The 56,522-nt window shown below is 71.3% G+C and carries 53 protein-coding genes and 5 pseudogenes; 35 read left to right on the top strand and 23 right to left on the bottom strand.

Annotated elements, in window-relative coordinates:
* The first annotated feature begins 70 nt into the window (after positions 1-70).
* Entirely contained in the window at positions 71-877 is an 807-nt protein-coding gene (locus ACWPQI_RS01025) for a DUF2470 domain-containing protein (RefSeq protein ID WP_140188172.1), read from the top strand.
* Positions 878-942: 65 nt separating this feature from the next.
* On the top strand, positions 943-3,978 hold the full coding sequence (locus tag ACWPQI_RS01020; RefSeq protein WP_191902659.1) for a Kelch repeat-containing protein: 3,036 nt from the start codon (positions 943-945) through the stop codon (positions 3,976-3,978).
* A 91-nt stretch (positions 3,979-4,069) separates the two neighbouring features.
* On the opposite strand, the gene ACWPQI_RS01015 is transcribed toward ACWPQI_RS01020, so the two are convergent.
* The gene (locus ACWPQI_RS01015) at positions 4,070-4,339 is read right to left on the bottom strand and encodes a hypothetical protein (protein WP_006944638.1); all 270 of its coding nucleotides are present in this window, start codon (positions 4,337-4,339) and stop codon (positions 4,070-4,072) included.
* A gap of 269 nt (positions 4,340-4,608) precedes the next feature.
* Here ACWPQI_RS01015 and ACWPQI_RS01010 point away from each other — a divergent pair, with 269 nt between their 5' ends.
* Positions 4,609-5,412 (top strand): CPBP family intramembrane glutamic endopeptidase, encoded by an 804-nt coding sequence (locus ACWPQI_RS01010; RefSeq protein WP_040271487.1) that lies wholly within the window; start codon positions 4,609-4,611, stop codon positions 5,410-5,412.
* Between the two features lie 148 nt (positions 5,413-5,560).
* The gene (locus ACWPQI_RS01005) at positions 5,561-6,793 is read left to right on the top strand and encodes an LCP family protein (protein ID WP_230831761.1); all 1,233 of its coding nucleotides are present in this window, start codon (positions 5,561-5,563) and stop codon (positions 6,791-6,793) included.
* A gap of 39 nt (positions 6,794-6,832) precedes the next feature.
* Here the strand turns inward: ACWPQI_RS01005 and ACWPQI_RS01000 are convergent, their stop codons facing one another.
* The 4 genes from ACWPQI_RS01000 to ACWPQI_RS00985 are packed head-to-tail and all read right to left on the bottom strand — an operon-like array spanning position 6,833 to position 9,848.
* Complete coding sequence (locus ACWPQI_RS01000; protein ID WP_010595975.1) at positions 6,833-7,747, bottom strand: DUF5926 family protein; 915 nt, start codon at positions 7,745-7,747, stop codon at positions 6,833-6,835.
* Positions 7,748-7,756: 9 nt separating this feature from the next.
* Positions 7,757-8,530 (bottom strand): glycerophosphodiester phosphodiesterase, encoded by a 774-nt coding sequence (locus ACWPQI_RS00995; RefSeq protein WP_040271399.1) that lies wholly within the window; start codon positions 8,528-8,530, stop codon positions 7,757-7,759.
* Positions 8,527-9,507 carry a DUF4328 domain-containing protein gene (locus ACWPQI_RS00990; protein ID WP_474738603.1) on the bottom strand — a complete coding sequence of 327 codons (981 nt, stop codon included), beginning with the start codon at positions 9,505-9,507 and terminating at the stop codon, positions 8,527-8,529. Before ACWPQI_RS00990 ends, ACWPQI_RS00995 begins: the two co-directional genes overlap by 4 nt.
* Positions 9,507-9,848 (bottom strand): rhodanese-like domain-containing protein, encoded by a 342-nt coding sequence (locus ACWPQI_RS00985; RefSeq protein ID WP_017682051.1) that lies wholly within the window; start codon positions 9,846-9,848, stop codon positions 9,507-9,509. Before ACWPQI_RS00985 ends, ACWPQI_RS00990 begins: the two co-directional genes overlap by 1 nt.
* Positions 9,849-10,358: 510 nt before the next feature.
* On the opposite strand from ACWPQI_RS00985, the gene ACWPQI_RS00980 reads away from it, so the two are divergent.
* Positions 10,359-11,285 (top strand): LLM class F420-dependent oxidoreductase, encoded by a 927-nt coding sequence (locus ACWPQI_RS00980; protein ID WP_040271482.1) that lies wholly within the window; start codon positions 10,359-10,361, stop codon positions 11,283-11,285.
* 13 nt (positions 11,286-11,298) lie between these two features.
* Here the strand turns inward: ACWPQI_RS00980 and ACWPQI_RS00975 are convergent, their stop codons facing one another.
* The 3 genes from ACWPQI_RS00975 to ACWPQI_RS00965 form a co-directional block, all read right to left on the bottom strand.
* Complete coding sequence (locus tag ACWPQI_RS00975) at positions 11,299-11,895, bottom strand: Rv1733c family protein (RefSeq protein ID WP_017682048.1); 597 nt, start codon at positions 11,893-11,895, stop codon at positions 11,299-11,301.
* Between the two features lie 139 nt (positions 11,896-12,034).
* Positions 12,035-12,703, bottom strand: coding sequence for a peptide-methionine (S)-S-oxide reductase MsrA (gene msrA / locus ACWPQI_RS00970; RefSeq protein ID WP_010595968.1), 669 nt, complete (start codon positions 12,701-12,703; stop codon positions 12,035-12,037).
* Positions 12,704-12,712: 9 nt separating this feature from the next.
* Complete coding sequence (locus ACWPQI_RS00965) at positions 12,713-13,816, bottom strand: acyltransferase family protein (RefSeq protein WP_026138067.1); 1,104 nt, start codon at positions 13,814-13,816, stop codon at positions 12,713-12,715.
* A gap of 275 nt (positions 13,817-14,091) precedes the next feature.
* Here ACWPQI_RS00965 and ACWPQI_RS00960 point away from each other — a divergent pair, with 275 nt between their 5' ends.
* The 5 genes from ACWPQI_RS00960 (at position 14,092) to ACWPQI_RS00940 (ending at position 18,144) form a co-directional block, all read left to right on the top strand.
* On the top strand, positions 14,092-14,715 hold the full coding sequence (locus ACWPQI_RS00960) for a superoxide dismutase (protein WP_003939397.1): 624 nt from the start codon (positions 14,092-14,094) through the stop codon (positions 14,713-14,715).
* 179 nt (positions 14,716-14,894) lie between these two features.
* Positions 14,895-15,422, top strand: a complete 528-nt coding sequence (locus ACWPQI_RS00955) for a hypothetical protein (RefSeq protein WP_010595966.1) — start codon at positions 14,895-14,897, stop codon at positions 15,420-15,422.
* A gap of 254 nt (positions 15,423-15,676) precedes the next feature.
* On the top strand, positions 15,677-16,381 hold the full coding sequence (locus tag ACWPQI_RS00950; RefSeq protein ID WP_010595965.1) for a TMEM165/GDT1 family protein: 705 nt from the start codon (positions 15,677-15,679) through the stop codon (positions 16,379-16,381).
* Between the two features lie 126 nt (positions 16,382-16,507).
* Positions 16,508-16,927, top strand: a complete 420-nt coding sequence (locus ACWPQI_RS00945) for a MarR family winged helix-turn-helix transcriptional regulator (protein WP_010595964.1) — start codon at positions 16,508-16,510, stop codon at positions 16,925-16,927.
* Positions 16,924-18,144, top strand: coding sequence for an MFS transporter (locus tag ACWPQI_RS00940; protein WP_040271390.1), 1,221 nt, complete (start codon positions 16,924-16,926; stop codon positions 18,142-18,144). Before ACWPQI_RS00945 ends, ACWPQI_RS00940 begins: the two co-directional genes overlap by 4 nt.
* A gap of 206 nt (positions 18,145-18,350) precedes the next feature.
* On the opposite strand, the gene ACWPQI_RS00935 is transcribed toward ACWPQI_RS00940, so the two are convergent.
* Positions 18,351-19,586, bottom strand: coding sequence for a UPF0158 family protein (locus ACWPQI_RS00935; protein WP_017682043.1), 1,236 nt, complete (start codon positions 19,584-19,586; stop codon positions 18,351-18,353).
* A 113-nt stretch (positions 19,587-19,699) separates the two neighbouring features.
* Here ACWPQI_RS00935 and ACWPQI_RS00930 point away from each other — a divergent pair, with 113 nt between their 5' ends.
* Positions 19,700-20,467 carry an SDR family NAD(P)-dependent oxidoreductase gene (locus tag ACWPQI_RS00930; RefSeq protein ID WP_040271387.1) on the top strand — a complete coding sequence of 256 codons (768 nt, stop codon included), beginning with the start codon at positions 19,700-19,702 and terminating at the stop codon, positions 20,465-20,467.
* 65 nt (positions 20,468-20,532) lie between these two features.
* Positions 20,533-21,348, top strand: a complete 816-nt coding sequence (locus tag ACWPQI_RS00925) for an alpha/beta hydrolase (protein WP_010595960.1) — start codon at positions 20,533-20,535, stop codon at positions 21,346-21,348.
* A 97-nt stretch (positions 21,349-21,445) separates the two neighbouring features.
* Here the strand turns inward: ACWPQI_RS00925 and ACWPQI_RS00920 are convergent, their stop codons facing one another.
* Entirely contained in the window at positions 21,446-23,038 is a 1,593-nt protein-coding gene (locus ACWPQI_RS00920; protein WP_017682041.1) for a TM0106 family RecB-like putative nuclease, read from the bottom strand.
* Between the two features lie 106 nt (positions 23,039-23,144).
* On the opposite strand from ACWPQI_RS00920, the gene ACWPQI_RS00915 reads away from it, so the two are divergent.
* From ACWPQI_RS00915 to ACWPQI_RS00895, 5 genes and pseudogenes are all read left to right on the top strand, one after another.
* Positions 23,145-23,819, top strand: a complete 675-nt coding sequence (locus ACWPQI_RS00915) for a DUF6474 family protein (protein WP_017682040.1) — start codon at positions 23,145-23,147, stop codon at positions 23,817-23,819.
* Positions 23,820-23,830: 11 nt separating this feature from the next.
* Positions 23,831-24,316, top strand: a complete 486-nt coding sequence (locus ACWPQI_RS00910) for a hypothetical protein (RefSeq protein ID WP_040272830.1) — start codon at positions 23,831-23,833, stop codon at positions 24,314-24,316.
* 31 nt (positions 24,317-24,347) lie between these two features.
* A complete protein-coding gene (locus tag ACWPQI_RS00905; protein ID WP_048773848.1) occupies positions 24,348-24,923 on the top strand; it encodes a copper resistance CopC family protein in 576 nt (191 codons plus the stop codon).
* A 16-nt stretch (positions 24,924-24,939) separates the two neighbouring features.
* Positions 24,940-25,887: a CopD family protein gene (locus ACWPQI_RS00900; RefSeq protein WP_040272827.1), complete on the top strand. Its 948-nt coding sequence runs from the start codon at positions 24,940-24,942 to the stop codon at positions 25,885-25,887.
* Between the two features lie 11 nt (positions 25,888-25,898).
* A pseudogene (locus tag ACWPQI_RS00895) lies at positions 25,899-26,453 on the top strand (amino acid ABC transporter substrate-binding protein); the annotation flags it as partial.
* On the opposite strand, the gene ACWPQI_RS00890 reads toward ACWPQI_RS00895, so the two are convergent.
* The gene (locus ACWPQI_RS00890) at positions 26,406-27,143 is read right to left on the bottom strand and encodes a DUF998 domain-containing protein (RefSeq protein WP_474738602.1); all 738 of its coding nucleotides are present in this window, start codon (positions 27,141-27,143) and stop codon (positions 26,406-26,408) included. The pseudogene ACWPQI_RS00895 and the gene ACWPQI_RS00890 overlap by 48 nt on opposite strands.
* Positions 27,144-27,349: 206 nt before the next feature.
* Between ACWPQI_RS00890 and ACWPQI_RS00885 the strand changes: the two genes are divergently transcribed.
* The 3 genes from ACWPQI_RS00885 (at position 27,350) to ACWPQI_RS00875 (ending at position 30,572) form a co-directional block, all read left to right on the top strand.
* On the top strand, positions 27,350-28,267 hold the full coding sequence (locus ACWPQI_RS00885; protein ID WP_010595951.1) for a helix-turn-helix domain-containing protein: 918 nt from the start codon (positions 27,350-27,352) through the stop codon (positions 28,265-28,267).
* Positions 28,268-28,500: 233 nt separating this feature from the next.
* On the top strand, positions 28,501-28,881 hold the full coding sequence (locus tag ACWPQI_RS00880) for a PLDc N-terminal domain-containing protein (protein ID WP_017682033.1): 381 nt from the start codon (positions 28,501-28,503) through the stop codon (positions 28,879-28,881).
* A 119-nt stretch (positions 28,882-29,000) separates the two neighbouring features.
* Positions 29,001-30,572, top strand: a complete 1,572-nt coding sequence (locus ACWPQI_RS00875; RefSeq protein WP_040272825.1) for an alpha/beta hydrolase — start codon at positions 29,001-29,003, stop codon at positions 30,570-30,572.
* 58 nt (positions 30,573-30,630) lie between these two features.
* On the opposite strand, the gene ACWPQI_RS00870 is transcribed toward ACWPQI_RS00875, so the two are convergent.
* Genes ACWPQI_RS00870 through ACWPQI_RS00860 form a run of 3 tightly spaced genes read right to left on the bottom strand, consistent with a single transcriptional unit; the run spans position 30,631 to position 35,160 of the window.
* Positions 30,631-31,269 carry a UdgX family uracil-DNA binding protein gene (locus tag ACWPQI_RS00870; protein ID WP_096824247.1) on the bottom strand — a complete coding sequence of 213 codons (639 nt, stop codon included), beginning with the start codon at positions 31,267-31,269 and terminating at the stop codon, positions 30,631-30,633.
* A 44-nt stretch (positions 31,270-31,313) separates the two neighbouring features.
* Positions 31,314-34,502 (bottom strand): acetyl-CoA carboxylase family protein, encoded by a 3,189-nt coding sequence (locus tag ACWPQI_RS00865; protein WP_474738601.1) that lies wholly within the window; start codon positions 34,500-34,502, stop codon positions 31,314-31,316.
* 31 nt (positions 34,503-34,533) lie between these two features.
* Positions 34,534-35,160 (bottom strand): TetR/AcrR family transcriptional regulator, encoded by a 627-nt coding sequence (locus ACWPQI_RS00860; RefSeq protein WP_119699284.1) that lies wholly within the window; start codon positions 35,158-35,160, stop codon positions 34,534-34,536.
* A 228-nt stretch (positions 35,161-35,388) separates the two neighbouring features.
* Here ACWPQI_RS00860 and ACWPQI_RS00855 point away from each other — a divergent pair, with 228 nt between their 5' ends.
* Positions 35,389-35,691, top strand: a complete 303-nt coding sequence (locus tag ACWPQI_RS00855; protein WP_010595945.1) for a DUF1540 domain-containing protein — start codon at positions 35,389-35,391, stop codon at positions 35,689-35,691.
* A 13-nt stretch (positions 35,692-35,704) separates the two neighbouring features.
* Here the strand turns inward: ACWPQI_RS00855 and ACWPQI_RS00850 are convergent, their stop codons facing one another.
* Entirely contained in the window at positions 35,705-36,298 is a 594-nt protein-coding gene (locus ACWPQI_RS00850) for a TetR/AcrR family transcriptional regulator (RefSeq protein ID WP_010595944.1), read from the bottom strand.
* A 92-nt stretch (positions 36,299-36,390) separates the two neighbouring features.
* On the opposite strand from ACWPQI_RS00850, the gene ACWPQI_RS00845 reads away from it, so the two are divergent.
* The gene (locus tag ACWPQI_RS00845; RefSeq protein ID WP_124259084.1) at positions 36,391-37,866 is read left to right on the top strand and encodes a flavin-containing monooxygenase; all 1,476 of its coding nucleotides are present in this window, start codon (positions 36,391-36,393) and stop codon (positions 37,864-37,866) included.
* A gap of 130 nt (positions 37,867-37,996) precedes the next feature.
* Positions 37,997-38,323, top strand: a complete 327-nt coding sequence (locus ACWPQI_RS00840; protein ID WP_010595942.1) for a DUF427 domain-containing protein — start codon at positions 37,997-37,999, stop codon at positions 38,321-38,323.
* Between the two features lie 10 nt (positions 38,324-38,333).
* Here the strand turns inward: ACWPQI_RS00840 and ACWPQI_RS00835 are convergent, their stop codons facing one another.
* The 4 genes from ACWPQI_RS00835 to ACWPQI_RS00820 form a co-directional block, all read right to left on the bottom strand.
* Positions 38,334-39,437, bottom strand: coding sequence for a CapA family protein (locus ACWPQI_RS00835; protein WP_017682118.1), 1,104 nt, complete (start codon positions 39,435-39,437; stop codon positions 38,334-38,336).
* Positions 39,438-39,487: 50 nt separating this feature from the next.
* Complete coding sequence (locus ACWPQI_RS00830; RefSeq protein ID WP_342660281.1) at positions 39,488-40,819, bottom strand: diguanylate cyclase domain-containing protein; 1,332 nt, start codon at positions 40,817-40,819, stop codon at positions 39,488-39,490.
* 57 nt (positions 40,820-40,876) lie between these two features.
* Positions 40,877-42,430: a succinic semialdehyde dehydrogenase gene (locus tag ACWPQI_RS00825; RefSeq protein ID WP_407040516.1), complete on the bottom strand. Its 1,554-nt coding sequence runs from the start codon at positions 42,428-42,430 to the stop codon at positions 40,877-40,879.
* Between the two features lie 739 nt (positions 42,431-43,169).
* Positions 43,170-43,619: an ATP-binding protein gene (locus ACWPQI_RS00820; RefSeq protein WP_474738600.1), complete on the bottom strand. Its 450-nt coding sequence runs from the start codon at positions 43,617-43,619 to the stop codon at positions 43,170-43,172.
* 283 nt (positions 43,620-43,902) lie between these two features.
* On the opposite strand from ACWPQI_RS00820, the gene ACWPQI_RS00815 reads away from it, so the two are divergent.
* Positions 43,903-44,625, top strand: coding sequence for a GAF and ANTAR domain-containing protein (locus tag ACWPQI_RS00815; RefSeq protein WP_010595937.1), 723 nt, complete (start codon positions 43,903-43,905; stop codon positions 44,623-44,625).
* 50 nt (positions 44,626-44,675) lie between these two features.
* The gene (locus tag ACWPQI_RS00810) at positions 44,676-45,086 is read left to right on the top strand and encodes a hypothetical protein (protein ID WP_234420151.1); all 411 of its coding nucleotides are present in this window, start codon (positions 44,676-44,678) and stop codon (positions 45,084-45,086) included.
* Positions 45,087-45,466: 380 nt separating this feature from the next.
* On the opposite strand, the gene ACWPQI_RS00805 is transcribed toward ACWPQI_RS00810, so the two are convergent.
* Entirely contained in the window at positions 45,467-46,111 is a 645-nt protein-coding gene (locus ACWPQI_RS00805; RefSeq protein ID WP_228287143.1) for a helix-turn-helix domain-containing protein, read from the bottom strand.
* A 175-nt stretch (positions 46,112-46,286) separates the two neighbouring features.
* Here ACWPQI_RS00805 and ACWPQI_RS00800 point away from each other — a divergent pair, with 175 nt between their 5' ends.
* Entirely contained in the window at positions 46,287-47,051 is a 765-nt protein-coding gene (locus ACWPQI_RS00800; protein WP_228287142.1) for an endonuclease/exonuclease/phosphatase family protein, read from the top strand.
* A 197-nt stretch (positions 47,052-47,248) separates the two neighbouring features.
* Here ACWPQI_RS00800 and ACWPQI_RS00795 read toward each other — a convergent pair.
* Positions 47,249-47,529 (bottom strand): annotated as a pseudogene (locus ACWPQI_RS00795) (type II toxin-antitoxin system RelE family toxin).
* On the opposite strand from ACWPQI_RS00795, the gene ACWPQI_RS00790 reads away from it, so the two are divergent.
* From ACWPQI_RS00790 to ACWPQI_RS00775, 4 genes and pseudogenes are all read left to right on the top strand, one after another.
* Positions 47,522-48,043 carry a hypothetical protein gene (locus ACWPQI_RS00790; RefSeq protein ID WP_059174689.1) on the top strand — a complete coding sequence of 174 codons (522 nt, stop codon included), beginning with the start codon at positions 47,522-47,524 and terminating at the stop codon, positions 48,041-48,043. The pseudogene ACWPQI_RS00795 and the gene ACWPQI_RS00790 overlap by 8 nt on opposite strands.
* 515 nt (positions 48,044-48,558) lie before the next feature.
* Positions 48,559-49,935: a DUF7159 family protein gene (locus ACWPQI_RS00785; protein WP_474738599.1), complete on the top strand. Its 1,377-nt coding sequence runs from the start codon at positions 48,559-48,561 to the stop codon at positions 49,933-49,935.
* A gap of 260 nt (positions 49,936-50,195) precedes the next feature.
* A pseudogene (locus ACWPQI_RS00780) lies at positions 50,196-50,443 on the top strand (ISL3 family transposase); the annotation flags it as partial.
* A 69-nt stretch (positions 50,444-50,512) separates the two neighbouring features.
* Positions 50,513-50,691 (top strand): annotated as a pseudogene (locus ACWPQI_RS00775) (transposase); the annotation flags it as partial.
* 112 nt (positions 50,692-50,803) lie between these two features.
* Here ACWPQI_RS00775 and ACWPQI_RS00770 read toward each other — a convergent pair.
* Positions 50,804-51,268: a transposase gene (locus ACWPQI_RS00770; protein WP_225222975.1), complete on the bottom strand. Its 465-nt coding sequence runs from the start codon at positions 51,266-51,268 to the stop codon at positions 50,804-50,806.
* 7 nt (positions 51,269-51,275) lie between these two features.
* Here ACWPQI_RS00770 and ACWPQI_RS00765 point away from each other — a divergent pair, with 7 nt between their 5' ends.
* Positions 51,276-51,566 carry a transposase gene (locus ACWPQI_RS00765; protein WP_119699277.1) on the top strand — a complete coding sequence of 97 codons (291 nt, stop codon included), beginning with the start codon at positions 51,276-51,278 and terminating at the stop codon, positions 51,564-51,566.
* On the opposite strand, the gene ACWPQI_RS00760 is transcribed toward ACWPQI_RS00765, so the two are convergent.
* Positions 51,520-51,903 (bottom strand): hypothetical protein, encoded by a 384-nt coding sequence (locus ACWPQI_RS00760; RefSeq protein WP_474738598.1) that lies wholly within the window; start codon positions 51,901-51,903, stop codon positions 51,520-51,522. The genes ACWPQI_RS00765 and ACWPQI_RS00760 overlap by 47 nt on opposite strands.
* Positions 51,904-52,700: 797 nt before the next feature.
* Here ACWPQI_RS00760 and ACWPQI_RS00755 point away from each other — a divergent pair.
* The 4 genes and pseudogenes from ACWPQI_RS00755 to ACWPQI_RS00740 all read left to right on the top strand — a co-directional run bounded on the left by ACWPQI_RS00755 (position 52,701) and on the right by ACWPQI_RS00740 (position 56,237).
* Positions 52,701-54,182 carry an LEM-3-like GIY-YIG domain-containing protein gene (locus ACWPQI_RS00755; protein WP_474738597.1) on the top strand — a complete coding sequence of 494 codons (1,482 nt, stop codon included), beginning with the start codon at positions 52,701-52,703 and terminating at the stop codon, positions 54,180-54,182.
* A gap of 170 nt (positions 54,183-54,352) precedes the next feature.
* Positions 54,353-54,808: a hypothetical protein gene (locus ACWPQI_RS00750; protein ID WP_474738596.1), complete on the top strand. Its 456-nt coding sequence runs from the start codon at positions 54,353-54,355 to the stop codon at positions 54,806-54,808.
* A 76-nt stretch (positions 54,809-54,884) separates the two neighbouring features.
* Positions 54,885-55,110: pseudogene (locus ACWPQI_RS00745) on the top strand (transposase); the annotation flags it as partial.
* 233 nt (positions 55,111-55,343) lie between these two features.
* Positions 55,344-56,237, top strand: a complete 894-nt coding sequence (locus tag ACWPQI_RS00740) for an Abi family protein (protein ID WP_304434069.1) — start codon at positions 55,344-55,346, stop codon at positions 56,235-56,237.
* Positions 56,238-56,522 lie beyond the last annotated feature (285 nt).

Here is a 56,522-nt window from a genome sequence, read left to right as displayed (position 1 = left end):
GTCGCCGGGAGGTTGCGACCCCGGTCACCATGACTTAGGTTTGCCTCACCTACTAATCGAGGAGGATCCGATGCCGGCCACCACCGCCCTTCCCGCACCCTCGACCGCCGAGACCGTCCGCACCGCCATCGTCCGTGCCGGCTCCGCCGTGCTCGCCACCGGCTCTGCCGTACTCGCCACCGGCTCCGCCGTACTCGCTACCGACGGAGCCGCGCCCGTGACCACGGTGCTGCACCACCTGCACAGCGACGGCGACCTGCTCGTCGTCGTCCCCGACGACTGTGCCGCCGTCGCGCTGACCTGGCAACGGGGCGCCGCGGGTCTGCACGCCGTGCTCGAGCTGACCGACCATTCGCCGCTGCGCCTGCGCAACCCCGTCCGCTCGCTCATCTGGCTCCGCGGCACCGCACACACCGTCGCCGAGCCCCGGCGGCTCGCCGCCGACATCGCCGCGACCCTCCCGCACCCCGCGCTGCTCGACGTCGGGCACCGCGCCGAACTGCTGCGTCTGCGGCTCACATCCGTCGTCGCCGCCGACACCACCGGCGCCGAGGCCGTCGAGGTCGCCGACGTCCTCGCCGCCGCCCCGGACCCGTTCGCCGCCGTCGAGTCCGCCTGGCTCGAGCACCTCGAGCAGGACCACGGCGACCTCGTCCACCGCATCGCCCGGCACATTCCCGCCGCCGAGCGGCGTGGCCGCATCCGGCCCCTCGGCCTGGACCGCTACGGCCTGCGCCTGCGGCTCGAGTCCGGCCGCGGCGACCACGACGTGCGGATTCCGTTCCCCGAACCCGCCGACGACGCCGAGTCCCTCGGCCGCGCCCTGCGCCGCCTCGTCGGCTGCCCCTTCGCCAACGGGCTGCGCGCCAGGCACTGATCTTCCCGCCCGCTTCGGCGGTATCCTCGAGTCAGCAGTGCGTCGCATGTCGAAAGCCGCGAATCATGGCCGATTTCGATCCGGAAGCCACCCGTCCCGCCGGGCAGGGGATCGCGGCCGAACTCGCCGCGGCGGGATTCGACGATGCCCTCGTCGTCGGCCGAGGCGGCTTCGGTGTGGTCTATCGGTGCCGGCAACGCTCCCTCGGACGCACCGTCGCGATCAAGGTGCTCTCCTCCGACCTCGACGCCGAGAACCGCGAACGGTTCCTGCGCGAGGGCTTCGCGATGGGCGGACTGTCCGGCCACCCGAACATCGTCAACATCCTCCAGGTGGGCGTCACCTCCACCGGCAGGCCCTACATCGTGATGCCGTACCACCCCAACGACTCGCTCGCGGTGCGGGTCCGCCGCGACGGTCCGATGCCGTGGTGGGACGTCGTGCGCGTCGGGGTCAAGCTCGCCGGCGCCCTCGAGACCGCCCACCGCGCCGGCACCCTGCACCGCGACGTCAAGCCCGCCAACATCCTCGTCACCGAGTACGGCGAGCCACAGCTCACCGACTTCGGTATCGCCCGCATCGCCGGCGGTTTCGAAACCGCCACCGGCGCCTTCACCGGATCGCTCGCGTTCACCGCCCCCGAGGTGCTCGAGGGCAAACCCCCCACCCCCGCCTCGGACATCTACGGCCTCGGCGCCGCCATGTTCGCCCTCATCACCGGCCGCGCCGCGTTCGAGCGACGCACGGGCGAGGAGATCATCGCCCAGTTCCTGCGCATCACCAGCCAGCCCATCCCGGATCTGCGCCCCCACGGCATCCCCGACGACGTGTGCACCGCCATCGAGCACGCCATGTCGGTGGATCCGGCCCGCCGGCCCGCCACGGCCGCCGACTTCGGCCGCGAGTTGCAGCAGGTCCAGGCCCGGCACGGCCGTCACGTCGACGACATGGCCCTGCCGGGCGAGTCGCGGTTCCACGACCAGCCGACGGGCCGGCACCCTCTCGTCGGACCTGTCACAGCCGGGCCCGGCAGCACCGGCCCCGGCGGTACCGGGCCCGGCACAGCCGCGCCTGCCACGGTCACCGCGGTCTCCCCGGGGTCCGCCCCACCCCGACCGAACGGCCCACCACCGTCGTCCGGCCCCCCACCGCGGTCCGGGCCCCCGTCGTCCGGTCCGCCGCGTCCGGGCGAGTCACCCGCGCGACGAACCGCGCGGCTGCCGGTGCTGCTCGCCGTGCTCGCCGTCGCGCTGCTCGCCGTCGCGGCCACGGCCGTCTTCGTGGCGACCCGGCAGGCCGGCGACGCCGGGACCGCCGCGGCAGGCGAGACCACCGAGGTCGCCCCGACCGCCGGGTGGCGACCGCTGCGGGACGCGCCCACCGCCCGCCAGCAGACCGCCGCCACCGTCGCCGACGGCACCGTGTGGGTGTTCGGCGGCCTGGACGACTCCGGCTCCTCCCCTGCCCACGAGGGCTACGACCCGGCCATCGACACCTGGAAGTCCGGACCGGACCTGCCGATCCCGCTCAACCACGCGATGGCCGTCACGTGGGACGGCGTGCCCGTCGTCCTCGGCGGCTGGATCCCGGACGGACCCGACCTCACCGCCACCGCGTCGAACCGGGTCTTCGCCGTCCGCAACGGCGAATGGGTGGAGATGCCGCCGATGCCCCGCGCCCGTGCCGCCGGGGCCGCCGTCACCATCGGGGACCGGATCTACGTGTTCGGCGGCCAGGCCGACGACACCCTGATCCGTCCCACCGACGTGTTCGACGGCACCGCCTGGAGCACGGTCGCCGACCTGCCCACCCCACGCGAGCACCTCGCGGCCGCGACCGACGGCACCTACGCCTACGCGCTCGGCGGCCGGGACCTGGCCGCCGACAAGAACGTCGCCACCGTCGAACGCTTCGACCCCACCACCGGATCGTGGACCGCCCTGCCCGACATGCCCACCCCGCGCGGCGGGCTCGGTGCCACCTACATCGACGGCCGCATCGTCGCCGCCGGCGGCGAGGAACCCACCCGCGTCCTCGCCGACGTCGAAGCGTTCGACCTGACCACCGGCACCTGGTCCGAGCTACCGGACCTGCGGACGCCGCGGCACGGGCTGGCCCTCGGCGCGGTCGGCGACACCGTCTACGCCATCGACGGCGCCACCGAACCCACCCACGCCGAGTCGACCTCCGTCACCGAGGCGCTGCAGATCCCGCCGCGCCGCGTCCAGCCCGGCCCGGCGTGGCGGCAGCTGCGTGACGCCCCGACCGCCCGCCAGCAGACCGCGGCCGCCGTCGCCGACGGCACCGTGTGGGTTCTCGGCGGTCTCGACAACAACGGGTCCACGGCCCGGGTCGAGGGCTACGACCCGGCGATCGACACGTGGAAGGTGGGACCCGATCTCCCTCTTCCGCTCAACCACGCGATGGCCGTCGAGTATGCGGACGAACTGGTGGTGCTCGGTGGATGGGTGCCGGAGGGCGCCGATCTCACCGCGCGGCCGTCCGATCGGGTGTTCGCGCTGCGCGGCGGCGAGTGGGCCGAACTGCCCGCCATGCCGCAGGCCCGTGCCGCCGGGGCCGCCGTCACCATCGGGGACCGGATCTACGTGTTCGGCGGCCAGGCCGACGACACCCTCCTCACCACCACCGACGTGTACGACGGCAGCAGCTGGAGCACCGTCGCCGACCTGCCCACCCCACGCGAGCACCTCGCGGCCACCACCGACGGCACCTACGCCTACGCGGTGGGCGGCCGGGACCTGGCCGCCGACAAGAACGTCGCCACCGTCGAACGGTACGACCCCGGCACCGACACCTGGACCGCGCTACCCGACATGCCCACCCCGCGCGGCGGGCTCGGCGTCACCCATCTCGACGGCCGCATCGTCGCCGCCGGGGGCGAGGAACCCACCCGCGTCCTCGCCGACGTCGAAGCGTTCGACCTGATCACCGGCACCTGGTCCGAGCTGCCACCGTTGGGCGTCGCCCGGCACGGTCTCGTCGTCGCGACCGTCGGCACCACCGTCTACGCCGTCGACGGTGCGCAGCGGCCCACCCACGCCCAGTCCACCGCGCTCGCGGAGGCACTCGACTTCTGGTGACAGGCCGCTCCGCGGCCCGTGTGCCCTTTGGGCTGCCCCAGCCGCCCGAAAGACACACCGCCTCTACCGCTCCGTGCCCGCATTCCGCGGGTCACGGCTTCGGCGTGGCGGAACGCGCCCGCCACCAGCCCACCGCCCCGGTGACGAGCAACGCCCCCACGAGCGAGCCGATGATCCCGCTCGGTCGTAGCGACAATCCGTCGCCGGCCAGGAGACTGACGAGCAGCCCGCCTACGAACGACCCGGCGAGCCCGGCAGCGAAGGCGAGGGTCCAATCGATCCGTCCCGCCGACCTGCCCAGCAGCAACTGGGCCGCGGCGCCGACGACCATCCCGAACACAAGGATTCCGATGAGCAGCATGGCGACAGCATAGACTCCGAGTTCGCCAGCGAATGATTATCGGGGCGAACGTTTTTCGACACTTCTGCTGCTATGGGTGCCCACCGTGGCCGACCGGAGGGACCCCGCACAGCGCACGTCGGGCCGCGCGGCCCGTCGGGTGCGCTCCTCGAGAGCCGCGAACCCGGTCTCGGAAATGGTGCCTGTGCCGAGCAGTTCCTTCGCACGCCCGATCACGCGATCAGGATCAGGATGTGAGCGGTCTGCGGCGACGCGGCACAATCGCGACCGTGACGATCCGCACCTGGCTGACCCCGCCCCCGCGCCGCCCGGCCGCACCGCTCGATCCGTCGGACCGGCGCGCGCTGTGGATCGAGATCACCATCGTCCTGCTCGTCACCTTCGGTCTGAGCGGGCTGTCGTCGATGCTGTCGCTGCTCGAGTCCGCGCTGGCGCCGGCGCCGCTGTCCGACCAGACCGTCGCGCTGAACGTTCCCCGCTCGTCGCAGCAGCTCATCGACCTGGCCCGGCAGCTGCTCGGCATCGTGCGGCTGCTGGCGTGGGCGGCGCTCGGGGTGTACCTGCTGTGGCGCAGCGGCATCGGCCCGAGGGCGATCGGTTTCGCCCGGGACCAGGTGCGGCGCGGCCTGCTGCCCGGTGTGGGGCTGGCGGCCCTCATCGGGATCCCAGGTCTCGGCCTGTACCTGGTGGCACGCGCGGCGGGCCTCAACCTCACCGTCGCCCCGAGCACCCTCGAGGACTACTGGTGGCGGCTGCCGGCGCTGGTGCTGTGGGCGATCGCCAACTCCGCCGCCGAGGAGGTCCTCGTCGTCGCGTATCTGATCACCCGGCTGCGGCAGCTCGGCTGGTCGGAGAACTCGTCGCTGCTCGCGTCGGCGCTGCTGCGCGGCAGCTACCACCTGTACCAGGGGGTCGGAGGCGGGATCGGCAACGTCGTGATGGGCCTGGTGTTCGGCCGGTACTGGCAGCGCACGTCGCAGCTGTGGCCGCTGGTGGTGGCGCACGCGTTGATCGACAGCGTCGCATTTGTCGGTTACCAGGCACTTCGCGGGCAAGTGTCCTGGCTGCCCTGACCCGGCCTGCGTACATTGGGAGGTCGTGAACGGCGACCATCCCGACCCTCGACCCCGGCCGCCGCGGCAGCCTCCGCAGATGCCGCCGCCGCGCCGACCGGCGCCGATGGGCCGGCCGGCACCGCCGCCGTCGCCGGAGGGACCGCAGATCATCCGCCGCGACGGACGTCCCCCCGCCCCGCAGCAGGCCTGGTCGCAGGCGCCCACCCCGCAGTACCGGCCGCCGGCGCCCCCGCCGCGGCAGCAGCCGCCGAGGCAGCCCCCGAGGCAGCCGCGCGACTGGGCGCCCACCCAGACTCCCGAGCGGTACGACGAGCCGCGCCGCGCGGCCTCTCCCCCGCCGTCACCGCCCCCACCGTCGCCGCCCCCGCCGCGGCGCCGGCCCGCTCCGCCCGCGCCCGAACCGGCCCCCCGCCGCCGGCCCGGCGTCGCCCGTCGCGTCGTGCGCCGCGCCGCGATCGTCGTGCTCGTGCTGATCGCCCTCGTCGGTGCGGGTGCCGTCTACCTCGACGGGAAGCTCACCCGCGTCGACGCGCTCGCCGACTATCCCGACCGCATCGGCGACACCACGGGGACCAACTGGCTGCTGGTGGGCTCCGACAGTCGCACGGGCCTCAGCGCGGAGCAGGAGCAGGAGCTCGCGACGGGCGGGGAGACCGGTCCGGACCGCACCGACACCGTCATCCTGATCCACGTGCCCAGCGGTGGCGGGCCCACCACGATGGTGTCCCTCCCCCGCGATTCGTACGTCCCGGTCCCCGGTCACGGCCAGGACAAGCTGAACGCGTCGTTCGCGCTGGGTGGCCCGTCGCTGCTGGTGCAGACCGTCGAGGGCGCCACCGGGGTGCACATCGACCACTACGCCGAGATCGGGTTCGGGGGCTTCGCCTCGATCGTCGACGACCTCGGCGGTGTGGACGTGTGCCTGCCGCAGGCCATCGACGATCCGCTGGCGGGAATTTCCCTGCCGGCGGGATGCCAGGAACTCACCGGTCCGCAGGCCCTCGGCTTCGTGCGTACCCGCGCGACGGCACTGGCCGACCTCGACCGGATGAACAACCAGCGGTTGTTCATGTCCGCCCTGCTGAGCAAGGCCACCGGCCTGAGTACGCTGCTGAATCCGGTGCGGATGTGGTCGCTGGCCTCCGGGGTCGCCGGTTCGCTGCGGGTCGACGAGGGCGACCACATGTGGCACCTGGCCCGGCTCGGATGGGCGATGCGGGGCGAGACGGTGACCGCCACCGTCCCGGTCGGCGGCTTCCAGGACGTCTCCGGGATCGGCAACGTGCTCGTGTGGGATCGGTCGCGGGCCGTCCCGTTCTTCGACGCCCTGGCCCGGGACGAGCAGATCCCGCCGGAACTGCTCACGCCGCCGTCGTGAGCAGTTCCGGCTGTCGCGCCGCTCGCCCCGGGGGCAGGTTCAGCGCAGGGTGACCTGACGGCTGCGCAGGCCGTCGCGGGAACGCCGTTCGGCGGCGGTGAGCGGCGCGTCCACGGCCAGCGCCTCGTCGAGCCGGGCACCGAACTCGGCGGTGGGTGCGACCCACTCGTCCGGGTGCCGCTCCGGATCGAGATCGAACACCGGCACGAGCAGCCCGTGGGTGCGGAACGACCCGGCGAACCGGGAACCGTCCCCCAGGTGCAGCCCGCCCGCGGCGTGTACCCGCGAGAGAGCGGCCATCAGCGCGTCCTCGTCCTCCGGCCGCACCCAGCGCAGGTGCGCCTTCTCCCCGGCGTCGACCCACCACGCGGCGACGAGTCCTTCACCCTCGAGCCGCGCGGACGGCATGATCGCGTCGTTGGCGTGCCGGACGGTGTTCGCGACGTCGGGCGAGACCTCGACGCCCTCGGGGATCCACCAGTCGAAGTCCCGGTGCACGGTGATCGCCGGGACGACGTCGACGTCGAGCAGGTCGTGCAGGCGCGGCCGGTCCGGCCCGGGTTCGGCGACGGCGAGGGACGAGCCGGCCTCCGCGTCCCGCGCCCACGCGAGCGCGGCGCCGAGTTCGGCGGCCGGGTCGGGGCCGCCGGCGGCGAGCTGCAACCCGATGTACGCGGCGGTCTCGTCCCCTTCCTCGCGGACGAGGGCGGCGACGGCGCCGGGCAGCACCGTGGCCGCCTGGACGACCCGGCCGGGGGTTCTCGTCGGCAACGGGAACACCGCCGACGGCACGAATTCGCGCAGGGCCACGAGGTCGCATTCGAGGGCGAGACCCTCGAACGGCCGGGTGACCGTGGCGGCCTCGGCCTCCCGGGCGAGCCGCCGCTGCTCGAGCTTCGCGGCGCGGTTGCCGCCGGGCTTGGGTCCGCTGTTTCTCTTACTCTTCTTGGCCACGGCGCAAAACTACACGCCGCGGGAAGCGCCGAGCCGAAGCTTGGTGCGCCCCGGATGGTTGGTGGCCACCCAGCCGACGCCCAGGTCGCGGCACAGGTCGACGTCGGCGGGATCGTCGACGGTCCAGCAGTAGGTGGCGCGGCCCGCGGCGGCCGCCTTGTCGACGAGTTCGGGATGCTGGCGCAGCGTGAAGATCGACGGGCCGATCGCCGTGGCACCGACGGTGGTGGCGGCACTGCCCCCGAGATAGCGCGACGTGTCGCCGAGGAGCACCGTCGGCAGCAACGGCGCCGACCTGCGCACCCGCCACACCGCGGCCGCGGAGAACGACATCACGACGACGCGGGAGAAGTCCGCGGAGGCGGGGGTGGCGAGCCGGAAGCGCGCCAGTTCGGCGAGGAGTTTCGCCTCCACGAGACCGCCGTAGCGCACGGGATGCTTCGTCTCGACGAACAGCTTGACGGGCCGGCTGGTCCAATCGAGCGTCAGCTCGATCAGCTGCCGCAGCGTCAGCAGCCGCGCCGGCTCGCCGGGGGTGCCGTAGTCGAGTTCCTCGAGCTGGGCGAGGGTCATCTCGCTCACCATGCCGCTCCCGTTGGAGGTGCGGTCGACGGTGCGGTCGTGGACGCACACCAGATGCCCGTCGCGGGTCAGCCGTACGTCGCATTCGAGGCCGTCGGCGCCTTCCTGCAGCGCCAGTTCGTAGGCCGCGAGGGTGTGCTCGGCCTTGGCGGCGGAGGCCCCCCGGTGGGCGACGACGCGCGGTTCCCAGCCCGCGGTCACGAGGCCACCACCTCGTCGGTGCGGGCGCCGACCGGTTCGATCGGAGCGATGGGTTCGGATTTCGGGCCGGTCGCCACGGTGCGGCGGGGCAGGCGACGGGGACGGCCGCGCAGATCGTGGTCGTCGAACAGCCGCACGACGTGCAGGGCCGCGACGGCGACGGCCGCGGCGAGGGCCGCGGTCACGGCGGCGAGCAGCACGCCGTCGGCCTGCGCCTGCAGGGCATCCCGCTGCCGCCACAGCACGTTGACGACGAACAGCACGCCGCCGAGCACCCACAGCACCCACCACGTCCGCACGGCTCGTCGTAGCCGCGGGTCGCCGGGACCGGTGACCTCGGTGAGAAAGACCCCGGGCATCGCGAGGTTCACTCCGGGCACGAGGCAGCCGAGCAGCAGCGACAGCCGGCTGCGCGGGTCGGCGAGTCCGCGGGCGGCGAACAGTTGTCGCCGCACCCGGATCAGGCGCAGCGTCGCCGCGACACCCGCGGCGAGGGCGACGGCGGGTCCGCACAGCTGGGTGGCCCACACCAGGGCGTCGGAGGCGGCGAGAGCGAGGGGATCCACGAGGCGCGTGCGGTTGTACAGCAGCAGCCCGTACCGGATCGCCTCGGCGACCGCGGCGAGGCCGAAGACGACGGCCGCGCCCGCGAGGAGCGTCGGCGCGAGGTCGACGAGGGCGTCCTCCCGCGACGGTTCCGTCGGTTCGTCGGCCGGACGCGGGTCGGCGAGGCCCCAGCGCGGTACCTCCCGGTAGTGCGGGGTAGGTCCCGCGGACCGGCGCCGGGGCCGGTCCGCGGCGGACCGGGTCTGCGGCGGCCGTGCGACCCAGCGGAAGTTGCGGCGCCCCGGCGGCACGGGGGCGGCGGTGTCGTCGGGGGACAGCAGCAGGCCCCGGCAGCCCGGGCACCACTGCCGGGGCTGCCAGGACACGGGCCAGCGGTGCCCGCAGCGGACGCAGATCTGGTAGGCAGCCATCAATAGATCTTCGCCGGGGTGTCGCCGTCGGCGGTGAGGGGCAGTCCGTTCTGCTGCCAGGACACCATTCCGCCGTGGACCTGGATGGCCTCGTAGCCGACGTGGGACAGGTATTCGACGACGGCGAGTGAGCGTCCTCCCTGGCGGCACACGACGTACACCTCGGCGTCGATGTCGATCTCGTCCAGGCGGGCGGGAACGTCGCTCATGGGGATGTGCAGAGCCCCGGGAGCGTGCCCGAGGTCCCATTCGTCGGATTCGCGTACGTCGAGCAGTACGACGTCGGGGCCGATCGGCGGCACGTCCGAGACGGTGACGGTGGGCACGTCGGAGAAGCTCACATCGTCAATACTGGCACGCCGCCGGGGCGTATGCAGCGAGCACCGGCATCCCGCCGCGACCCCGCAGAACTGGAACCCGTCCGATTCCCGGGCTCCACCGGCGCCGCGTGAAAATGCCTCCGCGCGGGAGTTATCCACAGTTTCCACAGCTTCATCCACAGAAGGCACAGTTTCCACAGCCGCACATCGCCTCACTCCGGGAACATTTCGGCGGTGAGATGACGACGCACCCACGTCATCCATTGCCCCACAGACATCTTCTGCACCACAGACATCTTCTGCACCACCACGCACAGCTCGTAGGTCTCCGGCGACGGCACCGCGAAGATCGCGCCGCGTCGTCCACCTCCCCCGCACGCCCGTGCTTGCGCGAGAGGGCCTCGGCGACGGCCCGATAAGGAGGATCGGTTGCGTCCGAGGAGGGCGTCCTCCCGCACAGGTCCGTTCCGGCGAGAACGTCGGTGCGGCGCAGACCCACGTCGTCTTCGTCGAGCTGAAATGATCGACGGCATGGAACTACGGATCTTCACCGAACCTCAGCAGGGTGCCACCTACGAGGACCTGCTCGCCGTCGCGCAGACGGCCGAGCGGCTCGGCTACGGGGCGTTCTTCCGTTCCGACCACTATCTCGCGATGAACTCCGCCGGCCTGCCCGGTCCGACCGACGCGTGGATCACGCTGGCCGGCCTGGCGCGGGAGACCTCCACGATCCGGTTGGGCACGCTGGTGACCTCCGCGACGTTCCGCCACCCCGGCCCCCTCGCGATCTCCGTCGCACAGGTCGACGCGATGAGCGGCGGGCGGGTCGACTTCGGTCTGGGCGCCGGCTGGTACGAGGAGGAGCACCTCGCCTACGGGATCCCGTTCCCGTCGCTGAAGGAGCGCTTCGACAAGCTGGAGGAGTCCCTCGCCGTGATCACCGGCCTGTGGCAGACGCCCGTGGGCGAGACCTTCTCCTACGAGGGGGCGCACCACCGCATCGTCGATTCGCCGGCGCTGCCCAAGCCGCACCAGCGTTCCGGTCCGCCGATCGTGATCGGCGGCGGGGGCAAGCGCCGCACCCCGGCCCTCGCCGCCCGGTACGCGGACGAATTCAACATCCCGTTCCAGTCGGTGGAGGCGACCGCGGCCCAGTTCGCGCGGGTGCAGGAGGCGTGCCGCGCGGCCGACCGCGACCCCACCGAGCTGACGTACTCCACCGCGCTCGTGCTGTGCTGCGGTCGCGACGAGGCGGAGATCGCCCGCCGCGCCGGTCGGATCGGACGCGAGGTGGACGAGCTGCGGGAGAACGGCCTCGCCGGCACCCCCGCCGAGGTGATCGACAAGATCGGCCGCTACGCCGAGGCCGGGTCGCAGCGCATCTACCTGCAGGTGCTGGATCTGGCCGACCTCGACCACCTCGAACTGGTGGCGCGGGAGGTCATGCCGCAGGTGTGACGAGCCGGCGCGGTCAGTGGCTGCTGGTGGAACCGAGGAAGGCCGCGATCTCGCGGCTCCACTCCCGGCGGCGGGTGCGATCCAGCCGCCACCGGCCGTAGCCGAACATCGCGGCGGCGAGCAGGGCCGCGGCGCACCAGAGGGCGACCGCGACCAGGACCGAGGAGATCTTCGCGCTCGTCGCGCTCAGCGGTGCGAGAGCCTGTTCGCCGTTCGGATCGACCCAGATCTGCACGTCGGCGCCGGCGGGTGTGCCGTAGTCCACGGTGACGTCGCCGCGGCGCTTCTCGTCGCCCCACATCCAGGTGGCGGGGGCGGCCGCGGAGGCCGTCATCGCGAGTTCGCCGACGGTGACGTCCGTGGTCTCGGCCGGCGCCTGCGTCGTCGCCGTCACGAGGGTGCGCTCGGCGGTCTGCTGCACGGCCAGAGCGGACTGGGTGTCCCAGGTACGGGCGCCGACCCAGCCGGCGAGGGGGATCGCCGCCAGGAGAAGGACCAGCACCGCGACCACCAGGCGCGCCTCGACGCGATCGGTGCGCCGGATCAGCGGGTGGCGACCCCGCAGCCCGCGCCGCAGGACCCGCAGATATCCGCTCGTGTTCCCCATCATCTCGGCCTCGATCCTCTCCCCCGTGACAACTCCCTCACTCCAGGGTGATACGCACAGCTAAGGACTGCAAGGTGTCCCGGCCAACGTCACAGAAGCGCCGGACGTCGCCGAGGCCGATCCGCTCGGCGGGGGCGCTGCGTCAGGCGCCGAGCCCGACCGGGCAGCTCACCCCGGTGGCGTGGACGGGGCAGTACCCGTTCGGATTCTTCGCCAGGTACTGCTGGTGGTAGTCCTCCGCGTAGTAGAACTGCGTGAGCGGCGCGATCTCGGTCGTCACGGCGCCGTAGCCGGCGGCGGCGAGGCGGGCGCCGTAACTCTCGGCGGTGGCCTCGGCGATCTCGATCTGCCCCTCGTCGAACGTGTAGATCGCCGAGCGGTACTGGGTGCCGTGGTCGTTGCCCTGACGCATGCCCTGGGTGGGATCGTGGTTCTCCCAGAACTGCTTGAGGATGCCCCCGTAGGAGATCACCTTCGGATCGAACACCACCAGCACCACCTCGGTGTGCCCGGTCCGGCCCGAGCAGACTTCCTCGTAGGTGGGGTTCGGGGTGTATCCACCGGCATATCCCGCGGCCGTGGAGTACACGCCCTCGAGCTGCCAGAACTCCTTCTCGGCTCCCCAGAAGCAGCCCATCCCGAGGACGGCGGTCTGCAGTCCCTCGGGGAACGGCGGGGCGATGCGGTGTCCGTTGACGTAGTGGGTGTCGGGGACGGGCAGCGGCTCGGCCCGGCCGGGCAGCGCCTGCTCCTGCGCGACCATCACCGATTTCGAACCCGCACGGGCAAGGATGTCGTCGAACCAGGACATGCCTCGATGCTACGCGCGCGGCTTCTCCACGGGTTCCACCTCGGCCGTGACCTGGGGCGACGGGCGGGGCGGGAGCCACCGGGCGCTGATCCAGCGGGCGGCCGGCACCTCGACGCCGCGGTAGAGCAGTTCGGAGACGGCCGCACACACCACCAGGAACGCGAGCACGGCCCCGGTGCGGCCCAGATGGGCGACCGTGTTCTCGTACACCCGGTACAGCACCAGCGTGTGCACCAGGTAGATCGCATAGCTGCGGGTCGCGGTCCAGTGCAGCACCCGCGAGCGGGCGAACCGGCCGTCGATGCGGGAGATCAGCACCACGCACGCGGTGACCACGACGATGGTCCACAGGTAGCGGCTGCCGGCCCAGTACACCTGGTAGTCGGTGGCCAGGTGGATCACCTGGACCTGGGCGAGCAGCGCGACGATCAGCCAGCGACGGGACGTCAGCCGCGCCCAGCCGAGGTACACGATCTGACCGAGGAACACGGTCGGCATCGTGGCCGCGATCTTGGACAGGAACGGCACGGTGTACGGCTCCGGCAGGTACAGGTTGTACAGCAGCACCAGCATGCACGCCACCGCCCCGAGGACGGGGACGACGATGGGCCGGGTGCGCAGGAGCGGCCGGGCGGCCACGCAGTACAGATAGAAGGTGATCTGGACGGCGAGGGTCCAGGTGACCCCGAGCACCGCCACCTCGGGCTTCAGGAAGAACCCACCCAGGAAGAAGCTGAGTACGGCCTCGGCGTCGGAGACGCCGGTCTGGCCGCTGAACATGCCGTTGACACCGAGCCGCACCAGCAGGATCGCGGCCAGGATCGCCACCCAGAACGCCGGGATCAGCCGCGCGCTGCGGGCGACGAGGAAGCGGCGCGGTTCGTCGCGGATGGCGGAGCGGGTGATGAGCAGCCCGGTCAGGGTCATGAACATCGCGACGCCGAGGAAGGACAGGTGCTGGTTGAGACCGGCCCCCTCGACGAGCACCCGGTACACGACGTCGATGACCCACCAGCCGGTGCCGAGGTCGTCGATCAGATAGAAGGAGATGTGCGAGTACAGCACCGCCAGGACGGCGACGGTGCGGAGCAGGTTCACACCCGGCAGGTCCACGCGCGGCGCCGGGGCATCGCGCGTCCCGTCGCTCGCGAAGGGCCGAAACACCCGCCGATGTTAAGCGGCCGTTCATGTGCCGGCCGAATTGCGCGGCGTTTCCGCAGGTAGACGCTCCGCCCGTGGCCGGCCGGCGCCGTGACCCCCGATGTCCCGGCGCCGACCGGCTGCGCAGGCGATCTTGCAGAGGGTGTACTTATGGGTTTGGGTGGAAACCCAGGAGTACTTGAAAATCACGCACGGGCCCCACCGGGCCCGAACAGAAGGGACCCTTCGTGGCTGAGTACACACTTCCGGACCTGCCCTACGACTACGCCGCGCTCGAGCCGCACATCTCGGCGAAGATCATGGAGCTGCACCACAGCAAGCATCACGCGACCTACGTTGCCGGCGCCAACACCGCCCTCGAGAAGATGGCGGAGGCACGGGAGAACGGCACGATGGCGGCGCAGGCCACCAAGCTGGAGAAGGACCTGGCCTTCCACCTCGGCGGCCACACCAACCACTCCGTCTTCTGGAAGAACCTGTCGCCGGAGGGTGGCGACAAGCCGGACGGTGAACTCGGTGCCGCGATCGACGACGCGTTCGGTTCCTTCGACGCCTTCCGGGACCACTTCTCGGCGAACGCCAACTCGATCCAGGGCTCCGGCTGGTCCATCCTGGCCTGGGACTCCATCGGCCAGCGCCTGATCATCGTCCAGCTGTACGACCAGCAGGGCAACATCCCGATCGGCCTGACCCCGCTGCTCATGCTCGACATGTGGGAGCACGCCTTCTACCTGCAGTACCAGAACGTCAAGGCCGACTACGTCAAGGCCTTCTGGAACATCGTCAACTGGGCCGACGTGCAGGCCCGCTTCGAGCGCGCCCGCACCCAGACCTCCGGTCTGCTGGTCTAGTCGCGTCGCACGTCGTGAAGGGGACGCCGGATTCCGGCGTCCCCTTCGCGCGTTCCCGGGGCTTCGGACGGAGCTGGCACTCGGGGGCTCTTGTGTGCCAGCGGACGAAACGGTCATTCTTCACCTACCCAACGGCGTGTATCGGTCATCGACTGTCGTCACACCGAGGAGGTAGCGGGATGAACGGGAACGAACAGATCGGCCTCGCCGCCTTCCACACCGCCGGATCCCTGCGGGGATTCGTGGTGTCGGGGCGGTGGCCGGAGAGCACCCGCGAGTGGGCGCAGTTGCTCGCGGTGACGGTGCGGGTGGCGTCGCTGCCCGGCCTGCTGACCACGTCGACGGTGTTCGGGGTGCGCGAGGAACTGCCGGACGACCCCGAGCCGGGCACGGTGGGCCTGGTGCTCGCGGAGGGACCGGTGATCGGCGACGAGGCGGTGGAGCCGGGCCGGTTCGCGGCGCATCAGCCGCCCGCCCTGATCGTGCTGCACCCGCCGTCCGAGACCCGGCCGTCGCTGCCGGAGTGCACGGGGGCGGCCTCGGGTTGCGTGCTGCTGCCGGGGTTGCCGCACCTGGGGCTCGAGCACCGGGCCGCGTGGGTGGAGGCGGAGGCCGACGGAACGGTGACGTCGCTGGTCAGCCGGGTCGGGGTGGACCCCAACAGCGATCCCGACACCGCGGTTCTGGCCATGCTGCTCGCCGCCTGACCGGGACCCGCACCGAAAAGTTCGGGTTCCCAAACTTGTTGCCGCCTTTGCGATTTCGTGCCGCTCCGATTATGGTTGCCTAAGCGAAGGGGAGTAGCCCGCAATCGCCCGGTCGACATACTGGCGTTCAGCCCGGCCCGGCGAACCGGAATCCGTACCGGTGGGCGAGACCTTCGGCCGCGACGCATCCGCGTCGTCCGGCCGGAGGAAGGTCCCCGCCTCCTCCACACGACACGAGGAGGAGCAACCCCGGCATGTGGTCCGCCCTGGTTCTGAGTTTCGTCGTGGTGTTCGCGGCCGAGCTCGGCGACAAGTCGCAGCTCATGGCGATGACGTTCGCCCTTCGCTACCGCTGGTGGGTGGTGCTGTCCGGCATTCTCGCGGCCACGACCGCCGTGCACCTAGTCTCCGTCGCCGTGGGCCACTACCTGGGTCTGGCGATCCCCACCTCGGCGATGGCGATCGTCGGTGGCCTGGCCTTCCTGTTCTTCGGCCTGTGGACGCTGCGCGGCGACTCCCTCGACGAGGACGAGCAGGGCAAGGCGGCCCGCGTCACCCGCTCGGCCTTCCTCGCCGTCCTGTCGGCCTTCTTCCTCGCCGAACTCGGCGACAAGACCATGCTCGCCACCATCACCCTGGCCGCGGACAACGACTGGGCCGGCGTGTGGGTCGGCTCGACGGTCGGCATGGTGGCCGCCGACGCCCTGGCCATCGTCCTCGGCGCCGTCCTCGGCCGGCACCTGCCGGAGAACGCGATCCGGCTGGCGGCGTCGGCGCTGTTCTTCGGGTTCGGCGCCTGGATGCTCGGCGAGGGCCTGGCCCCCGGCACGCCCGTCGGCCCCGTCGCGGGCGGTGCGACCCTCGCCGTCGCGCTCGCCGCCGTGACCGGTCGCGCCCTGCTGCGCCGCCGCGCCGAGACCCACCCGGTCCCCGCCGCCTCGGACTCCGTCGAACGATAGAGAGTGCCCTCCGGACGCCTGCGCGACCGCACGCCCAGGAGTATGCTTGCCGATAGGCAACTAAATGGAGGTGGCATCACGCCCGCACACGATCGCTTCGACGACGAAGACGTCAACCGCCTGCGCGTGGCTCTCGGCCGCATCGCGCGCCGCGTCGACCGCCGCACCACCGGCGCGGGCGGGCTCACCCGCTCCCAGTTCTCGATCCTCGCCACCGTCGCCCGCCGCGAGACCGTCGGCGTGCGCGAACTCGCCGAGATCGAGGGCCTCAACCCCACCATGCTCTCGCGGATGCTCGGCAAGCTCGAGGACGCCGGGCTGCTCACCCGCTCCCCCGACCCCGACGACAAGCGCGTCGTCCGCGCCCACATCACCGAGGCCGGTGCCCGCACCTTCGCCGACCTGCGTCGCATGCGTACCGCGGTGTTCACCGAGCACCTCGCGGAACTGTCCTCCGATCGGCTCCACGCCCTGCACGACGCCCTCCCGGCGCTCGAAGCGCTCGCCGAGCAGATGTGCCGTCGCTCCGCGGAGGAGCGCCGATGACCGTCCTCACCGACCTGCGCGGACAGACCTTCGCCGCCTTCCGCGGCGCCAACTTCCGGCGCTACCTCAGCGGACAGGCGATCTCCCTGATCGGCACGTGGATGCAGACGGTCGCCCAGTCCTGGCTGGTGCTCGAACTCACCGGTTCCGGCACGGCCATCGGCCTCGTCCTGGCCCTGCAGACCGTGCCGATGCTGCTGCTCGGCCCCTACGGCGGCGTGGTCGCCGACCGCGTCGACAAGCGCCGGCTCATGATCGGCCTGCAGTCCGCGATGGGCGTGCAGGCCCTCGTCCTGGGCCTGCTCACCGTCACCGGCGCCGTCCAGCTGTGGCACGTCTACGTCCTCGCCGTCGTCCTCGGCCTCAACCAGTGCTTCGAGAATCCCGCCCGGCAGTCGTTCATGCTCGAGCTCGTCGGGCCGGAGGACCTGCGCAACGCCGTGAGCCTGCAATCGGTGCTGGCGTCCGTCGCGCGCCTGATCGGCCCGGCCGTCGCGGGACTGATCATCGCCGTCGGCGGTCTCGGGGTGTGCTTCCTGCTCAACGCACTCAGCTTCGTCGCCGTCGTCGCCTCCCTCGCGAGCCTGGACCTGTCCCTGCTGCGCCCGTCGCCACCCGCCGCCCGTGCCCGCGGGCAGCTCCGCGAGGGGTTCGCGCACGTGCGGCAGACCCCGGCCCTCGCGGTTCCGTTGCTGACGATGGCACTGGTGGGCTGCCTGGCCTACGAGTTCCAGGTGGTGCTGCCCGTGGTCGCCCGACAGACCTTCGGCGCCGGCGCCGAGACCTACGGCTTCCTCACCGCCGCGATGGGCGCGGGTGCCGTCGTCGGCGGTCTCGCCGTGGCGACCTGGGGTCGCACCGGCACCACCGCCGTGGTGGTCACCTCCGCGGTGTTCGGTGTGGTGCTGCTCGCGGCCGCGGCGGCGCCCACGCTCGAACTCATGCTCGCCGCGATGGTGCTGGTCGGCGTCCTGAGCGTCGCGTTCACCGCCACCACCAACAGCTCCCTGCAGCTCGCCGCGGCCCCCGGCATGCGCGGGCGGGTGATGGCGCTGTTCGCCGTGGCCTTCCTCGGCTCCACCGCCGTCGGCGGCCCGATCGCGGGGTGGGTCAGCGAGCAGTGGGGTGGCCGGGCCGGGCTGCTGCTCGGTGCCGCGGCGTGCCTCGTCGCGGCCGGTATCGGCGCGACGCGACTCGGACGCGGCGACCCGCGGTAGGTTCCCGCTCTCCGCGCCGGCGAGAGCGGAACGGGGATCCACCGGCGCGGACCGACACCGTGAACGTCCCTCGTGCAGGACGGAGCCGGCCGGCGTGCGGCGACGGGATGCGGCGACGACCGAACTGGTCGCACACCGTTGGCCACCGTGGTCCGCCGGCTGACCCCCGAGGGGCACAGACGCTCCCGGCACACCCGCCCGGACCGTCAGCCCACGCGAATACCCGCGTCGGCGAGGAACTCGCGGGCACGACCCAGTCGGCGGTCGGCGGCGAAGGCGTCCCAGGGGCCGGCAAGACCCTCGTGGTGGACGAGGTCACGGAAGCGACGAAAGGCGCCCTTGCCCTCGATCGCCCGCTGCAGCCGCTCCCGCAGCGCGACATCCTGCTGCCGCTCGGCGAAGGCCGCCATGTCGCGCCAACCGTCCCGCGCGCCGGTGCGGTCGAACCGAAGCCACCGGTCGGGCTCGGTCTCGACGTCGACGGCGACGTCTTCCCCGACCATCATCGGGTCGGTACTGCTCTCGTCGTACACCTCCCCGGTGCGCAGATCGATGTACCCACCGGTCGATACGCCCGGATCGCCTTCCAGCGCGGCACTGAGCATCTCGAGGTCGACAGGTAGCACCCGGCCGGTCAGCGACTCGCCGTGCAGACACGCGAGCAGGTCCTCGGCCAGCACCTCGTCACCGGGGCCGCCGCGCCGAGTCAGCCGGTCGATCACCGACAGTGCCACCGGCTCGGCTTCCCGACGCCGCTGCTGCAGGGCCGTCGGTATGCCGGCCCCCACCTGCTGCAGCAAATCGTCGACCTCGTGTCCCCGCACCGCAGCGAGGAAGCGGGGTGCATCTGCAGTCGCCACAGCCGCGCGCAGCTCGGACGGGTCGACCACCTGCTCTCGTGCGGGCCAGGCGTGCACCAGCATGGGATGCGGACGACTCGGTCTGCGCGGCGCTCGGCTCTGCCCGTCGTCGTCGGCCCACCGGCGCCCGTACTGGTCCGGGATGTCGCCCCACCCCCAGTACGGCAGGGGCTTTGTCGGCGCGGTTCCCAGCACTTCCACGGGGTCGACTTTCTCCTTCCCGATCACGCACCGGTGCGTCCAGTCGTCGCCCAGGTCGAAGGTGAACTGGAATTCCGCTCCAGGCTCCAGCAGCCGAGCGACCTCGGACGACTCGATGTCCACCGGCTCCGTGACGGGCCCACCGATCGACCCGGCGATCTCGGCGCCGGTCTGCGCGTCGGTGACCACTCGTCCGCCGGGCAGGATGAACATCGACAGGTGGGAGCGGTCCCATCGAGCGAAGGCATCGTTGATGGCACTGGCCAGGTCCTCGAAGGTGTGCGACGGTCCGACCGCGAAGACGCGGCCGGGCCACGGCCACAGCTGCTCGCCGCGCCCACCGAGCAGCTCCACCGTCACCGACAACCACGTCCGTGCCATCCCCCGAGGATGGCATGCGGTCCGCCGCCGCACCGGACGGAGCTAGCGCGCGCTAAGGTGCCACCGTCGACAAGGCGCACGCCGAACGGTGGCGCCACGAAAGGAGCACGGCAGTGGAAATTCAGGGAACCGCCGCACTGGTCACCGGCGCGGCGTCCGGTCTCGGCGCAGCCACCGCCCAGCGTCTCGCCGACGCCGGCGCGACCGTCTTCGGTCTCGACCTCGCCCAGTCCATCGAACGCGTCGGCGACAAGGCGCCCGCCGGCGTCACCCTCATCGCCACCGACGTGACCAGCGCCGACGACGTGCAGGCCGCCGTCGACCAGATCGTCGCCTCGGGCGTGCCGTTGCGCATCGTCGTCAACTGCGCCGGCGTCGGCTGGGCCGGCCGGGTCCTGTCGAAGAACGGCCCGCACGACCTCGACCTGTTCCGCACCGTCATCACCGTCAACCTGCTCGGCACGTTCAACGTGCTGCGCCTGGCCGCCGACGCGATGGCCAAGACCGAGCCCGTCGACGAGTACGGCCAGCGCGGCGTCATCGTCAACACCGCCTCCGTCGCCGCGTTCGAGGGCCAGATCGGCCAGATCGCCTACTCCGCCTCCAAGGGCGGCGTCCACGGCATGACCGTCCCCGCGGCCCGCGACCTGGCCCAGTACGGCATCCGGGTCAACACCATCGCCCCCGGCATCGTCGACACCCCGATGCTCGCCGGCGTCACCGAGGAGTACCGCAAGGGCCTCGAGGCGGGCGTGCCCTTCCCGTCCCGCCTCGCCCAGCCGGCCGAGTACGCCCAGCTCGTGCAGATGATCGCGGAGCACGACTACCTCAACGGCGAGACCATCCGCATGGACGGCGCGCTGCGCATGGCGCCGCGATAGGCCGCTCCGCGGCCGGTGTGTCCTTTGGGTTGCCAGGGCCGCCCAAAGGGCACACCATCCAACTCATGCGCCTGCTATGGGTCGTGGTCGCGGTCGTCGCGGTGCTCGCGTCGGCGCTGTGGTTCGGGCAGCGCCGGCTGATCTACCTGCCCGACCGGGCCCCGCCCCCGCCGGCGCAGTCGCTGCTCCCCGGTGCCCGCGACGTGCGGCTGACGACCTCCGACGGGCTCGAACTCGGCGCCTGGTTCGTCCCGGCCCGCGACGCCGCACGCGGCTTCACGGTGCTGCTCGCCTCGGGCAACGGCGGCAGCCGCGTCGACCGCGCCCCGCTGGCGACGGCACTCGCGGAGGCCGGTTTCGCCACCCTGCTCTTCGACTACCGCGGCTACGGCGGCAACCCCGGCCGCCCGAGCGAGGACGGCCTCGCCCGCGACGTGCGCGCCGCCCGGCAGTACCTCCTCGACCGCGAGAACGTCGCTCCGGACCGGCTGCTCTACCTCGGGGAGAGCCTGGGCACCGGCGTGGTGACCGGCCTCGCCGCCGAGCATCCGCCCGCCGGCATGCTGCTGCGCTCACCGTTCGTCGATCTGCCCACAGTCGGCCGGCACCACTACCCGCTGCTGCCCACCGGGCTGATGTGGGACCGCTTCCCGATCGCCGAGACCGTCGCGCGGCTCGACGTGCCGATCACCGTCGTCTACGGGACGGCGGACACGATCGTCCCGCCCGGCCAGAGCGAGGCCGTGGCCGCCGCCGCCCGCCGGCTCGTCGAGAAGGTGGCCCTGCCGGGCGCCGAGCACAACGATCCCGTGATGTTCGGGCCGCCGGTGGTCGACGCCCTGATCCGGCTCGCCGAGGCGGTGCCACCCCCGCAGCAGTGACCCGGTGCCGCCCCGCAGCAGTGACCCGGTGCCGCCCCGCAGCAGTGACCCGGTGCCGCCCCGCAGCAGTGACCCGGTGCCGCCCCGCAGCAGTGACCTACAGGTCCGAGATGTGCGGGATCTCGTGCACCGCACGCTCGCTCATCCACTCACGGAGCACCTTCGTGGCGATCACGTCGTCCTCGTTGTACTCGAGCAGCCGGCGTCGCTGCTGCGGGTCCGGGTCCCCGTCGTAGCCGACTGCCTCGCGGTACCAGCTCATCGACGCCTCGCCGCCGGCCTCCTCGTCGCGCCAGCGGTGACCCGCGATCGGTGCGATCTTCTTGAGGCCCTTGCCGTTCGGGCACACGAACTGGTCGGTGACGACCTGGTAGATGTCCACCCACTGCGGCGAGTCGATGAACTCGCGCACCTCGGCCTCGCTCGGCACCCCCGGGAACCCGGCGAACCGCCGAGCCGAACCGAGTAGCCACTTGTCCTCCGCGGTACGTGAATAACAATAGGCCGCAAAGGTTTTCCCGCTCGCCGCAGCGGCGGCCCGCTCCGCGGACAGCCACGTCCAGAACTCGGCGAACGAGCGCGCCTCGTCGTCGGTCGGTACCGGATCCCAGCTGACGAACGCCCGGTACGCGGAGATCCCGTCGACGTTGAGCAGCGTGCCCCACAGGTACGCACCGTGCTCGTGGTAGCTCTCCATGTCGATGTCGATCTCGATGTCCGCCCGGCGCACGTGCACGTGGTCGTGCCGTCGCACCAGCGGCGCACCCGCCAGCCACGCCTTGGCCACCACGACGGTGTCCTCGAACGAACCCTGCGGCCAGACCTCGGGCGGGTCCCCCTCCCAGCGCGCCAGCTCGTCGATCGTGTGCACACCCAGCTCGCGCAGCACCGTCGCGCGTTGCCCCGGGGCAACCAGCGACACGTCGTGCGTCGCACTCAGCTGCTCGCGGCACCGCGGCCACCACGGGCAGGTCTTGCACTCCCCGATCTGCGACGGCTCCGTCGGGGTCTCGCCCCGCGCGATCGCGAGCCGGTCGGCGAGCCGGGCGTCGTAGTCCTCGAGGATTGCGCCGAGGTCGTGCACGAGGATGCAGTCCCCGCCGTACCCGATGGCGCCGCCGACCTGTGCCGGGCTGGCCAGGCCGTGACGCTCGAGCATCCGGTACAGGTGAGCCACCCGCATCTGGTCGCGCACCTGACCGCGCACCTTGCGGGTCTCGTCGACCGCCGGTTCCCACACGAACAGCCCCGAGGTCGTCGCACCGCGGCCCGGGTCGGTGACCTTGTGATTGACCACGATCACCGGGATGTAGCCGCCGCGCTCGACGTCGCGCAGCAGGATCTCGGCCCGGCCCCGCCGACCGGTGTCGGGCTCCGCCGGCAGGACCGCCCCCCAGATCCGGTCCGCGCCGCGACGGCACGCGTCGAGGGTGGCGTCGGCGCGCCGCGACGCCGGGCCCTCGGGGTCGATCCGCACCCATCCACCGGGGTGGGCGTCGAACAGCCGCTGCCGCACGGCCTCGCGGTGAGTGGCCGCCGCCTCCTGCCGCTGCTTCGCTCCCGGATGCTCCGGGGCCGCGCTCAACTCGTCCGGAAAGGCCGCGTCCAGATGGACCCGGTGCCGGCACCGGGTCAGCGCGCTCGCCTCGATCAGGGCCGGCGAGGTCCGCCTCTCGCTGGATACGTTCACACTGAAGAACAGTATTCGTCCACCTAGGGTCAACCGGAAACGACCGTCACGGATAGGCTGATCGTGGCGCCGTGGGTGCCGTACACCGAATGGAGGGTCCTGTTCGATGGCGTTGTTCAGCAGGCGGAAGCGCCGCGCCACCCGCAAGGCGGAGGCGAAGGCTCTCAAGCACAAGGCGAAGCTCGAGGCCAAACTCAACGCGAAGAACCAGCGCCGGCGCGACCGCCGCCTGGCGAAGGCCGAGATCAAGGCGGCCAAGGCGCAGGTCAAGGCGGACAAGGCGCTGATCGCCGCGCAGTCCCGGGTCGAGAAGCAGCAGATCGCCACGCTCAAGGCCCAGGAGAAGGCGGCCGCGCAGAAGGGCTTCACCGCGGCGAAGGTCCGGCGCTACCTGGCCGTCGTGCGACTGCTCGCACCGGTACTCGTGCCGCTGGTGTACCAGGGGGTGACCGCGCTGCGCGGCCAGCTCGACGCCGCGCGCGCCCAGCGCATGGGCGTCGCCGTCGACCAGCTCGGCGAGTACACCGGTCACGGCGCGCACCTGAGCGCCCGCATCGCCGGGGCCGAGAAGTCGCTCGCCGAGATCCTCGAGCGCCATCCCAAGGACCCCGAAACCCAGAAGTTCGCCGACGCCATCCGGGGCCGCCTCAGCGACCTGACGGCGGCGGTGCACGCGGCCGAGCAGATGCCGGCGCCGCGCCGCAAGGCCGCACATGCCGGTATCTCGCGGGAACTGGACGGCATCGAGGCCGACCTACTGGCCCGGCTCGGCGTGCGCTAGCGACGACCACCGTGGCACCCGGCTCGCCCCTGCGCGGCACCGCCGCGGGAGCGCTGACCGCCGCCCTGGCGGTCGCCGCCCACGGCAGTGCGGGCGGCGGCGTGCCCGGCAACGCCGAGGTGACGCTGCTCGTCGCCGTCGCGGCCGGGGTCGGGCTCATCGCGGCCCACCTGCGCGCGGTGCCCACCATCGTGGTGCTCGCGGGCGGGCAGGCCGCGACGCACCTGGTGCTCGCCGCGGTGACGACGGGTCACCTGCACACGTCGGTGCCGATGCTCGCCGCGCACACCGTCGCGGTCGTCGCGTGCGCGGCCCTGCTCGAGGCGGCGCAACGCCTGTGCGGGCCGCTGACCCGGGCGGTGCGGGCCGCGTGGCTCACCGCGCCCCCTCGCGTCGAGGCGGTTCGGACGCTGCTGCCGCCCGCGACGGTGCGGCCGGTCGCGGCGGCGCGGGCGGCACCGGGCATCTCCCGGCGGGGGCCGCCCGTCGCGGCATGACCGCGACCGACCCCCTCGAAGAGAGAAATCCATGAACATCCCGAACACCGTCGCCGCGCGCCGGCGACAGACCCCCCTCGTCCTCGCCCAGCTCGCTGGGCTCCTCGGCGCGGTCGCGGCAGCGTTGCTGTTCGCTGCCGGGCCGGCGGCCGCGCACTCGGTCGTCATCGCCAGCACACCCGCGCCGGGCGAGCAGATCGCCCAGGGTCCCGAGCGCGTGAGCCTGACCTTCAACGAGGCCCTGCAGGAATCCTTCGCCGCCCTGACCGTCGTGGGTCCGGACGGCAACCTGTGGTCCAAGGGCGATCCCCTCGTCGAGGACGCCACGGTGTCCGTGGCGGTCGGTGATCTCGGACCGGCCGGCGAGTACACCATCGCCTACCGGGTGACGTCCGCGGACGGGCATCCCGTCACCGGCACCCAGGTCTTCACCCTCACGCAGGACGGTCCGGGCGCTCCCGGTGCGGCGGCCGCCGCCGGTGCCGCGGCGCCCGCGTCCGACAGCGACGAGGACAGCGGCCCGGCCGTGTGGATCTTCGTCGTCGTGGGCGTCGTCGTCCTCGCCGGCGTGCTGTGGTTCGTGCTGCGCAAGCCGAAGAAGGCCTGACGCCGGTGGCCGGGCGTTGACGACGAGCGGTACCGGCACCGCCGCGCACCGCGCGTGGTTGCTCACCGCCGGCGCCGGCGCCACCGCGGGCGTCGCCGCCGGCTGGTTGTTGGCGAACCCGGCCGCGTCGAGCTGGGTCCGGGCGTTGTCGCTGTGTCTCGGTGCGACGGTTCTCGGCCTGGCCGCGCTCGGGGTCATGGTGCGCGACGAGCGGCGGCCCGGCGTCGCCCCGGCCGACCTCTGGCGCACGATCGCCGGGCTCGGTGGATTCTGGGTCCTGACGGAGGCCGTGCAGCTCGTGCTGCAGGCCGCGGACACGACGAACGTCCCCGTGTCGCGGCTCGGGCTGTCGCGCTTCGCGGAGTATCTCGGCAGCGCGGGCGCCGGCCGGATCGGGGTGGCCGCACTGGTGTGCGCGCTGGCGTGCACGGTCGTCGCGGCGCTCGCGTATCGCCGGTCGGCGACGTGGTCGACGGTGCCGGTCCTCGTCGCCGCGGCGCTGGCGGTCATCGCCCGGCCGGTCACCGGGCACATGTCGCAGCAGACCCTCGGATCGCTGCTCGACGCCGCGCACGCGCTCGCTGCGGCGCTGTGGTTCGGCACGCTCGTCGCGCTGGCCCTGACGGTCCGGTCCCGCGGCGCGTGGGCCCGGCTGCTCCCCCGCTACTCGGTGCTCGCGGTGCGATGCGTCGCCGTGCTCGCCGCGACGGGCGTCGTCGACGCGGCCGTTCGGCTCGGCTCGGTCGCGGCCCTGATCGACACCGGTTACGGGCGCATCGTGCTGGCCAAGGCCCTGACCCTGCTGGCGCTGCTGGCGCTGGCGTGGTGGTGGCGACGGACGTGGGTGCCGGCCGCGACCGCGCACCGGGTCACCGCGGAGGTGTCGCTGCGCAACGCGGTGCTCGAGGTCGCCGCGACGTCGGTCGCGTTCGGGCTCGCGGCGGCGCTGGCCACCAGCGCCTGAACCGCCCGCGAATCTTCGACGAGCTGGCCTCCGGGCGCTTCGACGTCATCGCCTCCGGCACCACCGTCACCGAATCGCGCCGGGAGCGGGCTGCGTTCTGCGCGCCGTATTTCGGGTCCGGGCAGTCCGTGGCGGTGGACACCGCCCGTCATCCCGCGGTGAGAGGGGTGGCGGACCTGGCAGGCCTGACCGTCGTGGTGCAGCAGGGCAACACCAGCGAGCCGGTGGTGAAACGCCTTCTCGCCGAAGGCCGTATCGGCGGGATCCGGGTGTATGCGTACCACGAGATCGACCGTGCCCGGGACGAGCTGTCGACCGGCGGCTGCGACGCCTTCATGAAACTCGGTCCCGTGCTGAGGTGGCTCACGCGCGTCCGCCCCCACGTCGACGTCGTCGAGTACGACATCACCCGCGAGGAGATCGCGCTCGCGGTGCGCCTCGGCGACGACGTGCTGCGCGGTGAACTCGAGGATGCGCAGCGTGCGCTCGCGCAGGACGGCACGCTCGGTGCGCTGGTCTCACGCCGGCTCGCCCCGGGCGACGGCACGTCTCTCGGCACGCGATGACGCCGGGTGGCCGGCGAGCAGGACGACCGCCAGCACCGCGATCCACAGCACGAACGCACCGAACATCACCCGTTCGACCGCGCCCATGCCGGGGGTGGGTTCGGCGGCGGCGACGGCCGGGACGTACCGGCCCGTCCACGCGCCGAACACGAGGATCGTCGCGACCGTGCCGGCCGAGTACACCCGGAACCAGGTGCCGAAGGCCGCGGCCGCGAATCCGATGAGCGCGCACCACAGCGACACCGTCACCACGCTGAGCGCCAGGTGCATGGTGTCGGCGAGCGGCATCGCTGCCCCGGCCTCGATGTCCTCGCGTCCCGTCATCGGGAACGGCAACCACAGCGGTCCCACGAATGCATAGGCCACCAGGAGAACTCCCGCGATGCGCAGGGGGCGGACGCCGCGGCCCGTGCGCCACACACCGATCCCGAAGGCGACGATCAGCGCGTCGTACACGAATCCCGCGACGGTCAGGGGCGCCCGGGTCGGCGCGCCGATCGACGTCAGCTCGCTGATCGCCTGATCGAAGCGGTTGTAGCCGTCGTAGAGGGCGGCCGCGAGTACCTCGTGCGCCCCCACGTACAGCAGAGACGACACGATCCCGCAGGCGAGCTGCACCGTCGATGCCGTGTCCGGACGTCGCGGACCGTCGCGCCGGAGCTGGGGTGTGTACGGATCAGGAGTGGACACCGTCGGCCTCCCGGGACGCCGACTCGGCGGTGCGGGCGCCCGCTGGGTCCAGCATGATCCGGCCGGGGAGGCGACGCCAGAGACCTTCGTCCCCGATCGTCCGCCGAGTGTGAGCTGTCCGTCTGCCCGTATGCCATGCCACGGCCGGTGCCGCGTGCCACGCTGACGCACCGGGCCACGGACGCGCCGAGGCGGAAGGAGCGACGGTGTATCGGAAGATCGAACTGCGGGGTCGGCACGGCTTCGAGGCGATGGCCCCCGATGCCGGGAACCGCACCGAGCTGTCCGTCCCCGACGTGACGCAGTTCCGGTTCCGGATGGAGATCTGCGACGTCGGGGCGCTCACCGTCGGCCGGGTGCAGATGTCACCGCATCGTGCTCTGCCCGGCCTCGTCGAGGACGGCGAGGTCGCCAACCTGTGTCTGATGCTGTCCGGCAAGCAGGTGGTCGACGACGGGACGACCCGCGTGCACATCGAGGTCGGCCGGATCGTCCTGCAGGTCGGGTGGAACCGATACGAGGCCGTGGATGCGGACGGGTCGGACCTTCTCCTCGTGCGCATCCCCCGGCACCGGCTCGAAGAACGCGGACTCGATCTCGAGGAGACGTCCGTGACGTTCGGGCCGGCAAAGCCCACCATGTCGGTGCACGCGCTCAATGCGGTGGGGATGACCATGCTTCGTGAACGCGGTCGCCACAACACGACCGCGGCCCCCCGCAGCGTGGAGAACGCCCTGATCGAGCTCGTCGTGGGTCTGCACCACGAGTCGCTCGGGTACGGCGCCGATTCGGGTGAGCTGCGTGGCAGCGTCTACGCCCGCGCCCTCACCCTGATCCGAGCCCATCACCACGACCCGACGCTGACCCCCACCGTGATCGCGGAACGCCTGCAGCTGTCGTTGCGAAGCCTGCAGCGCGCGTTCGCAGCCCACGACACCACGGTGGCGTTCCAGATCCGGCGGCTGCGCGCGCACCGCGCGGCGGCGCTTCTGCAGGAACCCGGCTATACCCGCACAACGGTCGCCGAGATCGCCGCGATCACCGGTTTCGCGTCCAGCGCCGAGCTGCGTCGCGCCCTGCGCACGGTGCGCGGGGTGAGTCCGGCGGAGCTGCGACCACGCTGAGCTCGACCACGCTGAGCTCGACCACGCTGAGCTCGACCACGCTGAGCGCGACCACGCTGGCTCGACCACGCTGAGCGCGATCGCCCACGGAATGGGCGTGGTGCATTTCGCGCCACCGCCGCACATTCCGCGTCGCCGTGTTCCAATGTGCGGCGAAGACGGTGTACCTGTTTACGTCCGGGTGTCCTTTCCGTCCGTTTCCCGGGCACCTCCGAACCTGAAGGGCGTGTGTGATGCTGGATTCGTTGTGGGACCTGTTGTGGTACACGCTGGTCGTCTTCGCGTTCGTCGCGTACCTGCTGATCCTGTTCCAGGTGCTGACGGACCTGTTCCGTGATCGCTCCACGTCCGCCGTGGTCAAGGTCGTGTGGATCATCTTCCTGATCGTCCTGCCGTACCTGACCGCCTTCGTCTACCTGCTGGTGCGGGGCCGCGGCATGGCCGAGCGGTCCGCCGCCGCCCACGACGCGGCCCAGCACGCCGCCGACGACTACATCCGCAAGGTGGCCGGACGATCCCCCGCCGCCGAGATCGCCGAGGCCCAGGCCCTGCTCGAGGCCGGGACGATCACCGGCGACGAGTTCGACCGGCTCAAGGCCAAGGCCCTGCGCTGACCGCCGCGGCCGAACTCGAGCACGAGCGGGCGGGCGCGCCGCGCGCTCGGCTGCGCAGCTACGGGCGCCGGTTCCACCCGGTCGGCCTGGGGCTGGCGCTGCTGTTCTTCGTGGGGTCGATGACGCCGTCGCTGCTGCCGCGCGTGTGGTACCTGCAGGCGGTCGCGACGGGAATCAGCGTCGCCATCGGCTACGGGGTGGGCTGCCTGATCGCCTGGGTGGTCCGGCGCTGCGGCGTCGAGCCGCACTGGTCCGAGCGGACCCGGCGGATCGGCTGGTGGGTGCTCGCCGGCGCGGCGCTGGTCCTGGCGCCGACCTTCCTGGTGCTCGGGTCGTGGTGGCAGCAGATCGTCCGCGATCTGGTGGGCGTGCCGCGAGCGCAGCGCGCCTTCTACCTGCTGGTGCTGCTGATCGCGCTGGCCGTCGCGTTGCTGCTGCTCGCGGCGGCCCGCGCCGTGCGCCGGGGCACCGACCGGTTGACCCGCTTCGCCGGCCGGTTCGTGCCCGGGCCCGTCGCCCGCGTGGCCGCGGTGCTCGTCGTCGTGGTGCTGGCGGTGTTCGTGCTCGACGGCGCCGTCGACCGGGTCCTGCTCGGCGTCGCGGAGCGGTCGGCGGCCGTCGCCGACACGGGCACCGCCGAGGGCGTCACCCAGCCCCAGCTGACGGAACGGTCCGGGTCGCCGGCGTCGAACGAGCCGTGGGACAGCCTCGGCCGGGAGGGCCGCACCTTCGTCGCGGGCGGCCCGGCCGCCGAGCAGATCGAAGCCGTCACCGGCGCGCCCGCGCGCACCCCGATCCGGGTGTACGCCGGCCGCGAATCCGCGGACTCCGTCGAGGGGATCGCCGAGCGGGTCGTCGCCGAACTCGAACGCACGAACGCGTTCGACCGCCGGGTGCTGGCGGTGGTGACCACCACCGGCCGCGGCTGGGTGAACGCGAACGTCGCGGGGGCATTCGAGTACGTCAACGGCGGGGACTCGGCGATCGCCGCCATGCAGTACTCGTTCCTGCCCAGCGCGCTGTCGTTCGTCGCGGACCGCGACACCCCGCAGCAGGCCGGGCGGGCGCTGTTCGAGGCGGTGTACCGGCAGTGGTCGGCCCGGCCCGAGGGGCAGCGTCCGAAGCTGGTGGTGTTCGGCGAGAGCCTCGGCTCGTACGGCGGGCAGGCGGCGTTCGCGTCGGGACAGGACATCGTGGCGCGCACCGACGGGGCGCTGCTGGTGGGCACCCCCAACTTCGCGCAGCCGTGGGGCCGGATCACCGCGGACCGCGACCCCGGTTCCCTCGAGCGGCTGCCCGTGGTGGACGACGGCCGCAACATCCGGTTCGCGTCCCGGCCCGGCGACGCGGACCTGCCGGGGCCGTGGGAGTTCCCCCGCGTGGTGTTCTGGCAGCACGCGAGCGATCCGATCACCTGGTGGTCGTTCCGGCTGCTGCTGCAGCGGCCGGACTGGCTGCGCGAACCGCTCGGCCCGGATGTGGACCCCGGGATGCGCTGGCTGCCGTTCGTCACGTTCTGGCAGGTCACGCTGGACATGGTGTTCTCCGCGGACGTGCCGTCCGGGTTCGGGCACGCCTACGGTCCCGAGGCTGCCGAGCTGTGGGCGGACATCCTGGCCCCCGCGGGCTGGGACGGGGCCGCGACCCGGCGGGTGCAGGACGCCCTCGCCGGGACGGACCCCGACGACTGAACCATGGACGACTGAACCACGGACGACTGAACCACGGACCGGCGCTGCGGCAGGATGCCTACAGCACGCCGGCGGCCACCCTCAGGTCGGCGACCAGCCCGGCGAGCGCCTCCTCCCGCTGCGCGCTCGGTCCGCGCAGGATCGCCGACGGGTGGATCGTGGCGACGACGGCCGGATCCGACGGGACCCGCACGTCCGGGTGCAGGATCTCCCCGCGGTGGGCGGTCACCCGGAACGACGGCCCGAGCAGCGACTGGGCCGCGGTGGCGCCGAGGCACACGAGCACGTCGGGTCGCACGGCCTGCAGCTCGGCGACCAGCCAGGGCCGGCACGCGACGATCTCGCCGCGCGCCGGTTTCTTGTGGATGCGGCGCCCGCCGGCCGCGGCCCGCTCGAACTTGAAGTGCTTGACCGCGTTGGTCACGTACACCTCGCCGCGGTCGATGCCCGCCTCCTCGAGCGCCCGGTCGAGCAGCCGCCCGGCGGGGCCGACGAACGGCTCCCCCGCGCGGTCCTCCTGATCGCCGGGCTGCTCGCCGACGAGCACGAGCCGGGCGCTCGCCGGTCCGGCGCCGAACACGGTGCGTTCGGCGTTCCGGTACAGCTCGCACCCGCGGCAGCCGCCCGCCGCGGCGGCGAGCTCGGCCAGGTCGGTGCTGTCCGGCACGAACTCCTCGGCTCCCGGTTGCCTGCTCACCGCCACCTCCCTCACGTCGGTGCCGGACGGGTACCCAGCCCGGCTCAGGACATGCGCAGCCGCGACACCCAGGCCCGAGTGTCGCCGGGATCGATGACGTCGTCGAGCTCGAAGATCGTCGCGGCCTGCAACGCCTTGCCGTGCTGGTAGGCGGCGGCGACGAGCTGCGCGAACAGTTCGTCGCGCGCGACCTGATCGGGTGCGGCCTCGAGTTCCTTGCGGAAGCCGAGCCGCACCGCGCCCTCGAGTCCCATGCCGCCGATCTCGCCGGTGGGCCATGCCACCGTGAACTCGGGGGCGTGGAAGGAGCCGCCGGCCATCGCCATGGCGCCGAGACCGTAGCCCTTGCGCAGGATGATCGTGCCGAACGGGACGGTCAGGCGCGCACCGGCGACGAACAGCCGGCCGAACCGGCGGACCGTGGCCTCCTTCTCCGACTCGGGCCCGACCATGAATCCCGGTGTGTCGCAGAGGCTCACGACGGGCAGGCGGTGCGCCTGGCACAGTTCGAGGAAGTCGGCGGCCTTGTCGGCGGCCTCGGCGTCGATCGCGCCGCCGAGGTGGTGGCTGCTGTTGGCGAGCACCCCGTACGCCGCGCCCTCGACGCGGATCAGGGCGGTGACGATGCCGACGCCGTAGTCGCCGCGCAGTTCGAGCACGGAGCCGACGTCGGCGATTGCGTCGATCGCGGCGCGCACGTCGTAGGCGCGCAACCGGTTCTCCGGAACCGCGTGCCGCGCGAGCCGCGGATCGGGGGCCTGCCAGTCGTCCGCCGCGGTGGTGAAGTAGCCGAGGTACTGCCGGGCCAGTTCGACGGCGTGCGCCTCGTCGCGCGCGGCGAGGTGTACGACGCCGTTGCGGCGCTGCACGTCGACCGGGCCGATGTCCTCGGGCCGGAAGACGCCGAGGCCGCCCCCTTCGATCATCGCGGGCCCGCCCATGCCGATGTTGGCCTCGGGGGTGGCGATCAGCACGTCGCACACGCCGGCGAGGGCGGCGTTGCCGGCGAAGCACCGACCGGAGACCACCGCGATCGTCGGCACGCGCCCGCGCAGGGCGGCCATCGCCCGGAACGTCGACAGTTCCAGGCCCTGGCCGGGTCCGGCGTCGACGTCGCCGGGGCGTCCGCCGCCGCCCTCGGCGAACAGCACGAGCGGCACCTCGCGTCGTGCGGCGAGTTCGAGCAGCCGGTCGGTCTTGGCGTGGTTGCGCATGCCCTGCGTGCCGGCGAGGACGGTGTAGTCGTAGGAGAGCACCACCGATTCGGCGCCGTCGATGCGGGCGAGACCGCCGACGAGGCCGTCGGCGGGGGTGTTGGCGATCAGGTCCTCTTCGCTGCGCCGGCTGCGCTGCGCGGCGAGCACGAGCGGCCCGTACTCGACGAAGGTGCCGTCGTCGACGAGGTCGGCGATGTTCTCCCGCGCGGTGCGGCGGCCGACCCGGTGCCGTTTGGCCACGGCGTCGGGGCGGGCGGCGTCGAGGGTGCGCTCGTGCCGGTCCCGGATCTCGGCGAGGTCGTCGCGTACGGCGTCGAGGTCCCGCGCGTCCCCGTCGCCGGTGGCCGCGTCGCCGGACCCGGCGCGCACCACAGCGAGCACCTCCCCCGGTTGCACGGTCTGTCCGGGCCGCACCAGCAGCCGCACCACGGTGGCGGGTCCGGACGCGGACACCACGTGCTGCATCTTCATCGCCTCGAGCACGACGACGGGGGCGCCCGCGGTGAGCGCGTCGCCGTCGGCGGCGGTCTCGACGACGGTGCCGACCATGTCGGCACGCACCGCCTCCTCCCCGGCGTGCAGTTCCGGTGCGACGACGGGTGCGTCGTCGGGGCCGGCGACGGCGAGGTCGGCGATCCGCTCGTCCAGCCACGACGTGTGCACGTCGCAGGCGGCGAAGTCCTTGTCGCGCAGAATGTTCTGCAGGAAATCGGTGTTGGTGGCGACCCCGGCGACGAGCAGGTCCCCGAGTGCGGCGTCCGTCTTGCGCAGCGCCGCGGCGAAGTCGTCGATGCGGGTGTGGGTGATCACCTTGGCCAGCAACGAGTCGTAGCGCGGGCTGGTCGTCAGCCCGGGACGGCCGTAGGTGTCGACGCGGATGCCCGGGCCGGTGGGCGGGGTGAACGCGGTGAGCGTGCCGGACGCGGGTACGGCCCGCCCGTCCGGGCGCATGGTCTCGGTGTTGACGCGGGCCTGGACGGCAATGCCCTGTGCGGCGGCGGGCTCGCCGCGCACCCCGGCGCCGTCGGCGGTGACGCCGCCGGGCAGGCCGAGTTCGCCGAACCGGGCACCGCGGGCGATCGCCACCTGCGTCGCGACGAGGTCGATTCCGGTGACCTCCTCGGTCACCGTGTGCTCCACCTGAATTCGCGGGTTCACCTCGAGGAACACCGCCTGATCGCCGGCGACGAGGAACTCGACGGTGGCGAGGCCGCGGTACCCTACCGACGCGCAGAGCCGGGCCGCGGCCTCGTGCAGCGTGCGTCGCACGGTCGCGTCGAGCCGTTGCGCGGGAGCGACTTCCACCAGTTTCTGGTGGCGCCGCTGCACGCTGCAGTCCCGGTCGCCGAGCGCGAGGGCCCGCACCCCGCCCGCGTCGTAGGCCGCGGCGACGATCTGCACCTCGATGTGCCGGGCCCGGTCGCACAGGGCCTCGGCGAACAACGCGCCGTGCCCGAAACCGTTTTCCGCCTCCGTGGTACACGCGCGGAAGGCGTCGTCGAGGGTCGCTGCGTCGCGCACCACCCGCATGCCACGGCCGCCGCCGCCGGCGAGGGCCTTGAGGACGATGCCGCCGGGGTGGGCGGCGAGGAAGTCGCGGGCCGCGCCGACGGTGACGCCCCCGTCGGTGGCGGGCAGCACGGGCACCCGGGCGGCGACGGCGGCGCGGCGGGCGGCGGCCTTGTCGCCGAAGACCCGCAGCACCTGCGGGTCGGGTCCGACGAACGTCACCCCGGCCGCGGCGCAGGACTCGGCGAATTCGGCGTTCTCGCTGAGGAATCCGTATCCGGGGTGGACGAGGGTGCAGCCGGTCTCGGTGGCGGCGCGCAGCAGGGCGGCGCCGTCGAGGTAGGCGGCCGGCCCGGCGCCGGTCAGCGCGACGGCGCGGGTGGCGGCGGCGACGTGGGGACTGTCGGCGTCGTCCTCGGCATACACGGCGGCGGTGTCGATGCCGAGTTCGGTGGCGGAACGGACGACGCGCAGCGCGATCTCGCCGCGGTTGGCTACGAGCAGCATGGGTGTCGGGGGTCCTGTCGGTCGGGGCCGGTCAGCGGAAGCCGATGAGCCGTTCGGACATCGCGATCATGTCGTCGATGTAGGAGAGCTGTTCCTGTCTCGGGGCGTCGAGCAGGCGCACCGCGCCGACGCGCTGGGCGTCGACGAGGGTGCGCGCGATCCGTTCGGGATGCGCGCTGAGCGTGACGTCGCCGGTGGCGTCGATACGCTCGACGAAGCGGACGTAGCGCCCGACGAGCCGCTCGCGCACGCTCTCCCATTCCGTGCCCACCTCGTCGTCGAGGCGGGCACGGTGCTCGATCAGCTCGAGGATGCGGCCGTTGACGTACATGGACTCGATGGAGGCCCGGGTCGTCGTGCGCAGCACCTCCCGCAGATCGTCCACCGTCGGCCCCTCCACGTGCTGGGCGTCGAGGAACTGCCGGCACACGAGGGTGGCGAGGGCGCGGAACACCTCCTCCTTGGACGAGAAGTACGCGTAGAAGGTGGCGCGGGAGACGGCAGCGCGTTCGGTGATCACCGCGACGGTGGTGCGCTCGTAGCCGAGTTCGCCGAAGCAGTCGCGGGCGGCGTCGAGCAGTTCCCGCCGGCGGGGTCCGTCGCTGTCGCGTCGCGCGGATCGGGCCCGTTCCTGGGCTGCGCTCGTGGTCACCCGCACAGCATGCGTCGACGTTGACGTCAATGTCAACGGACGTGGGGCGCCCGGCGACCGGGACCCGAGCCGGGGCACGACGCGACCCGGCAGGTATTGCGCAACATCGGCGTGCCCGAAATAGGCGGCGTATCAACGACATCCGTTGTCCGAGCACCCTGTTCGGAGGCACGGTGCGGCACTAGCATGGTGGGCAGCCCTCAGTGGACACCCCCCTTTCGGGAAGGTTCGATCATGACCACGATGGAAATGCCGCACGTCACCGAGTGCAGCGTCAGCACCTGCTCCTACAACCACGACGGCTGCCACGCCTACGCCATCAACGTCGCCGGCCACAACGGCAGCGCCGACTGCGAGACGTTCATCCCGCTGTCGACGAAGGGCGGCCTGGACACCGTCACCAGCATGGTCGGCGCCTGCCAGCGCGCGGACTGCATGCACAACCAGGATCTCGAGTGCACCGCGAGCGAGATCCGGGTCGGCGGCAGCGGCAGCGGCGAGCACGCCGCCAACTGCCTGACCTACCAGGCCCGGTAACGGATCGAACCGTTCACCGCCCCACTCCCAGCACTGCCCGCACGGCGCCGGTAAGGGCCGCGGCCGGCAGGTCGGGGGTGATCGCGCGCTGCAGGCCGAGGCCGATGCCGAGCCCGAGCAGCATCGTCGCCGCCTGCTCGGGCTCGATCGCCGGTTCGAGGCCGAACCGTGCGGCGAGCGACCGGATCAGTTCGGCGATCAGGGTCCGCACCCCGGCGGCCCCGGCCGCGATCCGGGAGCGGATCTCCTCGTCGTGCCGCGAGCGCACCGAGAATTCGATCTCGAGCAGGGTCCAGCGCCGGTCGCCGATGGTGCGCTCGGCCCAGGCGCCGAAGGCGGCCACCACGTCGTCGAGCGACGCACCGGCCTCGAGCGTCGCGGCGATCTCCCCCATGCGCTCGGCCCGGATCCGGTCGAGCACCGCGAAACACAACTCGTCCTTGTTGCGGAAGTTGGAGTACACCGCGCCCTTGGAATAGCCGGCGTCCTCGGCGATCTGCTCGAGCGACGCCGCGGCGTAACCGCGGTCGAGGAAGTGCTCGGTGGCCGTGGCGAGCAGCTCCTCGCGCGTGCGTGCCTGGGTCTGCTGCCGGGTCTGTCGTGCCACGACTCGACGGTACCGGAGCGACCCGAATTCGGATACTGTGGTTATCCGAATACCGACGGTATTCGGACTGGACGCAGACGAGAGGCGACACGATGGACGAACACCGGGTGGTGGTGATCGGTGCCGGGATCTCCGGCATCGGCGCGGCGATCGCCCTGCGACGGCGCGGCATCACCGACGTCGTCGTCCTCGAGAAGGCCGACAGTCTCGGCGGGACGTGGCGCGCCAACACCTACCCGGGCTGCGCGTGCGACGTGCCGTCGCTGCTGTACTCGTACTCGTTCGCGCGGAACCGCGACTGGAGCCGCCTGTTCGCCGGGCAGCCGGAGATCCGCGGCTACATCGAGCACACCGCCGCCGCACAGGGCGTGACGTCCCACGTCCGGTTCGGCGTCGAGGTGCTGAGGGCGGACTGGGACGACGTCGACGCCCGCTGGACGCTCGCCACCACCGCCGGCACCGTCCGGGCGCGTTTCCTCGTCGCCGCCGCGGGGCCGTGGAACGAACCGCTCGTGCCCGAGATCCCCGGTCTCGACCGGTTCCCCGGCGAGGTGTTCCACTCCGCGCGCTGGAACCACGACTACGACCTGCGCGGCAAACGGGTCGCCGTCGTCGGCACCGGCGCCTCGGCGGTCCAGTTCGTCCCCGAGATCGCTCCCGACGTCGCACGCCTGCACCTGTACCAGCGGACGGCGCAGTGGGTGCTGCCCAAACCCGACCGGCACCTGTCCGCGGCCGAACGCCGGCTGCTCACCCGTCTCCCGGGTGCGCGACGGCTGGTCGAGGCGATCGAATACGGCCTGATGGAGGCCCTCGGCCTCGGCTTCCGGCACCCGTGGCTCATGCGCCGGCTGCAGTGGATCGGCCGGGCGCAGCTCCGCGCGCAGGTGCGCGACCCGCGGCTGCGCCGGGCCCTGACCCCCGACTACACCCTCGGCTGCAAGCGGCTGCTCATGTCGAACACCTACTACCCCGCCCTGACGCGGCCCAACGTCGAGGTCCACCCCGCGGCGGTGCAGGAGGTCCGCGGCTCCACCGTGATCGCCGGGGACGGCAGCGAAGCCGAGGTCGACGCGATCGTCTTCGGCACCGGCTTCCACATCCTCGACATGCCCATCGCGGGCCGGGTGTTCGACGGGCAGGGCCGCAGTCTCGACGAGCACTGGCAGGGCAGCCCCCGGGCGTACCTCGGCTCGTCCGTCGCGGGCTTCCCCAACGCGTTCGTCCTGCTCGGACCGAGCCTGGGCACCGGCCACACCTCGGCCTTCCTCATCCTCGAAGCCCAGCTCGACCACGTCGTGACGGCCATCGACACGGCCCTGCGCCGCGGCTGGCGCACCCTCGAGGTGCGCCGGGAGGCCCAGGACGCCTTCGACGACGAGGTTCAGGCCGCCCTTCCGGGCACCGTCTACAACTCCGGCGGATGCCGCAGCTACTTCTTCGACGTCAACGGCCGCAACAGCTTCAACTGGCCGTGGTCGTCGGCCGCGCTCCGGCGCCGGGTGTCGGCGTTCGACCCGGACGTCTACGCCGTCACGCGCGACGACGAGCGCGTGTCCGCCGGGTGATCCGGGCCCCGGCGCAGGGACTGTCGGGGTACCGTCGGGTCGAGGCACCCGACACGAGGAGGACCCGGAAATCTCCGTTCGTCTCCGCAACCCGTACCACCGCGTCGAGGCGCTGCCCAGCAGCCGGCACGTGCAGGTGTCGATCGCCGGCGCGGTCGTCGCCGAGACCCGCAAGCCCGTGCTGCTGTTCGAAACCCGGCTGCCCGTGCGGTACTACCTCCCGTCCGCGGACGTCGACTTCTCGGTGCTCGAGGAGACGGACCTGCACACCGAGTGCCCCTACAAGGGCACGGCCCGGTACTGGAGTTTCACCGGACCACCGGGGGCCGAGAACCTCGCGTGGTCGTACCCGGATCCCCTTCCCGCCGTCGCACCGATCGCCGGCCACGTCGCGTTCTACGACGAGAAGGTGGACCTGGTCGTCGACGGTGTGCCCGTGCCGCGTCCCGGCGGCTGACCACGCGGCCTCAGCGGGCGATCCGGATCCACGGATCGTCGTCCCCGGCCTGCAGGCGGGTGCCGAAGCCGGCCGACGCCTCCGCGAGCGTCGCGCGCAACCACCGCTGCTGCGACTGCGTGACGTGCTCGAGCCGCATCCGCCGCGCCTGCACCGGCAGCATCCGCACCTCCTGCAGCTCCCCCGTGTCCGCGTCGAGGGTGACGAGGTACAGCAGCCGCAGCTCGTCGTGGAAGCGCTCGTAACCGCCGATGCCCTCGTAGTCGTTGATCAGGTCGCCGCACCCGTACAGCACGGGCTTGCCGCGGTAGATCTCCAGCGGGCGCGGGTGATGGGACGAGTGCCCGTGCACCACGCCGACGCCGCCGTCGATCAGCCGGTGCGCGAACCGCACGTGCGCGTCCGGCACGGCGTAGCCCCAGTTGGAACCCCAGTGCACCGACACCACCACCACGTCGCCGGCCCCGCGGTCGGCGTCGATCCGGGCGAGCAGCTCGTCGGCGCCCGCCTCCGACACCGGCAGCAGGGCCACTCCCGGCCGCGTCGGCGTGGCGGCCCACGACGGGGTGATCCCGCTCGACACCGCACCGACCGACCACACCCGCACCCGGGGCGATCCGGCGGCGACCGTCGCCGGCCGCCACGCCGCCCGGTCGTCGTCGCCCGCACCGGCGAGCCGCAGTCCCGCCGCCGTGAGGACCTCGACGGTCTCGCGCAGACCACGGACACCGAAGTCGAGCACGTGATTGTTGGCGAGCGTGCACACGTCGACCCGCGCGACGGTGATCACCCCGACGTTCGCCGGGTTCATCCGGTAGTGGATGCCCTTGTCCGGGGCGTAGTCCCGCGACGTGGTCACGGACGTCTCCAGGTTGACGACCCGCACGTCCGGGGCGCATTCGTCGAGCACCGGCAGCGCGACGCCCCACGGCCAGTCGAAGCCCGCCGGCCGCGGGATCACCCCGCTGCGGGTCTCGGCGAGCTCGACGTAGTCCCGGGCGTCCTGCGCGTAGGACTCCCGCAACCTCGGCCCTCCGGGATGCGGGAGGATCTGGTCCACGCCCCGGCCGGTCATCACGTCCCCGGCGAGGAACAGCGTCACCGTGCGCGGCACACCTGAAAGGGTAGTCGCCGAACCGGATCCGCGCGGTCACCGAGCGGCGGTCACCGGGACACGTAACTGGGCTGTTCGGTGACGTCGCCGAGCACCACCAGCGTCGCCAGGGTGTTCTCCCACCGGATCCGGGCGGCGCCGACCGTCGCCTGCACCACGGTCCCGTCCGGCCGGCCGAACTCGCACAGCTGCCCGGTCCGGTCGTGCAGCGAGCGGACGGTGACAGACCTGTCGGGCCAGGTGCCGCCGGTGAGGACCTCGTGCAGCGGCCGGTTCTCCACGTTCCGGGCGTCGACGCCGAACAGCGTGGCGAAGCACGGATTGACGTAGGCGACGGTCCCGCCGTCGCGCACGGCGAGGATGGGGACGGGCAGCAGATCGAGGACATCCGGCAGGGGCAACGGGGCCAGCCGGTCCGGCAGTTGAGCCCAGGCCGCGGCCTTCGCCCGATACAGGTCCATGTCGGCGTCGTGGTACAGGTCCATGGGGTCGCTGACGACGCCGGCTGCGACCCCGAAGCTGACCGGCACGGGATTCGCGCGGGCCAGGCCCTCGAGCACCGCGCGCCCTTCCTCCTCGTCCGTGTCCGGGAGGACGACGAGGAATTCGTCGCCGCCGAGGCGGGCCAGGATCCCGCCGCGCGGCACCTGCTGCGCCCACGCCTCGGCGGCGTCGCGGAGCAGGGCGTCTCCCGCGGGATGCCCGTGCTCGTCGTTGAACGCCTTGAACCCGTCGACGTCGAGCAGACCGAGGCAGACCCAGGCGCCGCGGTCGCGCGGCCGCGATCGCAGTTCGAGGTCGAGGCCGGCGCGGTTGCGCAGCCCGGTGAGCGGATCTCGGGTCGCCGCGTTCACCAGCAGGCGCCCGACGGCCCCGAAGATCGCACCGGAGCCGAGCAGCGCCGCGGCGACGACCACGTAACCGACCCACAGCAGGCGCGTCGGGGCCAGGGCCGCGGCGCCGAGGGTGGCGGCGGTGAGCGTCCCGATCCACAGGACGGCCTGCCGCGGCGGCCAGAACGCCGCGAGATACATCGACAGGAACATCGAGCCCATGACGCTGATGAGGATGCGGGAGGGGTCGACGTGGAACGCGATCACCGCCGGCATCGCGGCGACCGCGCACGCGGTGGCGGCGACGATGGGGGTGCGCCCCAGACGCCGTGGCGCCCACCGCAGGATCACCAGCCCGGCGATTCCCAACGCCAGCGCCGAGGCCATGCCGGCGAAGCTGCCGGATCGCGCGACCGCTGGATCGAGCAGGGCCGCAACGATTCCTACTGCGACGAGCCCGGTGCTGATCGCCAGGTACCACGCGAGCAGACGGCGCCGCTGGACGCGGAGATTCGCCGTCGCACCGTGCAGCACCTGGCGATCGCCCACACCAGGATTATCCCGTTCGTCGCACCGTTCGTGTCCGGCTCGGCGAAATGCCGCGGGTCACCGACCCGGCAGCCACTGCATCGCCTTGACGAACGGCGGCATCACCTTCGACCACAGCTTCGGCGGAACCCCGCGGGGTCCACCGAGATTCATCACCCGGGTCGTCGCGATCGTCTGCGGCTCGGTGTACTTGATCAGGCCCTCCGCGCCGTGGCGCCGGCCCATGCCCGAGATGCCCATGCCGCCCATCGGTGCGTCGGTGCTGCCCCATGCGGGCGCGTAGCCCTCGTCGACGTTGACGGTGCCGGCCCGCACCCGCGCCGCGATCGCCTCGCCCTGCGCCTTGGTGCCCGCCCACACGCTGGCGTTGAGTCCGTACTCGGTGTCGTTGGCGCGGCGGATCGCCTCCTCGACGTTGTCCACCGGGTACACCGACACGAGCGGACCGAACGTCTCCTCCCGGTAGCACTCGGCGTCCTCGGGAACGTCGGTGAGCACCGTCGGCTCGTAGAACAGCGGGCCGAGGTCGGGCCGGGCCTTGCCGCCGGCCACGACGGTGGCGCCCTTGGCGACCGCGTCGTCGACATGTCCGGAGACGGCCTTGACCTGGTTCTCGTTGACCATGCTGCCCATTTCGACGCCGTACTCGTAGCCCGGGCCGAGCGTCATGTTCCGCACCCGCTCGCCGAGCATGCGGATGAATTCGGGGGCGACGGACTTCTCGACGTAGATCCGTTCGATGGAGATGCACAGCTGCCCGGAGTTGGAGAAGCACGCCCGCACGGCGGCGTCGGTGACCTCACGCAGATTCGCCCCGGCGGTGACGATCATCGGGTTCTTGCCACCGAGCTCGGCGGAGAACCCGATCAGGCGACGGCCCGCCTGCTCGGCGAGGAGGCTGCCGGTCTGCGAGGAGCCGGTGAACATCAGGTAGTCGGCGTTCTCGACGAGGGCGGTGCCCACGACGGAGCCGGGTCCGGGCACGACGGCGAACAGGTCGCGCGGCAGGCCGGCCCGGTAGAGCAGTTCGACGACGGCCAGCGCGCAGTAGGGGGTCTGGCTGTCGGGCTTGAGGACGACGGCGTTGCCGGCGAGCAGTGCGGCGATCGCGTCGGAGACCGCGAGGGTCATCGGGTAGTTCCACGGCGCGATGACCCCCACGACCCCCTTCGGGTGGTAGTGCACGGTGGTCCTCGTCAGGCCGGGCAGCATGCCCGTGGCGCGGCGCGGACGCAGCAGCTTGGGAGCGGTCCGCGCGTAGTAGCGCGCGGTCAGGGCGATGTCGAGGACCTCTTCCTGCGCCGAGGCGCGAGCCTTGCCGGTCTCGGCCTGGGCCATGTCCATCAGCTCTTCGCGGTGCGCCAGCACGAGGTCGTGGTAGCGGTGGAAGATCTCGGCGCGTTGCTCGACGGAGCGGCGCGCCCAGTCGGCCTGCGCGACGCGGGCACGCTCGAGGGCGGCTCTGGCGTCGTCGGCGGTGCCGACCGGGACCGTCGCGAGTTCACGACCGGTGAAAGCTTCCACGACCGAGCGGGTGGGACGGCTCGCCGCGTCCGGGATGGCGATGAGCTCGGCCAACCGAGCGAAGGTGGCAGCGCTGGGAGCTGGCATGTCGAACCCCTACTGGTGAGTAGTTCTGGCGGTTACACCAACCTACCGTGCAGCGTGGCCCTTGTCACAGGGCGGGCTGGTCCTCTGCACACCTGTGCCGCGCGGTCGGCGCACCGAGGTGTCGAACCGTCGGCGACGTCGCGGAGGCGGGGGTCGAGTCGTGCACGCGCGGCCCCCGGACCGGCCGGCGTGTCGGATGCGGCAGCAGAGCCGTGAAGAGGACGGAGTTCGTGGGACGACAAACCCCGCCGGAGAGAGCTTGGGGCAACTCCGGCGGGGTCTGGGCCACCGTGCAGGGGGGTGACGGTGGCTGTGAGAGATCATACCGAGTGCATGACAGCACTGTGAGGGATTCGCCTGACACGACTCGACGGCGCGAGCTGCGCGCAGGCTCGATCCTGTCGCCGCCCCGGACCTGCAGACCGCCCTTCCCGTGCCCGGCTCGTGCGTCGCGGGGATGTCGTTATCCGAGTCGCCCTCCCCAGCCGCACCCGCGGGCGCAGAACCCCACGACGCCGATGTCGCGGCGGGAGCCGTCCGCGAACGACATCACCTCGGCCACGGCGACAGCGTCGGCCCCACACGCCGGGCACCGATACCCGGGCACGGACACGGAATCCGTGTCGACCGGCCACAATGTCTCCCCCACAAGGGGACCATACGCGCGTGAACAACCGGTTGGGCGGTATTTTCGACGACCCGTCGCTCGGAGGCAGTCCGTACCGAGCCTGCGCCGCAGTCAGACCGGCAGGTCCGCCTGCCAGGACATGGTGACCGTGGTGCCGGTTCCGGCGGTACTCACCCGGGTGTGGGTGGTGAGCGCCGCGATCAGCTCCAGCCCCCGGCCCCGAGACCCGGTGTGCGACGCGCGCATCCCGGCTCGCCACCGGCCGTGGTCGGCGACGGTGATCTCCAGGTCCCGCTCGTGGGCGACGAAGGTCGCATCCACCTCCACCACCCCACCGGGGAGACCGGCGTCCCGGCCGGGGTAGGCGTGTTCGACGACATTGGCCAACGCCTCGTACACCGCGGCGACGACGTCCTGGCGGCATCGGTCGTCGACACCGATGCGGGCAAGCCAGCCGGCCAGGGCGCGGCGCAGCGAGGTGATCTCTGCGGCGGTGGCCGGAGCTTGCCGATACCAGCAGACGGTGGAAGTGATCGACGGATCGAGCGGATGCCGGTGCATAGCGGTCCTCGCGGTCTCTGGCACAGTAGATCCCCGGCTGAGTGAAACCGTCGGCGAACAGGTCGACCACCGCACGACTTCGCTTTCGGGTAAGCATATTCGTTTTTCGGCACACCCTGGGAGTGGATGTCCGCGCGCAGGCGTACAGGCGCGCGAGTCGGCACCGGATCCGAGCCGGCGGTGACCGAGGCGGGCAAGCATCGCATCGACGCACCGAGACGGGTAGGTTCGAGGTGAGCGGGTCGCAGCGGCGGCCGCGGGAACCGGCCGAAGGAGGCACGCGATGACGCCTCCACGAAAGCCGGAGTCGGACGCCCTGGCCGCGGTCTATGCGGGAATGTCGGGGCTGGCGCTGTCGGAACAGACCCTCTCGAGTGTGGTGGAGTTGACCACCTCGCTGACCAAGGACACCCTGCCCGGTTCGGTCGGGGCCGGCATCACGCTGCTCGCCGGAGACGGCGCCGAGACCACGACGGCGGCGACCGATCCGGTGGTCGAGCGGCTCGATGCGCTGCAGTACGAACTCGGGGAAGGACCGTGCCTGACTGCGCTGCGGGACCGGGTCATGGTGCGGGTCGACGATCTGGCGACCGAATCGCGATGGCCGCGGTGGTCGGCACTGGCCGCGCGAGCCGGAATGGGTGCCGTGCTCAGCGCCCCGTTGGTCTCGGCCGACCGCACGCTCGGTGCGATCAAGGTGTATTCGGCGCGTCCGCATGCCTACACCGGCGCCAGCGAGGATCTACTGCGGCGGTTCGCCGCCCAGGTCGCTCTGCTGTTGGCAAACGCGTCCACCCTCGCCGGCTCCGAGCGACTCGGCGATCAGCTCAAGGAGGCGCTACGCACCCGGGACCTGATCGCCACCGCCAAAGGGATCGTGATGCTGCGCGAGCACCTCGGCGCGGACGAGGCGCTGCGATGGATGCTCGCGTCCGCCGAGCGTGAGCACACCCCGATGCGGGAGGTGGCCGCGGCGATCCTCGCTACTGTCTTCGAGCAGTCGTGAGTCGCGCGATGGAACACTATCCCGAGCACCGCCCCCGCCCGATGCGGAGTATGCCCGACGGCAGCGATCGCCACCGGTTCCTGGCGGCGCTACGGGCCAGTGGGTTGAGTGTCGAGCAGTTGTGGTTGCGGTATTTCGGTCTCGGTGGTGAGGCCGGCAAGGTGGAGATCGAGGCGTATCTCAGCGGATTGCTGCCACTGCCGCCGTTGCAGCACGACCTCCTCGCCCACGCGATCAACGAACGGCTCGACGAACTCGCCCCACCGCGCGCTCCGTATTCCACCGACCTGCCACCGTCGGCCGCCACCGACGGCTGTGCGCCGTCGGCGGCCCGCCCGGACGGCACCCACCCGGACCGGCACCGCCCCACCCCACGAACCGACCCCGGCCACGCCACCGATCACGACGACGGCGACCGCAACGACGGCGCCGGGAGCGATCGAGACGGATCCTCCGGATAGGGGAAAACGGACGGCGAACTTCGCAGTTCCGGCGAGGCGACCCGGGTTCGGTCGAGAACGACCCGACCGCCGACGGAGGCGGGCATGGGCGTCCCCAGCCCCCTGCGCCAGGGCGCGACCCGCCCCGTCGGCGGTTGTGACCGGGCGCGGCCACCGCAGGGAGCAGGAAGGCGGCGGACCGCCCTCGGAGCCCCACCGGCACACTCGGCGCCCGGAGCGCACCTGCGGTGCACCCAGGCGGAACACACCCACCACATCTGTTCGTTCCGGGGGTCAGTGTATTCGTTTTCGACGGCGGCGACGACGAATACCGGGGTCCGTTCCAGCACCCGAACGATCCGATCCGGGGCCGCTCCGCCCCGGCGCCGAAGGGCGGTCGGTCACGCGGACAGGGTCTGGCTGGGGAGCCGGCCGTAGGCGGCACGGTACTGCTCGGCGAAACGTCCCGTCTTGGCGAAGCCCCAACGGGCCGCGATCGCGGACACGGTGTCACCGCCGGCCGGATCCGCAGCCAGCAGATCGCGGTGGGCTCGTTCCAGCCGCACCCGGCGCAGGTAGCCGAGCGGCGTGATCTGATGGTGGCGCAGAAAATCGTACTGAAGCGCCCGCGCACCGATCCCGGCAGCCGCGACGATGTCCGCCAGCCGGATCCGGGACTCGGCGTGAGCGTCGATGAAGGCGATCGCGCGCTGCAACGCGGCGGGTTCGCCAGGACGTGCCAACATCTTCCGGATCACCGGCGGCTCGTCGGTCCGGCCCGAACCGAGCACCGACTGCGCCAACTCCAGCAGCGGCATCCCCGCCTCCCGCGACGCCGACACCAACACACCACCGGCATCCTCGGCGGTCAGGCGATGACGTTCCATCAACACACCCGTAGCTCGCTCGACCACCACCCGGGACGCGAGCGCCTGCTCCCACCCCTCTCCCTCCCGCGTGCCGGTACCGACAGCGGAGGGCAGGCTCGGCCCGCAAGAAGAATCGATCACCTCCTCATCACAGCACCGACTGCCACCATCGCGCACCCTCCCCGCACCCAGGCCTTGCCCGGCTCGATCTCTACCGAGTCACCCTGATCCATAGTGCTGTCGATCTTCGGAAGGTAACTGCGAGACCGAACGCTATTCGGACTCCGAAGGTGGGGACACGTCACCCGTGTGGGTTGTCGGTCGTGTCGCCGCCTGTTCGTACAGTGCCGGTGTGGAGAACACCGAACTGACCGTCGCGACCTGGAACACCATGTGGGCCACCGTCTCCAGCCCCCGCGGACAGCGCATCCGGCACCTGCTGCGCGAGGCGGATGCGGACCTGCTGATCGTCACCGAAGGCCAACGCGACCTGCTCCCCGACGGCGGTCATGTCGCCGACGCCGGTACCGACTGGGGCTACGACACCACCGCGCATCCGCTGCGCCGCAAGACGCTGCTGTGGTCCCGGTGGCCGCTCGCCGACCTCACTACCTTGCCCACCGGTGCCGGGGCCGGTCGCGTGTTGACCGCGATCGCCGACGCCCCACTCGGCCCGATCCGAGTGCTGGCGGTGTGCATCCCGTGGGCGAGCGCGCATGTGACCACCGGGCGCCGGGATGCGACGAACTGGTCCGAGCACCTCGAATGCTGCGACCAGATCGAGAAGCTGGCGGCCCAGTTCGACCCGCGGATCCCCACGATCGTCGCCGGCGACTTCAACCAGCGGATCCCGCGGCGACGCCAACCCATCCGGGTGTTCGAGCGGCTGCTCGAAGTAACGGACCGATGGACCTTGCACACCGGCGGCGAGGTCGAGCACGGACCGTTGATCGATCACCTTGCCTCCGACCTGCCCTGCACCGGTCTGCGGACCTGGGCCGGCAGTGACGAGGCCGGGAAGCTGAGTGATCACGCCGGGGTGGTCTGCACCCTGCGCGCCAGAGCCGCCCGACGCGGATACCGTGCTTCCCGGTTCCTTGCGCCGCCGTACGCGTGACCGATCGCAGCAATCCGTGAACCTCAGCCGACGCGGAGAGGAATCCTCGTACCGAATTGCAGCCTCGGACGATCGACGATTCGGCGGAGCCCACGTCATGTCCTCGCCGCCGGCGAACACGGGCAACCGCTACGGCTACGTCCGGGGTGATCTGCACGGACCGCTGCAGCCGTGCGTAGCCCAGCCGCAGGACCCGCTCAGCGGTCTCCGGGTCGGTAGATGTGGGCGCGGGGTCGACGCCGACGATCAGGAGGACACGGTACTCGTCGTCGACACGGAGCAGGATGCGGTAGTCGCCGCGGCGGGCGCTGCGCAGGCCCTCCAGCTCGTAACGCAGCGGCTTGCTCATCCGGTGAGGATTCTCTGCCCGCGGGCCGGAGAGGAACTCGACGACCACACGCACGATCCGTCCGGGTAGCCGGGACAGCGCTCCAGATCCGGAAGAGCCCGTACAGCGGCACCATGGGGCTATGGACATCGCGCCCGAACCCGCCGATCCCGACACTCGTGACTGGACCTTCGTGCTCGACGGAGGGTGCCCCGAGTGCGGGTACACGCTGCACGATCCGACCACGACCGGTGAACGCTTGCGATCCTGCGTGCCACGCTGGCAGGCCGTGCTGCGGCGGCCGAACGTCGCCGAGCGGCCCGCTCCGAAGGTGTGGTCGGCGCTCGAGTACGCCTCCCACGCGCGTGACCTCATCGTCGTCCTCGGACAACGAGTGCAGGCGATGATCACCGACAACACTCCGACGTTCGCCGATTACGACGGCGAGGCCGAGGCGATCCGTCGGCGGTTCTGGGCGGCAGATCCCGCCGACGTGGCCCGGCAGATCGCTCTACGTACCGACGAGACCGTCGAGATCATCGAGGGCGTCGAGGACTGGCGGCGCGACGGCCTGCGCAGTGACGGCCGGAGGTTCACCATTGTGCAGTTGAGCCAGTATCTGCTGCACGACGTCGAGCACCATCTGCACGACGTCGCGGGCTGATCCGACCGAGCCGCGTACGCGTCCCGGGCAGTGATGCTCACGAAACTCACTGCAAACAACATAATTCCCAAAACCGTACTGGACCGGCACCGAACCGGGTGGTGCGCCCGCCCGCGGGGCCCGAACCACCGTCGCGACCGCACGTCGCACCGACGTCGCGGGCGCCCCGCCGCCTCGGCCCGGGACGTGCCCTCACACCAGGCCGATCCCGGTCCCGGGCACCGATCGAAGGCGCGGTCGACAGTCTCGGAGGATGCGCACACCCGGTCCCGGACTTTCGGTCGCGAGGGGACGTCGAGTTCACTGTCGAGCCCACCGTCGACCTCCGAACCGTGCCCGTGTCGGCGTTCGCCAGATCTCCCCGCGACACCCTGAGCTGCGACGAGATGCGGAAGGCCACGCCGAAGGGGCACGGCACCGATCGGCGAGCGCACCGACTGCCTCGATCGTCCGCAGCGCCGAGCTCGGCCTGCTCCGTGCGCGCGACCCGTGACCGAACCGTTATAGTCGGCGCCATGACGTCAGTTCTCGGTGTGTCGGTCGGGGCCAGCGCTGTGCGCTTCGCGTGCCGCGACACCGAGAGCCCCCATGGTCCGATCTTCCGATCACGGTCGGTGACCGCGACCCTCGAACGCCCGGGGGACCTGACCGCCGCATCTCTCGACACGGTGCTCACCGAAACCGATGAGATCGACGAGGTCCAGGCCATCGGCGTCGCGTACCGGAACCAGGCGCAGGCCGGTGCCGTCCAGGCCGCGATGACCCGACTCGAGATCGGCCACTTCCACTTGGTCCCCGAAGTGACGGCCGCGCTCGAGATGCTGGAGACGTCCGGAGATCTCGGCGACTACGAGACGCTCGTGTTCTACGACCTCGGCAGTTCCGGCCTCACCGTCACCGTCGTCGACCGCACCACCGGGATCGTGCTGAGCACCGCACGCTCGGAGCGGATCAGCGGCGACCTCGTCGACCGGCTGATCTACGACCACCACCTGGAACTGCACCGCTTCACCCCGCCGGCCGACACGGCAGCACGGCTCGCCCTCACCGCCCGGTGCCGCGACGCGAAGGAGCAGCTGTCCACCACCGGCGCGGTGTGCATGCCCGGTGAGGGCGGTCTGCTGCTGCTCTCCCAGGACAGCTTCGAGTCGCTCATCGACGGCCCCGTGAAGACGTCGGCCCGCCTCACCCGTGACGTCATCCGCCGCTCGGGGCGCACCCCCGACGCCGCGGTGCTCATCGGCGGCGGTGCGCATATTCCGCTGGTCACCTCCGTGATGGAGTCCTGGCTGGACGTCCCGGTGATCGTGCCCGCACAGCCCGAACTCGTCGCGGCCGAGGGTGCGGCACTGCTGGCTCGCCCGGCCGCCGGTGACGTCGCCGGTGTGGTGATGTCCCCGACGCAGGCATCCGCGCCGCACGAGACGAGCAACACCGTCGAAACCCGGCACACCGTCGAGAAGACCGCACCACCGCGCACACGTCGGCGTCTCCTTCTCGCCGGCGGTGTCCTCACCGTCGTCGCGGCGATCGGCCTCGGCACCGTCCTGCTGCCGGATTCCGAACGGGACGCACAGCCCACCGCCCCGCCAGAGCCCGCTACGACCGCCGGCCTGACCCCGCCTCCGGAAGCCGCCCCGCCGGTGCTCGACAAGTCGAGGATCCCCGCACCGACCGAGGCGCCCACCACGTACCAGCCGCAGACACAGAATCCGACCCAGACCCCTACCACCCCTCAGACGCAGAACAGCGCGCCGGCCGACACATCGGCTCCGCCGCCCCCACCGGAACCAGCCCCCCTCATTCCCGGTCTGCCGCAGTACCAGCTGCCGACACTTCCCCCGCCCCCGCCGCTCCCTCTACCGGAATTGCCCCGAATACCGGGACTCTGAACCCCCAGTCCACACCATCGACATGTTCTGACGCTTGGCCCTTGCTCGGCGGCAGGCCTGCGAGCCCCCATCAGCTGTGGTGGACAAGCACGATTATCCTCATTCATGATGTACCGCAACGAGTTACAGATTCCGAGCTGGCTATGGCTCCTCGTCCGACCACGTAGTCCTTGGCGGAAACGCGGCTCTTCGCAGTCGGTAGGGGCGTGATGTTGCCCGACCCGTGCCGTGTCGGTGATCGAAAAAGGGCCCGCGCCCTTGTGAGCTGGGTGTTGTTCAGGCAACCAGACCAGCAAGGAACGCGGGCATACTCCACGGTGGTTCACTGCTGCTCGATCTCGGCGGCGTCGTCGTCGAATCGGTGCGGTGCGTCGACGACGGCAGCCGGATCGTCCGGCTCGGTACCGATCCTCGGTGGGTCGGCGTGTGCCCGCAGTGCGGGGAGAAGTCGGCGCGGTCGAAGGGCCGGGTCACCACCCCTCCCCGCGACGCGCAGGTCGGCCCCGACCTCGAGGGTCAACCGGTTCATGCCCGACGAGACATCGACCGGGCCCGTGACGTGGGCGTCGACTACGCGATGACCCACGACGATTCTGCCCTGCTCGCCCAACTCGACGCGCTCAAGGCGCCGACAGTGCGGACGTGTTCGCCGAACTGATCCGCATCGGTCTGCAGGCGTTGATCGAAGCCGAGGCCACCGAGAAGCTCGGCGCCGGCCGCGACGAGCGCACCGCCACCCGCACCACGCACCGCAACTCAAAGCCGCCGTGGCACAGCAATTTGCGGGTTCGTCGTGGCAGCGGTGCCGGGTGCCCTTCATGCGCAACATCCGGGCGGCGGTGGCGACTATGTGGTTGTTGCCGGAAGTTCATCGGGGGTCATGCGGCATCGAGGAGTCGGTCGTGGTCGTCGAGCCGCTGCAGATGCCGTGCAGGTCGGTGCGGGTATAGAGCCACCGGAACGGCGTGGCAGTGGCGTTGTAACACTCCGCGAACCGCGACAAGCGGTCTTCGGCTGCCCCGAGATCGGGGAAGTCATTGGGAGTAAGAACCTTCCGCTGCACCATGGAGAAGTAGATTTCGACCTGATCGAGCCACGACGCATGCACCGGGTATGGACCGTCACCGCATTCGGATACCGCTGCGCCAACCGATCGACCGCGGTGCGAGGAACCGTTGTCGACAATCCAGAACACGCACCGGGCCGACGCGTGCGGCTCGCGTGTCATGACTTGATCGACCCTAGCGGTGAACGGCTCGATACCGGTGGAGGACTCGCACCGGCCGAACACCGTCGCCCGACGCACTGAGCCTGCCCCCTCGGGAGTGGACACCCTGACAATGGTTCGTGGAGGAACCAGGAGGGATGTTCACATGGGACGTCGGTCTCGGTACACGGAGGAGTTCCACCGGGACGCGGTCGCGTTGCCTCGCACAGCCGACGGCACCCGTACCTACGCGGCAGTGTCCTCGGACCTGGGGATCAGCAGCGAGACCCTGCGGACCTGGGTCCGCACGGACAACGCGTCGGGTCAAGGCTCAGCAGCCGATCACGCGGACTCCCATTCCGAAGGACTCGGTCAGGCTACGAGGAAGCGAACGGGGTGTCCCGATTACCGGCCGATCCCGTAGTGACGGTCTCGACGACGTTGTGGACGACGCACTTCGGGGTGAGCGGCGCGAACCGGCACTGCTCGTGGAACCACACGTGCTCCCAGTCCACCTCCGGCTCCGGCTCGGCGACGGCGGAGAGCGGGACGTCGGTGGCGCTGGGCGCCGGAAACGCGCCGGGCGGCGGGGTGGGGATGACTCCGCACTTGCTGGAGCCACCGTCGAGGAAGTTGCAGTTGAGGGCGGCCCCGAGAAGGCTGGGAATGTCGTCGACGCTGCCGGGAGCGGCGTTCGCCGTGGCCGGTACGGCAAAGGTAAGAGCGGCGCAGCCGAACACGGCGGCAACAAGACGCTTCACGAAGACCTCGATTCAGTGGAGTAAACCTACCGGTCGGATTAATCGGACAAATCCCCGAAGTGTTACCTCCTTCGCTTCGGCCGCCTCGGCATCCCCGTCGTATTCGCTCTCCCGGCCGCTCCCAGGGGCGGGAACGGTTCGGCCCGTCCCCCTGGGGGCACACCGCCGGCCGACCTCAAGCACTATGCCCCACCTGGTCTGTCCCGCCCCACTTGTCATAGACCTTGCGCGCCCGTAGCCAGACTGTGGTCCTGTAGCGGGCGCGAGGTTGCAGAGCGGCATCGACAAGGAGCGCATCCATGTGATCCCACGGGCGTTCGTCCTCGTTCGGCAGCAAGCGGACCCTGCCCGCGAGAGCCACGACCAGAGCTCCACGTCTCGGGCGGCGACAGTCATGGGCAGATCATCGCCCGAGGAGAGGGCACAAGTTGCGACGACCCGAGCACCGGCACCGAGGAGTACCACGGCAGGGTGGCACAGCGCTTACTACTCCGGCCTCGGGTCGGGCGGAGACGCTCTTCATGGACGCGTGCGTACCGCCGCCCGGCTCGGGCATGGCACGACCGGTCCCCGCGCAGCGGGGCCCCGAGGAAGGGCAGGCGGGGCGACCTCCTGCCGTCAGCGACAGTGCGGCAGCGGTAGCACTGTGGTGTGTGTCGAATCGCACCGTCGTGACGATCGAAAGGTGCACCTGACGGCGCGTCGGTGTGGCTGGATGTGTCCGCGGCGGTGTCGGCGACGACCGTTAGGGTACCGACCCGTAACCCCTCGCGAGCCCAGCGTTTTCAGGACGGTGCATGACGTATTACACGATTCCCGACGACGTCGACGACCGGCTGGCCGACTCGGTGACGGCGCGCCACTACCTCGCCGGTCTCACCTCGAGCGGGGCGGACGCTGCGGCCGATCGCGTCGACCGGTTCTTCGCCCTGCGTCGGGTGTTGACCGAGAACATCGGCGAGATCTTCCAGGACCGCGCGGCGGTGCGGGGGTTGATCCCTAACCTCGGCGGTGACCGTCCGTGCCCGGTGCTCGCCGCGATCGCCGAGGAAGTGCTGCAGGAGCGGGACCGTGAGCCTGCCGCTGCGGCGATCGCGCAGGCCCTGGCCGCCGTGGATGCCGGCGGGTGGGCGCGGTTGAGGGAGGTGACCGAGCGGATCGAGGGGTATCGCGGTGAGTTCTCCGAGCCCGGCTCGGTGGGGGCGGAGTTGGTGACCGAGTTCGAGGCCCTGTTCGCCGATCGGCTGGATTTGGTGGTGCAGTTCGACCGCGACCGGTGGCACCCGTTGGGCGAGAGCGCCGAGGCGATCGCGGCCTACACCGCGGCGGACTGTATCCGGCACCTGTCCGCGCTGTGCAATGTCCACCGCTGGCACGGCGGGGTGCTGGCCGGGGCGTTCGACACCGGTTACGTCCTGCGGGTGCTGCGCCGTCTGCTGGCCTGCGTCGGTCCGGTCCCGGCGGGACCGGAGCCGCTCGATGCTCACGTGTGTGCCCGGCTGGGGGCGTATGTGTATGCGTTGGTCGATCCTCGCGATCGGTCGATCTTCTACGTCGGCAAGGGCCGCGGCAACCGCCTCTACACCCACACCTGGACGGCGCTGGCGCAGACCGCCACCCTCGCGCAGATGCCCGAGGACCAGCGTTCGACCGCCGGCGAACCCGCGGCGGTGACCTCGGTGAAACTGGCCCGGATCCGGGACATCTACGCCGCCGGGTACCGGGTCGAGCACTGGATTCTGCGGCACCGCATCACCGCCGCCGACAGCGACGACGGCACCGCCTTCCAGATCGAACAATCCCTGATCGATGCCCTGCGCCTGATTGACGTCCCCACCGGCGGCGGGGCCCGGACGTTGACCAACATCGCCGGCGGTCACACCGACACCGACCATCGGGTCATGCGCGCCTCGCACCTGGCCGTGCTCTACGGGGCGCAACCTGCGCCGTTGCCGCTGCCGCAACCGTCGGTGGTGCTGCGGGTCAACGCCGCCGCCGACCCCACCTGGAGCGACGAGCAGATCTACGCCGCCGCCCGCGGCGACTGGCGCGCTACCGGCGTCCTCGACGTGTACGGACTGCTCGCCTTCGTCCTGGCCGACGACGTGATCCGCGCCGTGTTCCGCGTCGAGTCGTGGACCCCGGTGCGGGACAAATGGCAGTTCACCGGGGCGATCGATCCCGAAACCGATGCCCGCTACCGCGGGCGGCGGCTGCGCTCGACCGACCTCGGCTACACCGCCGGCTGGCCGCAACAAGGCTGGGCGCGGCGCACCTGAGCAAGGTTGCCTCGCGCCGCTGCCACGCCCACACAGCGCGCTCTGTCGGGCACTCGCCCGGCACGCGATTTCGAGGTGGGCCACGGGATTCCCGCAGGAACTCCGGGGTCCCACGGTCGATTTGTCCGCCTCGAGTGGCACACTGAGCGCGCCCGGATGAAGGAGAGAGCATGGTGTTGCCGCTGATCCCCGCAGCGCTGATCGCGGTCGGTGCCCTGACCGGCAGCGGTGGTGTGGCGCTGGGCGGAAAAGGGTTCTACGACCGGAAGAAGGCGGCGAACCAGCTGAACGAGGCCTGCGCCCAGTACGAGCAGCGTCGCACCGGCAGCGAGCAGCGAGTGGCGGACACCAACGCGCGGCTCGCAGCACTGGGCACGCAGCAAAAACAAGCCCTGCTCGACGTCGTGCTGCGCATGGCCGATTTTCTGCGACGACACGAAAAGCAGGTACGAGACAGCGAACGCCTCCTCGTCGACGGCCTCGACGCCACCGTGGCCCGCATCGCAGGCCCCGACGGGCTCGACATCGACGTGCGCAGCTGGGTGGGCGGCGCTGCGATGTCGGCGATCGCGACCGTGGTTGGCTCGACGAAGCCGCCCGCCACCACCGCGTCACCGACGCCCTGACGGACCACCTGCACCGTCTCGACCGCTGACCGGATCGAAGATCAGGGGTTGATCCGACCTTGAGGGCCGGATAAAGGAGCGGCTCAACAAGGAGATCCGCCGCCGCACCGATGTGGGGGATCTTCCCGGACCGCACCGCCCTGATCCGACTTGTCGGAGCGGTGCTGGCCGAACAGCACGACGAGTGGATCGAAGGCCGCCGCTACCTCGTCCTCGACGTACTCGCCCGCTCCCGCACCGACAAGCCCGCCGACAGCGTCCCCGAGGACACCGAGGAGGTGACACCGGCCTTGACCGCCTGATCCACCGACGAGGAATCACGCGACGACGTCGCACACCACCTCACGGGACTTGACCGTCCCGTTACCGCTGTTCAGCGACCTTGGGGCTCATGGTGTTAACAGGACAACACTTGCTGGACAGAACTTGCCGGTTGTTCTGCGGGGTGCTAACTTAGTTCACAACAGACCCCGCCAGGGCTAGAGCGAAAGCTTCCCCAAACCAGGCGGGGCTTTTCTTTTGCTAGGTTTTACTGGTGCCGAAGCCAACTACCACCGTTCCTGATCAGATCGCACTGCTGAAAAAGCGCGGTCTCGCGGGTGTAGGCGTCGATCCAGGATCTGATGAGTACCGGCAGCTGATGCACTGGCTGATGAACAATGGCTACTATCGCTTGTCCGGTTACTGGCGCTACCACCAGAAGGATCCTCGCAACGGGGAGAATTGGTTTATCGGTGGATCGGTCGCGGAAGTTCAGGCAGCCTACGACTTCGATGCCGGCCTTCGTTCGTATCTGAGCGAGGGGCTTGCCGTCCTGGAGGTCACCTTCAGATCGCGGCTTGCCTACTATGTGGCGACCGCCCTTGGGCCCCTCGCCTACCTCGAAGAAGACACCTACATCGACCTTAAGGACAAGAAGAACGGGAACGTTCTGCGCGACGGGCTACTTGACGACATCGACCGCCAACTGGCGGATTCGAAGGAACGATTCATCCAGCACCACGTAAGAGCCGGAGAACCGATTCCGATCTGGGCGGCGATGGAAGCGGTGTCCTTCGGGACCGTCTCGAAGATGTACTCGCTTCTTGCCGATGCCAAGATTCGTGCAGATGTGGCAAAGACCTTCGGTATCTCGAGCTACGCCCAGATGAGGTCGATCGTTCGATCCTTTGTCACGCTGCGGAACACCTGCGCCCATCATGGGCGGATATGGAACCGTGTACCGGACATCCCTTGTCCCGTCCTGAATCCCCTGAAAGCGAAGGGCGATTCCAGCATCTACAACCAAACCCCGTGGGGATGGATCGTGATGCTTTGTCACTTAGTTGACCAGATTCAGAAGAACGATCGGTTCTCACAGGATTTGAACGGCTTCCTCGACCAGCATCACGAGCTGCTGGTCGGGCTCAAGTACCCGAAGAACCACTAGACCTGCAGCGGGCAGGGCATCGGCGTGGAGGGGTGGCTCTTCATCGATGCCCTACTAATGGCGGATTCGTCTCACCACCCTCGAATCTGACTGACCACCGTAGCCGTCGCCACCACGACCTGGGCGAATGTCCCGATCCATAGGCGAATCCGCTCTGTATTGATTCGAGGCCATCTCGCCATGCGTACTCGCCTCCCGACCACGCCAAGGTCGCAGGCACCCTCGACAATCTCGGCAAGGCCTGGGGCGAGCTGGGGCAGCCGGGCCGGGCTCGCGAGGTGTACA

This window comes from Rhodococcus sp. LMD (assembly GCF_056108245.1).
This window is presented reverse-complemented; position numbering and strand designations above follow the sequence as displayed.

Coding starts and splice junctions, on each gene's coding strand:
- ACWPQI_RS00940 (WP_040271390.1), top strand. CDS start 16,924: ATGACCGTCCTCACCGACCTGCGCGGACAGACCTTCGCCGCCTTCCGC.
- ACWPQI_RS00980 (WP_040271482.1), top strand. CDS start 10,359: ATGGAACTACGGATCTTCACCGAACCTCAGCAGGGTGCCACCTACGAG.
- ACWPQI_RS00785 (WP_474738599.1), top strand. CDS start 48,559: ATGACGTCAGTTCTCGGTGTGTCGGTCGGGGCCAGCGCTGTGCGCTTC.
- msrA (WP_010595968.1), bottom strand. CDS start 12,703: ATGTCCTGGTTCGACGACATCCTTGCCCGTGCGGGTTCGAAATCGGTG.
- ACWPQI_RS00905 (WP_048773848.1), top strand. CDS start 24,348: ATGAACATCCCGAACACCGTCGCCGCGCGCCGGCGACAGACCCCCCTC.
- ACWPQI_RS00925 (WP_010595960.1), top strand. CDS start 20,533: ATGCGCCTGCTATGGGTCGTGGTCGCGGTCGTCGCGGTGCTCGCGTCG.
- ACWPQI_RS00935 (WP_017682043.1), bottom strand. CDS start 19,586: ATGGCACGGACGTGGTTGTCGGTGACGGTGGAGCTGCTCGGTGGGCGC.
- ACWPQI_RS00810 (WP_234420151.1), top strand. CDS start 44,676: ATGCCCGACGGCAGCGATCGCCACCGGTTCCTGGCGGCGCTACGGGCC.
- ACWPQI_RS00990 (WP_474738603.1), bottom strand. CDS start 9,507: ATGGCTGCCTACCAGATCTGCGTCCGCTGCGGGCACCGCTGGCCCGTG.
- ACWPQI_RS00790 (WP_059174689.1), top strand. CDS start 47,522: ATGGACATCGCGCCCGAACCCGCCGATCCCGACACTCGTGACTGGACC.
- ACWPQI_RS00825 (WP_407040516.1), bottom strand. CDS start 42,430: ATGCCAGCTCCCAGCGCTGCCACCTTCGCTCGGTTGGCCGAGCTCATC.
- ACWPQI_RS00815 (WP_010595937.1), top strand. CDS start 43,903: ATGACGCCTCCACGAAAGCCGGAGTCGGACGCCCTGGCCGCGGTCTAT.
- ACWPQI_RS00750 (WP_474738596.1), top strand. CDS start 54,353: ATGGTGTTGCCGCTGATCCCCGCAGCGCTGATCGCGGTCGGTGCCCTG.
- ACWPQI_RS01020 (WP_191902659.1), top strand. CDS start 943: ATGGCCGATTTCGATCCGGAAGCCACCCGTCCCGCCGGGCAGGGGATC.
- ACWPQI_RS00975 (WP_017682048.1), bottom strand. CDS start 11,895: ATGATGGGGAACACGAGCGGATATCTGCGGGTCCTGCGGCGCGGGCTG.
- ACWPQI_RS00820 (WP_474738600.1), bottom strand. CDS start 43,619: ATGCACCGGCATCCGCTCGATCCGTCGATCACTTCCACCGTCTGCTGG.
- ACWPQI_RS00875 (WP_040272825.1), top strand. CDS start 29,001: ATGACGCCGTCGCTGCTGCCGCGCGTGTGGTACCTGCAGGCGGTCGCG.
- ACWPQI_RS01025 (WP_140188172.1), top strand. CDS start 71: ATGCCGGCCACCACCGCCCTTCCCGCACCCTCGACCGCCGAGACCGTC.
- ACWPQI_RS00855 (WP_010595945.1), top strand. CDS start 35,389: ATGACCACGATGGAAATGCCGCACGTCACCGAGTGCAGCGTCAGCACC.
- ACWPQI_RS00765 (WP_119699277.1), top strand. CDS start 51,276: ATGGTTCGTGGAGGAACCAGGAGGGATGTTCACATGGGACGTCGGTCT.
- ACWPQI_RS00950 (WP_010595965.1), top strand. CDS start 15,677: ATGTGGTCCGCCCTGGTTCTGAGTTTCGTCGTGGTGTTCGCGGCCGAG.
- ACWPQI_RS01015 (WP_006944638.1), bottom strand. CDS start 4,339: ATGCTGCTCATCGGAATCCTTGTGTTCGGGATGGTCGTCGGCGCCGCG.
- ACWPQI_RS00845 (WP_124259084.1), top strand. CDS start 36,391: ATGGACGAACACCGGGTGGTGGTGATCGGTGCCGGGATCTCCGGCATC.
- ACWPQI_RS00865 (WP_474738601.1), bottom strand. CDS start 34,502: ATGCTGCTCGTAGCCAACCGCGGCGAGATCGCGCTGCGCGTCGTCCGT.
- ACWPQI_RS00955 (WP_010595966.1), top strand. CDS start 14,895: ATGAACGGGAACGAACAGATCGGCCTCGCCGCCTTCCACACCGCCGGA.
- ACWPQI_RS00755 (WP_474738597.1), top strand. CDS start 52,701: ATGACGTATTACACGATTCCCGACGACGTCGACGACCGGCTGGCCGAC.
- ACWPQI_RS00915 (WP_017682040.1), top strand. CDS start 23,145: ATGGCGTTGTTCAGCAGGCGGAAGCGCCGCGCCACCCGCAAGGCGGAG.
- ACWPQI_RS00880 (WP_017682033.1), top strand. CDS start 28,501: ATGCTGGATTCGTTGTGGGACCTGTTGTGGTACACGCTGGTCGTCTTC.